The organism is Pseudomonas sp. PAMC 26793 (assembly GCF_000313235.1).
Taxonomy (GTDB): domain Bacteria; phylum Pseudomonadota; class Gammaproteobacteria; order Pseudomonadales; family Pseudomonadaceae; genus Aquipseudomonas; species Aquipseudomonas yamanorum.
Map to the genome: position 1 here is coordinate 225,285 of NZ_AMXG01000015.1, position 56,464 is coordinate 281,748.

Annotated in this window: 58 protein-coding genes (2 of these 58 only partly in view); 15 read left to right on the plus strand and 43 right to left on the minus strand. The window is 61.4% G+C overall.

Annotated features, from left to right (window positions below; translation table 11 throughout):
• From D109_RS0104160 to D109_RS0104210, 11 genes are all read right to left on the minus strand, one after another.
• Positions 1-265 carry the 5' end (the start) of a DNA polymerase III subunit delta' gene (locus D109_RS0104160; protein ID WP_017475807.1) on the minus strand. 725 nt of this gene lie to the left of the window's left edge, so 265 of the gene's 990 nt are visible here — the first part of the coding sequence; the start codon lies at positions 263-265; its stop codon lies beyond the left edge, outside the window.
• Positions 258-890 carry a dTMP kinase gene (tmk, locus tag D109_RS0104165; protein WP_017475808.1) on the minus strand — a complete coding sequence of 211 codons (633 nt, stop codon included), beginning with the start codon at positions 888-890 and terminating at the stop codon, positions 258-260. The genes D109_RS0104160 and tmk overlap by 8 nt, the downstream gene beginning before the upstream one ends.
• Before the next feature lie 19 nt (positions 891-909).
• On the minus strand, positions 910-2,040 hold the full coding sequence (mltG, locus tag D109_RS0104170) for an endolytic transglycosylase MltG (protein WP_026077773.1): 1,131 nt from the start codon (positions 2,038-2,040) through the stop codon (positions 910-912).
• Position 2,041: 1 nt separating this feature from the next.
• A complete protein-coding gene (pabC, locus tag D109_RS0104175) occupies positions 2,042-2,857 on the minus strand; it encodes an aminodeoxychorismate lyase (protein WP_017475810.1) in 816 nt (271 codons plus the stop codon).
• Entirely contained in the window at positions 2,857-4,101 is a 1,245-nt protein-coding gene (gene fabF, locus D109_RS0104180) for a beta-ketoacyl-ACP synthase II (protein ID WP_026077774.1), read from the minus strand. The genes pabC and fabF overlap by 1 nt, the downstream gene beginning before the upstream one ends.
• A 110-nt stretch (positions 4,102-4,211) precedes the next feature.
• Entirely contained in the window at positions 4,212-4,448 is a 237-nt protein-coding gene (acpP, locus tag D109_RS0104185; protein WP_010165887.1) for an acyl carrier protein, read from the minus strand.
• A gap of 192 nt (positions 4,449-4,640) precedes the next feature.
• Positions 4,641-5,384, minus strand: coding sequence for a 3-oxoacyl-ACP reductase FabG (gene fabG / locus D109_RS0104190; protein ID WP_017475812.1), 744 nt, complete (start codon positions 5,382-5,384; stop codon positions 4,641-4,643).
• A 31-nt stretch (positions 5,385-5,415) separates the two neighbouring features.
• Complete coding sequence (gene fabD / locus D109_RS0104195) at positions 5,416-6,354, minus strand: ACP S-malonyltransferase (RefSeq protein ID WP_026077775.1); 939 nt, start codon at positions 6,352-6,354, stop codon at positions 5,416-5,418.
• A gap of 126 nt (positions 6,355-6,480) precedes the next feature.
• Positions 6,481-7,491: a phosphate acyltransferase PlsX gene (plsX, locus tag D109_RS0104200; protein ID WP_026077776.1), complete on the minus strand. Its 1,011-nt coding sequence runs from the start codon at positions 7,489-7,491 to the stop codon at positions 6,481-6,483.
• A gap of 4 nt (positions 7,492-7,495) precedes the next feature.
• Positions 7,496-7,678 (minus strand): 50S ribosomal protein L32, encoded by a 183-nt coding sequence (gene rpmF, locus D109_RS0104205; RefSeq protein WP_004371305.1) that lies wholly within the window; start codon positions 7,676-7,678, stop codon positions 7,496-7,498.
• A 13-nt stretch (positions 7,679-7,691) separates the two neighbouring features.
• Complete coding sequence (locus D109_RS0104210; protein ID WP_017475815.1) at positions 7,692-8,219, minus strand: YceD family protein; 528 nt, start codon at positions 8,217-8,219, stop codon at positions 7,692-7,694.
• 105 nt (positions 8,220-8,324) lie between these two features.
• Between D109_RS0104210 and D109_RS0104215 the strand changes: the two genes are divergently transcribed.
• Complete coding sequence (locus D109_RS0104215) at positions 8,325-8,903, plus strand: nucleoside triphosphate pyrophosphatase (protein WP_017475816.1); 579 nt, start codon at positions 8,325-8,327, stop codon at positions 8,901-8,903.
• Between the two features lie 129 nt (positions 8,904-9,032).
• Here the strand turns inward: D109_RS0104215 and D109_RS0104220 are convergent, their stop codons facing one another.
• The 3 genes from D109_RS0104220 to rluC are packed head-to-tail and all read right to left on the minus strand — an operon-like array spanning position 9,033 to position 11,655.
• A complete protein-coding gene (locus D109_RS0104220; RefSeq protein WP_017475817.1) occupies positions 9,033-10,025 on the minus strand; it encodes a S49 family peptidase in 993 nt (330 codons plus the stop codon).
• 21 nt (positions 10,026-10,046) lie between these two features.
• Positions 10,047-10,709 carry an HAD-IA family hydrolase gene (locus tag D109_RS0104225; RefSeq protein ID WP_017475818.1) on the minus strand — a complete coding sequence of 221 codons (663 nt, stop codon included), beginning with the start codon at positions 10,707-10,709 and terminating at the stop codon, positions 10,047-10,049.
• On the minus strand, positions 10,696-11,655 hold the full coding sequence (gene rluC, locus D109_RS0104230; protein ID WP_004371325.1) for a 23S rRNA pseudouridine(955/2504/2580) synthase RluC: 960 nt from the start codon (positions 11,653-11,655) through the stop codon (positions 10,696-10,698). The genes D109_RS0104225 and rluC overlap by 14 nt, the downstream gene beginning before the upstream one ends.
• A 738-nt stretch (positions 11,656-12,393) precedes the next feature.
• On the opposite strand from rluC, the gene rne reads away from it, so the two are divergent.
• Positions 12,394-15,648, plus strand: coding sequence for a ribonuclease E (gene rne, locus D109_RS0104235; RefSeq protein WP_177325498.1), 3,255 nt, complete (start codon positions 12,394-12,396; stop codon positions 15,646-15,648).
• A gap of 67 nt (positions 15,649-15,715) precedes the next feature.
• Here rne and D109_RS0104240 read toward each other — a convergent pair whose 3' ends face one another.
• The 10 genes from D109_RS0104240 to D109_RS0104285 all read right to left on the minus strand — a co-directional run bounded on the left by D109_RS0104240 (position 15,716) and on the right by D109_RS0104285 (position 24,282).
• Positions 15,716-16,303 carry an NTP transferase domain-containing protein gene (locus tag D109_RS0104240; RefSeq protein WP_017475820.1) on the minus strand — a complete coding sequence of 196 codons (588 nt, stop codon included), beginning with the start codon at positions 16,301-16,303 and terminating at the stop codon, positions 15,716-15,718.
• Positions 16,300-17,286 (minus strand): XdhC family protein, encoded by a 987-nt coding sequence (locus D109_RS0104245; RefSeq protein WP_017475821.1) that lies wholly within the window; start codon positions 17,284-17,286, stop codon positions 16,300-16,302. Before D109_RS0104245 ends, D109_RS0104240 begins: the two co-directional genes overlap by 4 nt.
• 151 nt (positions 17,287-17,437) lie before the next feature.
• Positions 17,438-18,457 (minus strand): UDP-N-acetylmuramate dehydrogenase, encoded by a 1,020-nt coding sequence (murB, locus tag D109_RS0104250; protein WP_017475822.1) that lies wholly within the window; start codon positions 18,455-18,457, stop codon positions 17,438-17,440.
• Positions 18,454-18,918 (minus strand): low molecular weight protein-tyrosine-phosphatase, encoded by a 465-nt coding sequence (locus tag D109_RS0104255; RefSeq protein ID WP_017475823.1) that lies wholly within the window; start codon positions 18,916-18,918, stop codon positions 18,454-18,456. Before D109_RS0104255 ends, murB begins: the two co-directional genes overlap by 4 nt.
• Positions 18,918-19,682, minus strand: coding sequence for a 3-deoxy-manno-octulosonate cytidylyltransferase (gene kdsB, locus D109_RS0104260; protein ID WP_017475824.1), 765 nt, complete (start codon positions 19,680-19,682; stop codon positions 18,918-18,920). Before kdsB ends, D109_RS0104255 begins: the two co-directional genes overlap by 1 nt.
• Positions 19,679-19,864, minus strand: coding sequence for a Trm112 family protein (locus D109_RS0104265; protein WP_003174668.1), 186 nt, complete (start codon positions 19,862-19,864; stop codon positions 19,679-19,681). The genes kdsB and D109_RS0104265 overlap by 4 nt, the downstream gene beginning before the upstream one ends.
• 24 nt (positions 19,865-19,888) lie before the next feature.
• Positions 19,889-20,899 carry a tetraacyldisaccharide 4'-kinase gene (lpxK, locus tag D109_RS0104270; protein ID WP_017475825.1) on the minus strand — a complete coding sequence of 337 codons (1,011 nt, stop codon included), beginning with the start codon at positions 20,897-20,899 and terminating at the stop codon, positions 19,889-19,891.
• Complete coding sequence (locus tag D109_RS0104275; protein ID WP_017475826.1) at positions 20,899-21,327, minus strand: biopolymer transporter ExbD; 429 nt, start codon at positions 21,325-21,327, stop codon at positions 20,899-20,901. The genes lpxK and D109_RS0104275 overlap by 1 nt, the downstream gene beginning before the upstream one ends.
• Complete coding sequence (locus D109_RS0104280) at positions 21,324-21,959, minus strand: MotA/TolQ/ExbB proton channel family protein (protein ID WP_017475827.1); 636 nt, start codon at positions 21,957-21,959, stop codon at positions 21,324-21,326. Before D109_RS0104280 ends, D109_RS0104275 begins: the two co-directional genes overlap by 4 nt.
• A gap of 31 nt (positions 21,960-21,990) precedes the next feature.
• Complete coding sequence (locus tag D109_RS0104285; RefSeq protein ID WP_017475828.1) at positions 21,991-24,282, minus strand: DNA internalization-related competence protein ComEC/Rec2; 2,292 nt, start codon at positions 24,280-24,282, stop codon at positions 21,991-21,993.
• Positions 24,283-24,429: 147 nt separating this feature from the next.
• Between D109_RS0104285 and D109_RS0104290 the strand changes: the two genes are divergently transcribed.
• Positions 24,430-24,945, plus strand: coding sequence for a DUF2062 domain-containing protein (locus D109_RS0104290; RefSeq protein WP_017475829.1), 516 nt, complete (start codon positions 24,430-24,432; stop codon positions 24,943-24,945).
• Between the two features lie 3 nt (positions 24,946-24,948).
• On the opposite strand, the gene D109_RS0104295 is transcribed toward D109_RS0104290, so the two are convergent.
• Positions 24,949-26,319, minus strand: coding sequence for a sensor histidine kinase (locus D109_RS0104295; protein WP_017475830.1), 1,371 nt, complete (start codon positions 26,317-26,319; stop codon positions 24,949-24,951).
• The gene (locus D109_RS0104300) at positions 26,306-27,034 is read right to left on the minus strand and encodes a response regulator transcription factor (protein WP_017475831.1); all 729 of its coding nucleotides are present in this window, start codon (positions 27,032-27,034) and stop codon (positions 26,306-26,308) included. The genes D109_RS0104295 and D109_RS0104300 overlap by 14 nt, the downstream gene beginning before the upstream one ends.
• A 205-nt stretch (positions 27,035-27,239) precedes the next feature.
• Between D109_RS0104300 and D109_RS0104305 the strand changes: the two genes are divergently transcribed.
• From D109_RS0104305 to D109_RS0104325, 4 genes are all read left to right on the plus strand, one after another.
• Complete coding sequence (locus tag D109_RS0104305) at positions 27,240-29,993, plus strand: response regulator (RefSeq protein ID WP_026077777.1); 2,754 nt, start codon at positions 27,240-27,242, stop codon at positions 29,991-29,993.
• A 232-nt stretch (positions 29,994-30,225) separates the two neighbouring features.
• Positions 30,226-31,215, plus strand: a complete 990-nt coding sequence (locus tag D109_RS0104315) for a 2-hydroxyacid dehydrogenase (protein WP_017475834.1) — start codon at positions 30,226-30,228, stop codon at positions 31,213-31,215.
• A 71-nt stretch (positions 31,216-31,286) separates the two neighbouring features.
• The gene (locus D109_RS0104320; RefSeq protein ID WP_004371378.1) at positions 31,287-31,727 is read left to right on the plus strand and encodes a hypothetical protein; all 441 of its coding nucleotides are present in this window, start codon (positions 31,287-31,289) and stop codon (positions 31,725-31,727) included.
• Complete coding sequence (locus D109_RS0104325) at positions 31,724-32,128, plus strand: META domain-containing protein (RefSeq protein WP_004371380.1); 405 nt, start codon at positions 31,724-31,726, stop codon at positions 32,126-32,128. Before D109_RS0104320 ends, D109_RS0104325 begins: the two co-directional genes overlap by 4 nt.
• Before the next feature lie 117 nt (positions 32,129-32,245).
• On the opposite strand, the gene D109_RS0104330 is transcribed toward D109_RS0104325, so the two are convergent.
• Positions 32,246-32,707, minus strand: coding sequence for a TlpA disulfide reductase family protein (locus D109_RS0104330; RefSeq protein ID WP_004371382.1), 462 nt, complete (start codon positions 32,705-32,707; stop codon positions 32,246-32,248).
• 115 nt (positions 32,708-32,822) lie between these two features.
• On the opposite strand from D109_RS0104330, the gene arsC reads away from it, so the two are divergent.
• Genes arsC through D109_RS0104345 form a run of 3 tightly spaced genes read left to right on the plus strand, consistent with a single transcriptional unit; the run spans position 32,823 to position 34,190 of the window.
• A complete protein-coding gene (arsC, locus tag D109_RS0104335) occupies positions 32,823-33,176 on the plus strand; it encodes an arsenate reductase (glutaredoxin) (RefSeq protein ID WP_017475836.1) in 354 nt (117 codons plus the stop codon).
• Positions 33,173-33,787, plus strand: a complete 615-nt coding sequence (gene wrbA / locus D109_RS0104340) for an NAD(P)H:quinone oxidoreductase (protein WP_017475837.1) — start codon at positions 33,173-33,175, stop codon at positions 33,785-33,787. The genes arsC and wrbA overlap by 4 nt, the downstream gene beginning before the upstream one ends.
• Positions 33,771-34,190, plus strand: coding sequence for a DUF2069 domain-containing protein (locus D109_RS0104345; RefSeq protein WP_017475838.1), 420 nt, complete (start codon positions 33,771-33,773; stop codon positions 34,188-34,190). Before wrbA ends, D109_RS0104345 begins: the two co-directional genes overlap by 17 nt.
• Positions 34,191-34,365: 175 nt before the next feature.
• Here D109_RS0104345 and D109_RS0104350 read toward each other — a convergent pair whose 3' ends face one another.
• Positions 34,366-35,037: a DNA-3-methyladenine glycosylase I gene (locus tag D109_RS0104350; protein ID WP_017475839.1), complete on the minus strand. Its 672-nt coding sequence runs from the start codon at positions 35,035-35,037 to the stop codon at positions 34,366-34,368.
• Positions 35,038-35,104: 67 nt separating this feature from the next.
• A complete protein-coding gene (gene ttcA / locus D109_RS0104355) occupies positions 35,105-35,929 on the minus strand; it encodes a tRNA 2-thiocytidine(32) synthetase TtcA (RefSeq protein ID WP_017475840.1) in 825 nt (274 codons plus the stop codon).
• A 362-nt stretch (positions 35,930-36,291) separates the two neighbouring features.
• On the opposite strand from ttcA, the gene D109_RS0104360 reads away from it, so the two are divergent.
• Positions 36,292-36,894, plus strand: coding sequence for a Yip1 family protein (locus tag D109_RS0104360; protein WP_017475841.1), 603 nt, complete (start codon positions 36,292-36,294; stop codon positions 36,892-36,894).
• Between the two features lie 128 nt (positions 36,895-37,022).
• Positions 37,023-37,517 (plus strand): SprT family zinc-dependent metalloprotease, encoded by a 495-nt coding sequence (locus D109_RS0104365; RefSeq protein WP_026077778.1) that lies wholly within the window; start codon positions 37,023-37,025, stop codon positions 37,515-37,517.
• 123 nt (positions 37,518-37,640) lie between these two features.
• Here D109_RS0104365 and D109_RS0104370 read toward each other — a convergent pair whose 3' ends face one another.
• Both D109_RS0104370 and D109_RS0104375 read right to left on the minus strand, forming a co-directional pair.
• Positions 37,641-38,822, minus strand: a complete 1,182-nt coding sequence (locus D109_RS0104370) for a CaiB/BaiF CoA-transferase family protein (RefSeq protein ID WP_017475843.1) — start codon at positions 38,820-38,822, stop codon at positions 37,641-37,643.
• Positions 38,823-38,971: 149 nt separating this feature from the next.
• The gene (locus D109_RS0104375) at positions 38,972-40,306 is read right to left on the minus strand and encodes a dicarboxylate/amino acid:cation symporter (protein WP_017475844.1); all 1,335 of its coding nucleotides are present in this window, start codon (positions 40,304-40,306) and stop codon (positions 38,972-38,974) included.
• Positions 40,307-40,645: 339 nt separating this feature from the next.
• On the opposite strand from D109_RS0104375, the gene D109_RS0104385 reads away from it, so the two are divergent.
• Positions 40,646-41,644 (plus strand): AraC family transcriptional regulator, encoded by a 999-nt coding sequence (locus tag D109_RS0104385; RefSeq protein ID WP_017475846.1) that lies wholly within the window; start codon positions 40,646-40,648, stop codon positions 41,642-41,644.
• Between the two features lie 129 nt (positions 41,645-41,773).
• On the opposite strand, the gene D109_RS0104390 is transcribed toward D109_RS0104385, so the two are convergent.
• Genes D109_RS0104390 through D109_RS0104400 form a run of 3 tightly spaced genes read right to left on the minus strand, consistent with a single transcriptional unit; the run spans position 41,774 to position 44,121 of the window.
• Complete coding sequence (locus D109_RS0104390; protein WP_017475847.1) at positions 41,774-43,120, minus strand: ATP-binding protein; 1,347 nt, start codon at positions 43,118-43,120, stop codon at positions 41,774-41,776.
• Positions 43,117-43,794, minus strand: a complete 678-nt coding sequence (locus tag D109_RS0104395; protein WP_003214228.1) for a response regulator transcription factor — start codon at positions 43,792-43,794, stop codon at positions 43,117-43,119. Before D109_RS0104395 ends, D109_RS0104390 begins: the two co-directional genes overlap by 4 nt.
• Positions 43,795-43,812: 18 nt before the next feature.
• Positions 43,813-44,121 (minus strand): hypothetical protein, encoded by a 309-nt coding sequence (locus D109_RS0104400; protein ID WP_017475848.1) that lies wholly within the window; start codon positions 44,119-44,121, stop codon positions 43,813-43,815.
• Between the two features lie 179 nt (positions 44,122-44,300).
• Here D109_RS0104400 and D109_RS0104405 point away from each other — a divergent pair, with 179 nt between their 5' ends.
• The gene (locus tag D109_RS0104405; RefSeq protein WP_026077779.1) at positions 44,301-45,017 is read left to right on the plus strand and encodes a 4'-phosphopantetheinyl transferase; all 717 of its coding nucleotides are present in this window, start codon (positions 44,301-44,303) and stop codon (positions 45,015-45,017) included.
• On the opposite strand, the gene D109_RS0104410 is transcribed toward D109_RS0104405, so the two are convergent.
• Together D109_RS0104410 and D109_RS0104415 are read right to left on the minus strand one after the other, a co-directional pair.
• Positions 45,014-46,624, minus strand: a complete 1,611-nt coding sequence (locus tag D109_RS0104410; RefSeq protein WP_017475850.1) for an ATP-binding protein — start codon at positions 46,622-46,624, stop codon at positions 45,014-45,016. The two genes, D109_RS0104405 and D109_RS0104410, sit on opposite strands and share 4 nt — an antisense overlap.
• Positions 46,621-47,346 (minus strand): response regulator, encoded by a 726-nt coding sequence (locus D109_RS0104415; RefSeq protein ID WP_017475851.1) that lies wholly within the window; start codon positions 47,344-47,346, stop codon positions 46,621-46,623. The genes D109_RS0104410 and D109_RS0104415 overlap by 4 nt, the downstream gene beginning before the upstream one ends.
• Before the next feature lie 805 nt (positions 47,347-48,151).
• Between D109_RS0104415 and D109_RS0104420 the strand changes: the two genes are divergently transcribed.
• Complete coding sequence (locus tag D109_RS0104420; protein WP_017475852.1) at positions 48,152-51,049, plus strand: ribonucleoside-diphosphate reductase subunit alpha; 2,898 nt, start codon at positions 48,152-48,154, stop codon at positions 51,047-51,049.
• Between the two features lie 81 nt (positions 51,050-51,130).
• Here D109_RS0104420 and D109_RS0104425 read toward each other — a convergent pair whose 3' ends face one another.
• The 7 genes from D109_RS0104425 to D109_RS0104455 all read right to left on the minus strand — a co-directional run.
• Entirely contained in the window at positions 51,131-52,189 is a 1,059-nt protein-coding gene (locus D109_RS0104425; RefSeq protein WP_017475853.1) for a hypothetical protein, read from the minus strand.
• Positions 52,190-52,362: 173 nt separating this feature from the next.
• On the minus strand, positions 52,363-53,685 hold the full coding sequence (gene flgE, locus D109_RS0104430; RefSeq protein WP_017475854.1) for a flagellar hook protein FlgE: 1,323 nt from the start codon (positions 53,683-53,685) through the stop codon (positions 52,363-52,365).
• Between the two features lie 31 nt (positions 53,686-53,716).
• Positions 53,717-54,445 carry a flagellar hook assembly protein FlgD gene (gene flgD / locus D109_RS0104435; RefSeq protein WP_017475855.1) on the minus strand — a complete coding sequence of 243 codons (729 nt, stop codon included), beginning with the start codon at positions 54,443-54,445 and terminating at the stop codon, positions 53,717-53,719.
• Positions 54,446-54,461: 16 nt separating this feature from the next.
• The gene (gene flgC / locus D109_RS0104440; RefSeq protein WP_017475856.1) at positions 54,462-54,914 is read right to left on the minus strand and encodes a flagellar basal body rod protein FlgC; all 453 of its coding nucleotides are present in this window, start codon (positions 54,912-54,914) and stop codon (positions 54,462-54,464) included.
• A 3-nt stretch (positions 54,915-54,917) separates the two neighbouring features.
• Entirely contained in the window at positions 54,918-55,325 is a 408-nt protein-coding gene (gene flgB, locus D109_RS0104445) for a flagellar basal body rod protein FlgB (protein ID WP_003214246.1), read from the minus strand.
• A gap of 235 nt (positions 55,326-55,560) precedes the next feature.
• On the minus strand, positions 55,561-56,388 hold the full coding sequence (gene cheR / locus D109_RS0104450) for a protein-glutamate O-methyltransferase CheR (RefSeq protein WP_010165768.1): 828 nt from the start codon (positions 56,386-56,388) through the stop codon (positions 55,561-55,563).
• 43 nt (positions 56,389-56,431) lie between these two features.
• Positions 56,432-56,464, minus strand: the 3' portion of a protein-coding gene (locus tag D109_RS0104455) for a chemotaxis protein CheV (RefSeq protein WP_017475858.1). The gene runs 900 nt beyond the window's last position; only the last 33 of its 933 coding nucleotides appear in the window; its start codon lies off the right edge, out of view — the gene reads right to left on this strand; it ends in the stop codon at positions 56,432-56,434.

The window sequence follows — 56,464 nt, forward strand, 5'->3', positions numbered from 1 at the left end:
CGACCTTGATCGCCTTATCGGCTTCTTCAGGCTCCAGCAGGTAGTTATCCGGATGGCTGCCAGCCTTGAGCAGCATGCAGGATTTACATTCCCCGCAGGCTTCCAGGCCGTTGGGCCGCTGGCACAACAAGCTGGCCATCAGCCGCTCGGCCAGGGCGCGCTTGCCGATGCCCGCCGGGCCATGGAGCAAGTAGGCGTGGGCATGCTGGGCACGGCCCGCCAGTTGCTGCCAGAGGCTGTCCTGCCACGGGTAGGCTTCAGCCACGGACACGCTCCACAAGCTTCGGCAACAGGGCGTCGATGGACTGCTGAACCTGAGTCAGGGGTAGTGCGGCGTCCAACAGGTAGTAACGGGCGGGGTCGGCTTCGGCGCGCTTGAGAAACGCGCTGCGCACAGCTTCAAAAAACACTCGGGTTTCCAGTTCGAAACGATCGAGGCGACCCCGGGCGGTGGCACGGGCCATGCCGACTTCCACCGGGAGGTCGAACACCAGGGTCAGGTCGGGCCGCAAATCGCCCTGGACGAAGGTTTCCAGCGTCGCAATGCGCTCAAGGGACAAGCCACGGCCGCCGCCCTGATAGGCATAGGTGGAGTCGGTAAACCGGTCACAAATCACCACCGCGCCACGGGCCAGGGCCGGGCGAATGACTTCGGCCAGGTGCTGGGCGCGGGCAGCAAACACCAGCAGCAGCTCGGTGTCGGGGTTCATCTGTTCGTCGCCCGGGGTCAGCAGCACTTCCCGGATACGCTCGGCCAGCGGCGTGCCGCCGGGCTCGCGGGTCAGCAGCACCTCGATACCTTCGGCGCGCAGGCGCTCGGCCAGGTATTCGCGGTTGGTGCTTTTGCCGGCGCCTTCCGGGCCTTCCAGGGTAATAAACAAGCCAGTCACAGGCAGTCCTTAGTCAGAGTCATTGCGAGCTTTGCGGCGCGGTGTCATCGGGTGCGGGAGACGGCTCGGCGGGCGTATCCACCGGTGCGTCTTCAGGTTTCGCCGCCGGTGCGGGCGCGGGCGCCGGGCTGGAACGGTAATCGGCACGACGCTTCATCTGAAACTCACGCACCGCCGCGTTATGCGCCTCCAGGTTATCCGAGAAGATATGGCTGCCGTCGCCACGGGCGACAAAATACAGGCTGCTACCAGCCACCGGGTTCAGCGCGGCATGAATCGCCTCACGTCCGACCATGGCAATCGGCGTCGGCGGCAGGCCGGCGATCACATAGGTGTTGTAGGGCGTGGCTTCCTTGAGGTGCGCACGGGTCAGCTTGCCGGTGTAGCGCTCGCCGAGGCCGTAGATCACCGTCGGGTCGGTTTGCAGCAGCATGCCGATCTGCATGCGTCGCACGAACACTCCGGCAATCTGGCCGCGCTCTTCCGGCACGCCGGTTTCTTTCTCGACCAGCGAGGCCATGATCAGCGCTTGATAGGGTTCGGTGTACGGCGCATCGGCGGCGCGTTTGCTCCACTCCTGGGCGAGAACATCGTCCAGGCGGTTGTAGGATTTTTTCAGCAACTCGACGTCGCTCATGCCACGCACGAAGCGGTAGGTGTCAGGGAAAAAGCGGCCTTCAGGGAAGACACCAGGGTGGCCGAGCTTTTCCATCACCTCACTGTCACTCAGGCCCGACAGGGTTTGCTCGAGCTTTTCATGCTTGGCCAGAGCGGCGCGTACCTGGCGGAAGTTCCAGCCTTCCACCAGCGTGATGCTGTACTGCACCACTTCGCCACGCTGCCACAAACCGATCAGGCCCTCGGCGGTGAGGCCCGGGGTCATGCGGTATTCGCCGCTGTGCAGCGGCTGGCCGTCGAGGTTGAAGCGCCAGTAGAGACGCAACCAGAACGCATCCTTGAGCACGCCGTCATTTTCCAGACGATTGAAGGTGCCGGTGGGCGTCGCGCCGGCCGGTACATCCAGCAATTGCTCCTGGGTCAGATTCAGGGGCTGCTCAAGGGCCGAGTTCAGCTTCCAGGCCGAAGCGCCCAGCAGCAAACCCGCCAGGACCAGGCCGATCTCCAGCAACAATACAAATTTACGTCTCAAATCAAATATCCAATAGTGCGCGAACAATGCCCTGCAGTTTACGGGTGAGCGGCCCAACCGACCAGCTCATCGCAGCACATCCGCGCACCGGCCAAATGCCATATACGCTGTTGCACACAAAGACTTCGTCAGCCTGTTGCAACTGCTCAAGGCTGATGTCGGCCACGCTGGTCGGGATGCCCAACGCCTGGGCCTGGGCCAATACCTCGGCCCGCATGACGCCGGCGACGCCACAGCGCTTCAGATCAGCGGTCAGCAACACACCGTCACACACCAGGAACAGGTTGCTGAACACGCCTTCGATGACTCGACCGGACATATCCAGCATCAAACCTTCGGCGTGATCGCCATCCTGCCACTCGGCGCGGGCGAATACCTGTTCCAGGCGATTGAGGTGCTTGAGGCCGGCGAGCAACGGTTGTTCGGACAAACGGGTGGTACACGCAAACAGGCGAATGCCTGACGCTGCATGTTCCAGGGGATAAGTGGCAGGTGGACTGCCTTGCAGAATACGCCGCGGGGGAGCGCCGGCGCTGATGCCGTAACCGCGCTGGCTGTCGCCACGGGTCAGGATCAATTTGAGCACACCGTCGCCGAGGGCGGCGGCATAGGCCAGCAATTCGCTGCGGATCAACGGCTGATCCGCAACAATCGCCAACCGCCTGCAGCCCTCACCGAGGCGCTGCAGGTGGCGGTCGAGCAACACGGGCTGCCCGGCCTTGACGGCAATGGTCTCGAACAGGCCATCACCGTACGCCAGGCCACGGTCTTTCAGGGGCACTGCGCCCGCCGGCTGACCGTCAACCCAGCTTTCCATCACTCGGCGAACCGGCGGAACACCAGGGAACCGTTGGTACCACCAAAACCGAACGAGTTGGACAACACCACGTCGATCGGCATCTTCTGCGCCTCATGAGGCACGAAGTTCAGGTCGCAGCCCTCATCCGGCTCATCGAGGTTGATGGTCGGCGGAGCGACCTGATCCTTGATGGCCAGCACGCTGAAGATCGCCTCGACCGCGCCCGCCGCACCCAACAGGTGGCCGGTCATGGACTTGGTGGAGCTGACCGCCAGCTTGTAGGCGTGCTCGCCGAACACCGACTTGATGGCTTCGGCTTCCGCCAGGTCGCCCGTCGGAGTGGAAGTGCCATGGGCGTTGATGTACTGCACCTGGTCAGCGTTGACCTTGGCATCACGCAACGCGTTGGTGATACAGCGGGCAGCACCTGCACCGTCAGACGGCGGCGAGGTCATGTGATACGCATCACCGCTCATGCCGAAGCCAATCAGTTCGGCGTAGATGGTCGCGCCACGGGCCTTGGCGTGCTCCAGCTCTTCGAGCACCAGCGCACCGGCGCCGTCGGCCAGTACAAAGCCATCACGGCCCTTGTCCCAGGGACGGCTGGCGCGGGTCGGCTCGTCATTGCGAGTCGACAGTGCCCGGGACGCGCCGAAGCCCCCCATGCCCAGGCCGCAGGCGGCCATTTCGGCGCCGCCGGCGATCATCACGTCAGCTTCGTCATAGGCGATATTGCGCGCCGCCATGCCGATGCAGTGAGTGCCCGTGGTGCACGCCGTAGAGATGGCGTAGTTAGGCCCCTGGGCACCCAAGTGGATGGACAGGAAACCGGAAATCATGTTGATGATCGAGCCAGGCACGAAGAACGGTGAAATTCGACGGGGGCCAGACTCGTGCAACGTGCGGCTGGTTTCTTCGATATTGGTCAGACCGCCAATACCCGAACCCATGGCCACGCCGATGCGCTCACGGTTGGCGTCGGTGACTTCCAGGCCGGCATTACGCACTGCCTGAAAACCGGCTGCCAGGCCGTATTGAATGAACAGGTCGAGTTTGCGGGACTCCTTGACCGAGAGATATTCCTCGACATTGAAGTCCTTTACCGAGCCGCCAAAACGGGTGGAATAGGCAGAAAGGTCCGTGTGTTCGATCAGACCAATACCACTGCGGCCAGCCAGAATGCCCTGCCAACTGCTCGGCACATCCGTACCCAGTGGCGACAACATACCCATACCGGTGACTACGACGCGTCTACGCGACACAGCACTCTCCTTTTTCTAATGACGACACTTTGCATCAGGCTTAAAGGAAAAAACCGCACGCCATAGGGCAGTGCGGTTTTTCCATCACAGCAAGCGACGATTACAAACTATTACGCCTGGTGGCTAGTAACGTAGTCGATGGCAGCTTGAACGGTAGTGATTTTTTCAGCTTCTTCGTCCGGGATTTCGGTCTCGAATTCCTCTTCCAGAGCCATCACCAGCTCAACGGTGTCAAGGGAGTCGGCACCCAGGTCTTCAACGAAGGAAGCAGTGTTGGTCACTTCTTCTTCTTTAACGCCCAGTTGCTCAGCAACGATTTTCTTGACGCGCTCTTCGATGGTGCTCATACCGTGTTTTCACTCCTAATGGACAAATTCAGGCAGCTGGCCAGTGGGTAAGTGTATAGAAAGGCTTTTCAGCTTTTCAACTGAAAGCTTCACCCTCGTACCCTATTGGCCATCTGCCTATAAATAGATTGCAGCTTTATAACGGATTTTAGACAGCTCGTATGACATTTTTTTGAAGCGATCCGTCACAATTTAACTCATGTACATCCCGCCGTTAACCGGGATTGTAGCCCCAGTCACGTATGCCGCACCGTCGGATGCCAGGAAAGTGACCACATTCGCGATCTCTTGAGCCTGGCCCAGACGACCCAGCGGAATCTGCGTCAGCAACGCTTCACGCTGCGCTTCAGGCAATTCGCGGGTCATATCGGTATCGATGAACCCTGGGGCCACCGAATTGACCGTAATCGACCGCGAGCCCACTTCACGCGCCAGTGCACGGCTGAAACCTTCCAGACCGGCCTTGGCGGCTGCGTAGTTTACTTGGCCTGCGTTGCCCATGGCACCCACTACGGAGCCAATATTGATAATTCGACCCCAACGAGCCTTGGTCATGCCACGCAAAACACCCTTGGACAGGCGAAACAGACTGTTCAGGTTGGTATCGACGACGTCATGCCACTCGTCGTCTTTCATGCGCATCATCAGGTTATCGCGGGTGATACCGGCATTGTTCACCAGAATAGCCGGTGCACCGAATTGCGCCGTGATTTCCGCCAGGACGGCAGCCACGGACTCATCACTGGTCACGTTCAGTTCAAGACCGGTGCCCTGAACGCCGTGTTCCTTCAGCGTCGCGGCAATACGCTCGGCGCCGGCGGCGGAGGTTGCGGTACCGATGACCACAGCGCCCAGACGGCCCAGCTCCAGGGCGATCGCCTGGCCAATGCCACGGCTAGCGCCGGTGACCAGTGCAACTTTACCTTGCAGACTCATGCAGGCTTCTCCTAGGTTCGGAAATTAAAGGTCAGGCCAGGGCTGCGCGAGCAGCAGCAAAGGCATCCGGGGTATTGAGGTTGGAAGTCGACACGCCTTCGGCGCAACGCTTGTTCAGGCCAGCCAGGACTTTGCCCGGGCCGCACTCTACCAATTGAGTGGCGCCGTTGGCGGCCAGGGTCTGCACCGATTCAACCCAGCGCACCGGCTTGTACAGCTGTTCCAGCAGGTCGCGCTTGAGGGTTTCCAGGTCGGGAGCCACCGCAGCACTGACGTTCTGCACCAGCGGAATCTGCGGCGCCTGCCAGTTGATCGCAGCGATCGACTCGGCAAAACGTTCGGCAGCCGGACGCATCAGTTCGCAGTGGGACGGTACGCTGACCGGCAGCGGCAATGCACGCTTGGCGCCACGGGCCTTGCAGCCTTCGATGGCGCGCTCTACCGCAGCCTTGGCACCGGCGATCACCACCTGGCCAGGGGAGTTGAAGTTCACGGCGCTGACCACTTCGCCCTGGGCCGCTTCGGCGCAGGCGGCAATCACGTCAGCATCTTCCAGGCCGAGAATGGCAGCCATGCCGCCCTGTCCCGCCGGAACCGCTTCCTGCATCAACTGGCCACGACGCTCCACCAGCTTGACCGCTTCACCGAGGGTCAGGCTGCCAGCGGCCACCAGGGCGCTGTATTCGCCCAGGCTATGACCGGCAACGTAAGCCGGGCGCGCACCACCTTCAGCCAGCCACAAGCGCCACAGGGCGATGGAGGCGGTCAGGATGGCCGGCTGGGTCTTGTCGGTTTGGTTGAGCAGCGCTTCCGGCCCTTGTTGGGTCAGTGCCCACAGGTCGTAACCCAAGGCATCGGAAGCTTCCTTGAAAGTTTCCAGGACCAGCGGATGTTCCGCGCCCAGCTCGGCCAACATGCCGAGGGACTGCGAACCCTGCCCTGGAAAGACGAATGCGAGGGATGTAGACATGTAACAAGCCCCTAATGATCTGGTCGTCGAAAATTGGCGCCCCACAGGTGGGAGCGCAAGAAACTGACAGATTGGATGGTCAATTGAACTGGCCGGTCACATTTAAGCATTTCCGGCCCGATTCGCCTAAGGCAACAGATCCTCAAGGCGGCCGTGCAAGCGTTGCGGCAGGTTTTCCTGGATCTCGATCAAGGCGCGCTGGATGGCACTTTGAAAACCCTGCACCCCCGCCGAGCCGTGACTTTTCACCACGATGCCCTGCAATCCCAGAAAACTCGCGCCATTGTGCCGCGCCGGTGCCAGGTCTGCCTGCAAGCGCCGCATCAAGGGCAGCGCCAGAGCGCCCACCACGCGTGACGCAAGGTTGCGCTTGAACAAGGCCTCGATGCGCGCAGCAATCATCGTCGCCAGGCCTTCGCTGGACTTGAGCAGGATATTGCCGACAAACCCGTCGCACACCACCACGTCCGCTTCGCCCCGATACAGACCGTCACCTTCGACAAACCCTATGTAGTTCAAGCCTCGCGCGCTTTGCAACAGCGTCGCCGCCAGCTTGACCTGCTGATTACCCTTGATGTCTTCGGTGCCGATATTCAGCAACGCCACCCGAGGCCGGGCCACGCCCAGGGCTTCGGCTGCCACCGAGCCCATCAACGCAAAGTGCAGCAGATGCTCGGCACTGCAATCGACGTTCGCCCCCAGGTCCAGCAACTGGCAATAGCCTCGCTGGGTCGGGATCGCCGCGACCATCGCTGGCCGATCAATGCCCGGCAGGGTTTTCAGCACATGCCGGGACAACGCCATCAACGCCCCGGTATTGCCGGCACTGACACAGGCTTGAGCCTTGCCGTCACGCACCAGCTCCAGGGCCACCCGCATCGAAGAATCAGGTTTGCCGCGCAAAGCCTGTGCAGGCTTTTCATCCATGGTGATGGTTTCGCTGGCTGGTGTAATAGTCAGGCGCGCGCGATCCACCGGCGGATGGCTGGCAATCAGTTCTTCAAGTAAGGAGGGTTGACCGACGAGGGTCAGGTGCAGCGAGGGTGTGGCAGACAGGCAAGCAATGCAGGCCTGAACAATGCTGCGGGGACCGAAGTCCCCGCCCATTGCGTCAATCGCGATGACTTGAGCAGACAAGTGATTACTCGTCAGCGCCCTTGTCGATCACTTTACGGCCACGGTATACGCCTTCTGGCGATACGTGGTGACGCAGGTGAACTTCACCGGTGGTTTTTTCTACAGACAGAGTGCTCGCCGTCAGGGCGTCGTGGGAACGACGCATGTCACGGGCAGAGCGGGATTTTTTGTTCTGCTGAACAGCCATAATTGATTAACTCCTAAACGTTTGGGTCACGCTTTAACTGCGCCAATACACTGAACGGGTTGGACCGCGTTACCTCGTCCTCGCTCGGTTCGGGCTCATCGAGACCCGCCGGCTGCTGGCATTCTTCCGGATGATGAGCAGGCACAATGGGCAAGGCGAGCAAAAGCTCCTCCTCGATCAGTGACTGCAGATCCAAAGGATCTTCGCCCAGTTCCAGCACGTCATAACCTTTCGGCAACGACTGGGTATTCGCACCCTCTTTCACCACAGCATAACTGCATTCGCTGTGGATCGGCAGGGTGACCAGCTCAAGACAACGCTGGCAAACCATTTTGACTTCGGTGTCGATAAAGCTGTGGATTACCACAGACTTACGTTCATCTCGTTCAAAAACGAATTTAGCCTGCACCGTACCGACAGTGTCGGAAAGCGGGTCGCAGAGTCTCTCCAAATCGGCCAGCAGCACTTCACCTTGAAGGGTAGTGCCACGATCAGCCAATTTGCGCGGGTCAACGTGAGGTGGAATCGGGTCATTCAACATAGGCGCAGCATTATAGGGATGCACCCAGCCATGTCAAAGGAAATTCAGCCCTGTCCGTCACCGGGCCTCCCCGCTAGAATCCGCGACTGCCTTGAGGAGACGTCCATGCTGCCTTTATTACTCGCTTCCAGCTCGGTTTATCGCCGGGAATTGTTGAACCGCCTGCACTTGCCGTTCATCTGCAGCTCGCCGGATATCGACGAAAGCCACCGCCCGGACGAGTCCGCCGTGGCACTGGTGAAGCGCCTCGCCGAAGAAAAGGCCCGCGCCCTCGCTGCCAGTCATCCAGGGCACCTGATTATCGGCTCGGACCAGGTTGCCGCCCTCGACGGCCAGATCATCGGCAAGCCCCACACCTTCGAGAAGGCCCGCGAGCAACTGCTGGCGGCCAGTGGCAAGCGCGTCAGCTTCCTCACCGGCCTGGCCGTGCTGAACAGCACCACCGGCCACTGCCAGGTCGACTGCATACCCTTCACCGTGCACATGCGCACCCTGGACGCCGCACGCATCGAGCGTTACCTGCGCATCGAGCAGCCCTACGACTGCGCTGGCAGCTTCAAGGCCGAAGGGTTGGGGGTGAGCCTGTTTCAAAGCACTGAAGGGCCGGACGCTACCAGCCTGGTCGGCCTGCCACTGATTCGACTGGTGGACATGCTGCTGGCCGAAGGCGTGCAGATTCCCTGAGAGCACCCCAAATAAATGTGGGAGCTGGCTTGCCTGCGATGCAGACACCTCGGTACATCAGTTGCACCGAGGTGATGCTATCGCAGGCAAGCCAGCTCCCACACGTTGAGCCATGTCGCGCTTGAGATCTCAGCGCAGGGTAGGCCCCTGGAAGCCCATCCACATCGCCAACTGCTCAGCCACACTGGCACCGAGCTTCTTCGAGAAGCGGTCAAACGGCGATTCCTGAACGGTGAAGTCCACCAGTTCTTTCTCGCCGATCACATCCCGCGCCACCGAACTGGCACTGCCCAGCCCGTCGATCAAGCCCAGTGGCAGTGCTTGCTCACCGGACCAGACCAGGCCGGAAAACAACTCCGGATGCTCTTTATCCTTGAGCCGGTCACCGCGCCCTTGCTTGACGCTGGCAATAAACTGCCGATGAGTGGTATCGAGCACGCCCTGCCAGAACTGGGTCTCATCAGCCTTTTGCGGCTGAAATGGATCCAGGAACGACTTGTGCTCGCCAGACGTGTAGGTACGCCGCTCAACCCCGAGCTTCTCCATGGTGCCGACAAAACCGTAACCGGCTGCCGTCACACCAATGGAACCCACCAGGCTGGCCTTGTCGGCGTAGATCTGGTCGGCAGCGCTGGCGATGTAATAGGCACCCGAGGCACCCAGATCGGAAATCACCGCGTACAGCTTGATGTCCGGGTGCAAGGCGCGCAGGCGGCGAATCTCGTCATACACATAACCCGACTGCACCGGACTGCCGCCCGGGCTGTTGATACGCAGAATCACTGCCTTGACCTTCGAATCCTCGAAGGCGGCCCGCAGGCTGCTGACGATATTGTCGGCACTGGCGGACTCCTTGTCGGCAATCACCCCACGCACTTCGATCAATGCCGTGTAATGACCGCTTCGGGTGGCGCTCTTCTCCATGTCCATCAGCGGACTGAACAGCGCCAGCATGCCCAGCAGATAAATAAAGGTCAGGAGCTTGAAAAAGATCCCCCAACGACGGGAGCGACGCTGCTCCTGGACACTGGCCAGCAGGGTCTTCTCCAGTAATTTCCAGCTTCTATCATCGCCATTGTTATCGGCATTGGCCTTTTCAGGCGCTTTCCACTCATCGGTCATGCCATCTACCCCAGCAAAGACTTAATGGGCCCGGCTGAGCCAGGCCTGCAATTCAGAAAAACGGTCAATCGTCAGTCTCGGCTCGTACGCTTGCAACGCCTCCGCAGACTGGGCGCCGTAGCTGACTGCCACGGAATCCATGCCGGCATTGCGCGCCATCATCAGGTCGAACGACGCATCACCCACCATCAACGCCTGCCGCGGTGACACACCACATTGAGCGAGGATCTGCTCGAGCATCAGAGGATGGGGTTTGCTGGCGGTTTCATCCGCCGCACGGGTGGCGTCGAAATAAGCTTCCCAGCCATGAGCCTTGAGTACCCGATCCAGGCCGCGACGGGCCTTACCGGTCGCCACTGCGAGGTGATAGCCATCGGCGCGGAACGCTTCCATCGCCTGTGCCACCCCTTCAAACAGCGGCGATGGCTGGGCATCGAGCGCCATGTAGTGATCGGCGTAGTGCTGACGAAAGGCTATCAGCTCGTCGTCGCCAATTTCCGGATACAGGGTACGGATCGCTTCGGGCAGGCCCAGGCCAATAATGCCCTTGACCGCCAGGTCGTCGCACAACGCATAGCCGGCCCGGGTCGACGCGGCGTGCATCGACTCGACAATCCGACCAATGGAGTTACACAGGGTGCCATCCCAATCAAAGATCAGCAGTTTGTAGTCAAGGTGCGACACTCAGGCGCTCCACGGTCTTGGCCCACATCTCATCGACAGGCGCCTGCAACTTCAATTCGCCGCCATCCGGCAGCGGCACGGTCAGCATATAGGCGTGCAGGAACAGACGCTTGCCACCCAGGTCGCGGATTTCCTTGGAGAAATCCTCATCGCCGTATTTGGTATCGCCGGCGATGCAGTGACCTGCGTGCAGGGTGTGCACACGAATCTGGTGGGTACGGCCGGTGACCGGCTTGGCCTCGACCATGGTGGCAAAGTCACCGAAGCGACGCAGCACCTTGAACAGGGTCAGCGCCTCCTTGCCCTCCTCGTCCACCTCGACCATGCGCTCGCCGGAACGCAGGTTGCTCTTCTGCAACGGCGCACGGACGCTCTTGATCGAGGTCGCCCAGTTGCCACGCACCAGGGCCATGTAGCGCTTGTCCACGCCATCACCGCGCAGGGCGGCATGCAGGTGACGCAACATGCTGCGCTTCTTGGCAATCATCAGCAGGCCGGAGGTGTCACGGTCCAGACGGTGGACCAGTTCCAACTCCTTGGCATCCGGGCGCAACTGACGAAAGGCTTCGATCACCCCGTAGTTCAGGCCGCTGCCGCCGTGGACGGCGATGCCGCAAGGCTTGTTGATCACGATCAGCGCCTTGTCTTCGAAGACAATCGACGCCTCAAGGCGCTGCAAAAGGCCTTGAGCCAGAGGGACCGGTTCGTCCCGCTCAGGCACCCGCACCGGCGGCACACGGACGATGTCGCCCGCCTGCAGCTTGTACTCGGGCTTGATCCGGCCCTTGTTCACGCGCACTTCGCCTTTACGCAAAATGCGGTAAATCAAGGTCTTGGGCACGCCTTTAAGCCTGGCAAGAAGAAAGTTGTCGATGCGTTGGCCGGCATATTCCGGCGAGACCTCGAGCAGCTGGACGCTGGGGGTCTGGGGGGCGGTAGTCGTCATGGCGGCGATGATAACAATTTTTTATGGAATTGAAGCACTTAATCATTGCTGCTATAGTCGCGAACGCCGCCAAAAGCGGCCTGGACAGAGGACTAGCGGCAAACTGCCGGCCCTGACCATCGCAATTCATCAGGACGCGAGGCCGTCCTACGGGGCTTTCGCCACCTTGGAAGGCTCGAGATTGTAACAAGCGCAGGTGACATGAGGCCTGAAGCGAGTGCAAAAAGCAGAGTGATTACTCGCCTTTTGCGCCGATATTTACGGCCAGTTCACAAAGTGCAGTCAGTCTTGAACCAGACCACGGCGAATGCTTCGGAAACAACGCCTGTTACGAGCTGAGTGAGAGCACAGTCGCCCACACCCGGTCTTGTTTAGCCATGAGCGTGTTCTCCCCATTGGAGAACACGGTAAATGCCAACCCGCTGCGGATTCTGCGCGCGGCAGCACCCGAATTATCAGGGATACGTGTAGGGTGGAGATGCACAACCGTCGGACTGTGTAGCACTAGGCTTATATTTAGACGCTTCATCTCGTCCACAGACGCCGGTTGATTCCTCCTCCTGACTGAGTGCTTAAGTCACCACAGCAAGCAGGAAGCGTACGTCGCGATACCGCCCATTTTGGCGGGTATTGCTGGACACTGGAGTGGCCAACCACTCTTGACGCACCTGACACCGACCGTGAGAAGTCGTGTGTGCCGAACGCCGTTTCCGGCAGCCCGGAAACCGACGGTACAACATGAAAAGAATGCTGATTAACGCAACTCAACCCGAAGAGTTGCGTGTTGCACTGGTAGACGGCCAACGCCTCTACGACCTGGACATCGAGTCCGGTGCACGCGAGCAAAAGAAGGCCAACATCTATAAAGGCCGGATTACTCGTATCGAACCAAGCCTTGAGGCTGCCTTTGTCGATTTCGGCTCCGAGCGCCATGGCTTCCTGCCCCTCAAAGAAATCTCCCGCGAATACTTCAAGAAGGCCCCAGAAGGCCGCGTGAACATCAAGGACGTCCTGAGCGAAGGCCAGGAAGTCATCGTTCAGGTGGAAAAAGAAGAACGTGGCAACAAGGGCGCCGCCCTGACCACCTTCATCAGCCTGGCTGGCCGCTATCTGGTCCTGATGCCGAACAACCCGCGTGCCGGCGGTATCTCCCGTCGCATCGAAGGCGAAGAGCGCAACGAACTGCGTGAAGCGCTGAACGGCCTGATCGCTCCGGCCGACATGGGCCTGATCGTGCGCACTGCCGGCCTGGGCCGCAGCAGCGAAGAAATGCAGTGGGACCTCGACTACCTGCTGCAACTCTGGACCGCTATCAAAGAAGCGTCCCTGGATCGTTCTGCGCCATTCCTGATCTATCAGGAAAGCAACGTGATCATCCGCGCCATCCGCGATTACCTGCGCCAGGACATCGGCGAAGTGCTGATCGACAGCGTTGAAGCCCAGGACGAAGCCCTGACTTTCATCCGCCAGGTGATGCCGCAGTACGCCAGCAAGATCAAGCTGTACGAAGACAGCGTTCCGCTGTTCAACCGTTTCCAGATCGAAAGCCAGATCGAAACCGCTTTCCAGCGCGTAGTCGAACTGCCTTCCGGCGGCTCCATCGTGATCGACCCGACCGAAGCCCTGGTGTCCATCGACATCAACTCGGCGCGCGCCACCAAGGGTAGCGACATCGAAGAAACTGCCCTGCAGACCAACCTGGAAGCGGCTGAAGAAATCGCCCGCCAGTTGCGCCTGCGTGACATCGGCGGCCTGATCGTGATCGACTTCATCGACATGACCCCTGCCAAGAACCAGCGCGCCGTGGAAGAGAAAGTCCGCGAATGCCTGGAAGCTGACCGTGCCCGTGTACAGGTCGGCCGCATCTCGCGCTTCGGCCTGCTGGAAATGTCCCGTCAGCGCCTGCGTCCATCCCTGGGCGAAAGCAGCGGCATCGTTTGCCCGCGTTGCAACGGCACCGGCATCATCCGTGACGTTGAATCGCTGTCCCTGGCGATCCTGCGCCTGATCGAAGAAGAAGCCCTGAAAGACCGCACTGCCGAAGTGCGCGCCCAGGTGCCGATTCCGGTGGCTGCGTTCCTGCTCAACGAAAAACGCAACTCGATCACCAAGATCGAACTGCGCACCCGTGCCCGTATCGTCATCCTGCCGAACGATCACCTCGAGACGCCGCACTTCGAAGTGCAGCGCCTGCGTGATGACAGCCCGGAAGCCCACGTCAACCAGTCCAGCTACGAAATCGCTGCTGCCGCTGCCGAAGTGGAAGAAGTCCAGCCAGCCGCCGCGACCCGCACCCTGGTTCGCCAGGAAGCCGCCGTCAAGACCGCGCCAGCCCGTGCCAACGCACCGGTTCCGGTTGAAGCCGCTGCTCCGGTTGCCGCACCTGCCGCCCTGCCTGAGCCAAGCCTGTTCAAGGGCCTGGTGAAGTCGCTGGTCAGCCTGTTCGCCACCAAGGAAGAGCCGGTAGCTCCAGTTGTGGTCGAGAAGCCTGCCGCTGAACGCCCTGCTCGCAATGAAGAGCGTCGCAACGGTCGCCAGCAGAGCCGCAATCGCAACGGTCGCCGTGACGAAGAGCGCAAGCCTCGTGAAGAACGTGCGCCACGCGAAGATCGTGCCCCACGTGAAGAGCGCCAACCGCGCGAAGCCCGTGAAGAAACGCCAACCGTAGCCCGTGAAGAGCGTGCACCACGGGAAGAACGTGCACCGCGCGCTCCACGCGCCCCGCGTGAAGACCGCAAGCCACGTGGCGAGCGTGAAGAACGTGTGCGTGAACTGCGCGAGCCGCTGGATGCCGCTCCAGCCGTAGCCGCTGCTGCCACCGCTGCCACTGCTGAAGAGCGTCCAGCTCGTCAGCCTCGTGAAGAACGTGCACCACGCCCTCCTCGTGAAGAGCGTCAACCACGTGCCGAACAAGCGGCTCCAGCCGGTGAAGAAGAAGAGCTGCTGTCCAACGAGGATCAGCAACAGGAAGACGGTCAGGACAACGCCGAAGGCGATCGTCCACGCCGCCGCTCCCGTGGCCAGCGTCGTCGCAGCAACCGTCGTGAGCGTCAACGTGATGCCAACGGCAATGAAATCGAAGGTTCGGAAGAGACCGGTGAAGCTACCGCGACTGGCGAACCGACTGGCGCCGAACTGGCTGCCGGCCTGGCCGTTACCGCTGCTGTTGCCAGCTCGGTCATCAGCGCACCTGCTGAAGCCCAGGCCAACAAGCAAGCTGAAGCCGCTACCGCCGCCATCCAGGAAACCCCTGTTGTAGAGACGCCTGCCGTCGAAGCACCTGTGGTTGAAGCGACGACTCCGGTCGAAGCTCCGGTTGTTCCTGAAGTAGAAGTCGCGCCGACTCGTCACGTTCGTGAAGTGCGTGAAGTTCGCGAGCCTCAGCCTGAAGCTGAAGTGGTTGCCGAGCCTGCCGCTGTTGTTGAACAACAGCCAGTGGTTGAAGCCGCCGTTGAAGCACCGGTTGCCGAGCCAACCCCTGAAGTGCGTGAAGTTCGCGAAGAACAGACCGCCTTCCAGTGGACTGCCGAGCCAGCCCCAGTGGTTGAAGCGGTTGAAGCGCCAGCACCTGCTCCAGTGGTCGAAGAAGCTCCGGCGCCAGTCGCTGAAGTGGTTGTCGCCGCTGAACCTGTGGCCGTTGTTGCCGAGCCTGCTCCAGTGGTTGAAGCGCCAGTGGTTGCCGAAGTGGCAGCACCGGTGGTTGAAGCCGCTCCGGCCAGCGCCCTGACTGAAAACGGCCGTGCGCCGAACGACCCGCGTGAAGTGCGTCGTCGCCGCAAGGAAGCTGAAGCGGCTGCCGCTGCTGCCAAGGCCGCTGCCGAAGCCGCTCCAGCCGTCGCTGAAGTGGTCGAAGCAGCCCCTGTTCCGGTCACCGAAGCCGTGGTTGAGCACACTGCCCCCGCCATCGACGAAACCCCGCGTTCCGTTGAAGAAGTGGTAGAGCATCACCCAAAAGCCCTGGAAGCAGAGCACGAGCCTAAACCCCTCGTCTGATTCCATCGGCCACTAAAAAGCCCCGCCTGAGTGATCAGGCGGGGCTTTTTTATGCCTGCGCTGTCCGCTAGCGGTAGTTCAACAACGCCGGCACATCCACATCCCACAACACACCGGGATCATCGACAGCGACTTCCTGCACCGAAGCCATGGCAAACAACGGCTTTGCTCCACGATCTCCCGTGAGCGCCATCAAGGCAGGGCCGAATGAACGGCCAAACCCCACGGGATGCCCATACTGACCTGCATGCACCGGGACGCTGATACCGTCTTCCTCCAGGCCAGCCATCACTTGCTCGATACTTGCCGGCAGGATGAACGGCATATCCCCCAGCACCACCAGCCAACCGGCAGACGGACCACTGGCCGCCACTGCGGCCGCGATGCTGTCACCCATACCCGGCGAGCGTAAAAGCAGCACTTCGAATCCCTGCAATTGCGCCAGCCGAATGACTTCGGTGCGATCCGGCGACGTCACCAGCCAGCGCTTGGCAACCGCCGCCGGCAAATTCACCAATACCTGCTCAATCACTGGCCGCGTGATGCCATCCCGGCCCACGCAGGGCGCCAGCAACTTGTCCTGATCCGCCCCCGCTTCGGCCCGAAAACGACTGCCCTGCCCCGCTGCCAGGATGATCGCGGTGATGCCCGTCAACTGACCGCTGCCTGCAGCGGCTTTTTCTGCAACAGATCAATCCCGTTCTTGATGGCGACGATTTCCGCCATCAACGACAGGGCAATTTCCGCTGGCGTATGGCTGCCGATATGCAGGCCAATCGGCCCATGCAGCCGCGCAATGGCGTCCGCACTCAACCCCAACGCGGCGAGGTTTTCCCGGCGCTTCTGGCTGTTGACCCGCGAGCCCAGGGCACCAATGTAGAACGCCCGTGAATTGAGGGCCGTCAGCAGCGCCATGTCGTCCAGGCGAGGGTCATGGGTGAGCGCGACAATAGCGGTGCGTTCATCGGTCTGAATATTCAGTACGGCTTCATCGGGCATGCCCGGCACAAAACGCCCATGCTGTTCTTCCCAGCCGTAGACAAACTCCTGGCGCGGGTCGCAGATCAGCACTTCGAAATCCAGCAACCGAGCCATTTCCGCCACATAGCGTGACAGCTGGCCGGCGCCAATCAGCAGCAGGCGCCAGCGCGGACCATAAATCGCCCGCAAGCGCTCGCCGTCAAAGCTGACCACATCGGTCTTGCTCGCACCGCTCAACACCACGTCACCGGTGGCCAGGTCCAACTCACGAGCGACAATCTCGTGGGCCTCGCAGCGCGCCAGGAGCTCAGCGACCCAACCTGGATCACCCACCCGCTCTTCGGTCAGGCGCAAGGTACCACCGCACGGCAGACCAAAACGCGCCGCTTCGTCCCGGGTGACGCCATACGTCACAAGCTGCACCGGCGGCCCGTCTTCAGGCAACCGGCCATCCTGCAAACGGGCGATCAAGTCGTCCTCGATACAGCCGCCAGACACCGAGCCAATTACCACGCCGTCGCCGCGCAAGGCCAGCATGGCCCCCGGCGGACGCGGCGCACTGCCCCAGGTCTGGACCACGCTGTACAGCACCACCCGCTGCCCGGCGCGGCGCCATTCCAGTACGCTGCGCAACACATTCAGATCAACACTGTCCATCAGGCCTTCGCCTCCTGCCAAACACGTAGCTGGTTTTGATAAACAGCATCTATGAGTTGATAAAAAAATATCGGTAGTCAGCTAAATTAACTCAGCGGCAATAAAAAAGCCCCGCTATGCAGGGCTTGGTGCGTCAAAAAACCAGCTTAGTTCAATAGCGGTTGGGCTCCATTTCCAGCACAACCTTGAAACGCTTTTCGATGTCCTGCTGGATGCGAAGCGCGAGCCTGGCAATCTCCTGGCCGGTGGCCGCGCCATAGTTCACCAGCACCAGCGCCTGCAAGCGATGCACACCGGCATCGCCATCACGAAAGCCTTTCCAGCCCGCCTTGTCGATCAGCCAGCCGGCGGCCAGTTTCATCTGCCCGTCAGCCTGGGGGTAAGCCACCAGGTCCGGGTATTGCAGCTGCAACTCGGCGGCCAGCGCCTGGGACACCAGCGGGTTCTTGAAGAAACTGCCGGCATTGCCGAGCACCGCCGGGTCGGGGAGTTTCTCGCTACGAATGCTGCAAATCGCTCGACTGACATCGCTGGGGGTGGCCTGCGTAATGCCTTGTTCGGTCAGGCGCTGTTGCACCGGCCCGTATTCAAGCTTCAGGTGCACGGCGCGACTCAGGGCAAAACGCACCCGCAGGATCAGCCAGCGCCCTACCTCATGTTTGAACAGGCTGTCACGGTAGGCAAAGTCGCATTCAGCCAGGCTGAAATCCCGCAGCTCACCGGTCTGGCGGTCGAGGGCGGTCAAGCCGCTGAATACGTCCTTGATCTCCACACCGTAGGCGCCGATGTTCTGCATCGGTGCGGCGCCGACCGTGCCAGGGATCAGGCTGAGGTTTTCCAGGCCGGAAAAGCCCTGGGCCAAGGTCCACAGCACAAACGGATGCCAGGCTTCGCCCGCTTCGGCTTCCACCACGACGTGCACACCATCATCATGCAATACCCGAATGCCCTGGCTGGCCATGCGCAGCACCAGCGCGTCGATATCCTGGGTCAGCAGCAAATTGCTGCCGCCGCCAATCACCAGCAACGGCAATTGTTGCCCGGCGGCATAGGCCAAGGCCTCACGCACGTCAGCGTCGTTGCGGGCCTCGGCAAACAGCCGGGCTCGCACGTCTATGCCAAAGCTGTTGAACGGTTTGAGCGAAACCTGTGCCTGCACCTGCAAAGTCATAACCGGCCCTTCAATTCAATCACCAACAGGTCACAGGCGCGCTCGATCAGGTCGAGCACGGTTTCGAAGCCCTGGTCGCCTTCGTAATAGGGGTCCGGCACTTCATCCACCACCGAGTCATAACGGCGCAGGAACAGGTCCAGGTCCGCCTTACCTTGAGCCGGCTGCATGGCCTTGAGGTTGCGCAGGTTGCTCTGGTCCATGGCGAGGATCAGGTCGTAGCGAGAAAAATCGGCACGGGACACCTGCTGCGCACGCTGGGCCGACAGGTCGTAGCCACGTTGCAGTGCTGCCCGCTGGCTGCGCTTGTCCGGTGGATTGCCAACGTGCCATTCACCGGTGCCGGCGGAGGCCACCTCAACCCGATCGGCCAGGCCGGCTTCACGCAGCTTGTGGCGCAACACACCTTCTGCCGTCGGTGAACGGCAGATATTGCCCAGGCAGACGAACAAAACCTGCATCAGGCCCCCAGCAGGCGACGGACGCGCTCGAGGTCTTCAGGCGTGTCAACACCGGCCGGTGGCGCTTCCAGGGCATCGCCCACATGAATGCGCACGCCGTGCCACAGGGCACGCAGTTGTTCCAGGGATTCGGTGTTCTCCAGCCAGCACGGGCCCCAACTGACGAAGTCATGCAGGAACCCGGCGCGGTAGGCGTAGATACCGATGTGGCGGCGATAAGGCACGCCCGCCGGCAGCACGTCCGGCTGCTTGGCAAACGCATCCCGCGCCCACGGCAAGGTTGAGCGGCTGAAGGTCAGCGCCAGGCCATTGATGTCGCTGACCACTTTCACCACGTTGGGGTTGAGCAGGGTCTGGATGTCTTCAATCGGCTCGGCCAGGGTGGCCATGCGGGCTTCGCCATGGGCCGCCAGGTTGGCCGCCACCTGGTCGATCACGCTGGGCGGAATCAACGGCTCGTCGCCTTGCACGTTGACCACGATGGCGTCCGCCGCCAGCCCCAGCTTGGTGGCCACTTCAGCCAGGCGGTCGGTGCCGGAATTGTGGTCTTCACGGGTCAGCACCGCTTCGGCGCCAAAACCTTTGCAGGCCTCGATGATGCGCGGATCATCGGTGGCCACCACCACCCGCTCGGCGCTGCTTTTGCAGGCCTGTTCCCACACCAGCTGGATCATCGGCTTGTTGCCGATCAGCTGCAGCGGTTTGCCGGGCAGGCGGGTGGAGGCGTAGCGGGACGGGATGACGACGGTGAAGGCAGTGGTCATTTATCCAGGCGCTCGTCGGTGGTCAGGGTGCGGGCTTCGCTTTCGAGCATTACCGGAATGCCGTCACGGATCGGGTACGCCAGGCCGGCGCCCTTGCTGATCAGCTCGGTTTTGTCGGCGCTGAGCTTGAGCGGACCTTTGCAGATCGGGCAAGCGAGGATATCGAGCAGTTTGGTGTCCATGAGTATGTCCTGGAGAGCAGCGTTTTAAGGCAAAAGGCGAGCGGGCAGCAAGCGCATCAACTGCGTGTCGAACCAGGCGGTAAACGCCGGTGACGGTGCCGCGTCCACCGCAAGGTACCACCAGTCGGGCCTGGCAAAGGCGCGGCACTTCACCGCGTCCTTTTCAGTCATGACCAACGGCAGCGCCGGTGTGAAATTCAAGACCTCGGCGCTGTAGGGCGCGTGGTCGGCAAAAGCATGAGGTATTGGGCGCCAGTGTAGCGTCTCGAGGGTATTGAAGAAACGTTGCGGGTTTCCGATGCCGGCCACCGCATGCACCTGCTGACCTACCGGGAAGTGGTCGACAGGTTGGCGCTCGCCGGTGTGCAGATTGACCAATGCGGTGGGCAGCAGGCGGAAGGCAAAGCCATCCTCACGGTCTGAACCGGCGCCGTTATAAAGCAGCGCATCGACGCTTTGCAAACGCTCGACCGGCTCGCGCAACGGGCCCGCCGGCAAGCAGCGATGGTTGCCGAGCCCACGGGCGGCATCAATCAATACCAGTTCCAGGTCTCGGGCCAGGCGGTAATGTTGCAGGCCGTCGTCGGAGAGAATCAGGTCCAGGGTTTCGCTGGCCAGCAACGCCTTGACGGCGCGACTGCGGTCCGGATCGATCATCAGGGGTACGCCGCTGCGTTGCACGATCAGCAGAGGTTCATCCCCCGCCACCGCTGCGGTGTGACTGGCATCAACGCGCCAAGGAAACTCCGGCGGCTTGGCACCATAACCGCGGCTAACCACACCGACGCGCAAACCGCTGCGCTGGCAGTGGTCGATCAGCCAAAGAATCAAGGGGGTCTTGCCGGTGCCACCGACGGTGATGTTACCGACGACCACGACCGGCACTGGCGACTGGTAGATCTCGCCCTCGCCCGCCAGGAACCGCGCGCGCTTGCGCTGCACCACTCGGCGATAGAGGGACTCCAGCGGCTGCAACAACGCGAGCGCCGGATGGCCTTCGTACCAGGCCTTGAGCAAACGATCAGTCATGGCCATCAGGGTTGGCTCGCCGCCTCGACCGTGGTCATGCGCAAATGGCTGAAGCCGAGCTTGCCGGCAGCGTCCATCGCAGTGATCACGGCCTGGTGCTTGGTGTTGCCATCGGCGCTGATGGACAGTGGCAAGTTAGTGTCGCCACCGGACTCCTTCTGCAGTGCTTCCATCAGGCTGGCCAGGTCGTTTTTCTCCAGCAACTGGTTATTCACTGAGAACACGCCATCGGCGCTGATGGCGATGTCCAGTTGCTTGGCCTGCTGGTCTTGCGCCGGAGAGCCGCTGACGGCTTCCGGCAGGTCGACCCGCAGCTGGGTTTCCCGGGTAAAGGTAGTGGTGACGACAAAAAACAGCAGCAGGATAAACACCACGTCAATCAACGACGCCAGGTTGATATCGACGTTTTCCCGTTGCTTGCGGCGAAATTTCACGCTTTGCCCTCAACCAGGTCCACATCACGGTCGCCCTGCACCACTTCCACCAGCTTGATGGCTTCCTGCTCCATGCCCACCACCAGCTCGTCGATGCGCCGTTGCAGGAAGCGGTGGAAGAACACCGAAGGAATACCGACCATCAGGCCCGCCGCCGTGGTGATCAAGGCCTTGGAAATACCACCGGCCAGTACTGCGGCGTTGGTGGTCATGCCCGAGCCCATGAAGGAGCTGAAGATATCGATCATGCCCAGCACCGTACCGAGCAGGCCGAGCAACGGTGCCATGGCGGCGATGGTGCCCAGCGCATTGATGTAGCGCTCCAGCTCATGGATGACCCGGGCGGCGGCCTCTTCGATGCACTCCTTCATGATCTCGCGACCATGCTTGGAGTTGGCAAGGCCGGCGGCGAGGATTTCACCCAGGGGCGAGTTGGCGCGCAGTTCCTTGAGTTTTGCCTTGTCGAGCTGCTTGTTCTTGATCCAGCCCCAGACCAGGCCCAACAGGTGGTCAGGTGTTACACGGCTGGCACGCAGGGTCCACAGGCGTTCGGCGATGATGCCGAGTGCGGCGATGGAACTCAAAATGATCGGCAACATCATCCAGCCGCCGGATTTGACCAATTCCCACACAGTGAATGTCCCCTCGAAAAAGTGCGCCACTTTACCATAAGGGTCCGGCGGAAGGGCTGACCGGCCCCAGAGCATCCTGTCGCAGGGGCCAGTCTTTGGTAACGCTGTTTTGCGGCGGGGTCTCGCGCCAGAAACGGCGCTGGCTGCGCGCGGCCAGCGGCGGCTGGAAGTTACCCAGTTGCAGGCGAAGTGCGCCTTGCTCGGCGCTATCGTAAATCAGGCTGCCTACAGCCTGGTATCGCTCCAGTACGTGGGGATGGGGATGGCCGAAGGCATTGCTGCGGCCACGGGAAATCAACACTGCCTTGGGTGCAAGGCGCTGGAGAAACGGCCATGACGACGAGCTGCGGCTGCCATGGTGCGGCGCCTGCAACCAATCGACAGGAGCCCCCAGGGGTGTGGCCAGCAACGCCCTCTCGGCTTCACGGTCAATATCACCGGTCAGCAGCAACCGTTCGCCATTGGCCTGCACCAGCAACACACAGGACATCTGATTACCGTCCGTCGCATCAGGCCATTGCCACAGCTCGAAGGTCACGCCATCCCAATCCCACCGCTCGCCACTGACGCAGGCTTGAGTACCGAGTGCCGCCGGCAGCCGTTCGGTCTCGCCGCCCACCACGCGCTTGATCGGCAGCCCGTGGGCAACCGCCAACGCACCACCGGCATGATCGGCATCGGCATGACTGAGCAGCATCATGTCCAGCCCCGCGACACCCAGTTTGCGCAACGCAGGCAATACCACGCGCGTGCCAAGGTCGAACTCACCGGAGCGCGGCCCGGCGTCATAGAGCAGAACGTGGTTACGGGTTCGCAGGATGATCGCCAACCCTTGGCCGACATCCAGTTGCACCACCTCGGCCCGTCCGTGAGGGATCGACTCCCGAGGCGGAAACACCGCCAGCAGCAACATCGGCCAGCCCAGCAGCCGAAACGGCACGCCCTTGGGCAGCAATAACAGCACCGCCCCCAGCAGGCTCACCAGCCAATAGCCCATGGGCACTTGCGCCGGTATCCAGGCCGGCACGTACTGCGCCAGCAACGCCAAGGCCTTGAACAGCCAGTCCAGTGTGCCGCCCGCCAGCCATAACAAACCTTCACCTATATAAGGCAGCGGCAATAACACCGTACCCAGCAAGGCCAGGGGCAACACCACCAGGCTGATCCACGGCACCGCAACCAGGTTGGCCAGCGGCCCGCTCAGGCTGATGGGCAAACCGAGCACCAGCAGCAGCGGAAACAGGCCGATGGCAATCAACCACTGGGCCCGGGTCCAGGCCTGCCAGGCACGCCAGGGGCCCAGTCGGCCACTGAACGCCAGGATCAGCACCGCCACCGCCGCAAAGGACAGCCAGAACCCCGGTTGCAGGCTGGCCAGCGGTTCGAGGATGAGCACCGCGTTCAGCGCCAGCAACAGCGGCCACCAGATCCCCAAGTGACGAAACCGCAGGCGCCATAGCAGGACCAATCCCACCATCACGCAGGCCCGTTGCACCGGCACTTCAAAACCGGCCAGCAAGCCATAGCCCAGCGCCGCAGCAAACCCCAGGCCGCAGGCCCAGGGCAGCCACGGCAAGGGTTTCGGCCAACACCCGAAGCGCGCCAGGCCGGCGACCAGGCCATAGATCAACCCTGCCAGCAGCCCAATGTGTTGCCCGGAAATCACCAATAAATGCACGGTGCCGGTGTCTTGCAGAACCCGCCAATCCTCGGCGGCCAGCCCGGTACCATCCCCGAGCACCAGCGCCGCCAGGCCCGCCGCTCGCCCTTGGGCGTCCACCGCCAACAGCCGCTGCCGAATCCCGTCGCGCCAAGCATGCCGCGCAGCCGCAAGCTTCTGGCCATCCTTGACCGAACCCGTGGCGCCAATGCGCTGGGCCAGCAGCCAGGCTTCATAGTCAAAACCACCGGCATTGAGCAAACCGGAGGGACGCTTGAGGGTGACGGCCAACCGCCAGCGCTCACCGCTCTGAACCGCTGGCCCGCCACGCCAGGACACACGAATGCGCTTCGGAAGCAGATCCTTGCGTGACCGGCTGTCGGTCAGTTCAAAGCGCACACCGTCGCCTGTCTGCTGCGGCAACCCGCTGACACGCCCCTCCACCCAGCGGGTCTGGCCATCCAGACGCGGTGCCAACCGGTCGTCCAGCGCCCACTGCGCACTCAGGCACGCCCAGCCCAGCCCGAGCAGGAAAAACGCCAGCGGATAGGTGCGAAAAGGCAGCAGCATCAGGGCCAACACCGGCATCAGCAGCAGCCAGCCGCTGGACGGCAACACAGGTAAAAAACGCAGGGCGAGCAGCCCCAGCGCGAGTGCGAACATCCCTGTTCTCATGGATCGTTCCTTGAAAGCGACCCATTGAGTCTTAGCCGGGCTACCGAAGCGGCCTATTATTATTTGTCACAAAGTCTGAATTTACCGTTCTTGGAATGCGGGCATACTTGCCCCTCGAACTGACCTGGACCCCTTATGCCACGGCGCTTATTCAAACGGTACATGCCCGATCCGACCAGCATCCGGGAACACAAATCCTTACGCTTTCTCGGCAAGTTGCTGCATGACCCGAACCTCTGGCACCTCAATCGCCACTCGGTTGCCCGGGCGATGGCCGTTGGTCTGTTCGCGGCATTTATCCCCATTCCCTTGCAGATGCTGCTGGCGGCGATCCTCGCCATCAGCGTGCGCGGCAACATGCCGATTGCCGTGAGCCTGGTGTGGCTGACCAACCCGATCACCATGCCGCCGGTGTTCTTTTGCACCTATATGACCGGCGCCTGGCTGATGAACGTGCCACCCCGCAGCATGCCCGACGAGTTGACCTGGGAATGGATCAGCGGGCAGCTGTCGACCCTCTGGCAACCCTTCCTGCTGGGTTCGGTGGTATTGGGGCTGGTGATGGCGGCGCTGGGGTATTGCCTGACCATGGGCTACTGGCGCTGGTGGGTGGCCCGTCAGTGGAAGAAACGCAAACAGCGCAGGTTGTAGGCGTCAGCGGGCCAGCAAGCGCATGTGCACGCGCAAACCCTGGCCGGTATTCTCCGCCCACAAGCTGCCGTCCTGACGCTGCACAGCGTTGCGCGCAATGCTCAAGCCCAGGCCAAAGCCGCCGTCGCCGGGCCGTGAACCGTCCAGCCGGGTGAATGGCGCGAAGATTCGCTCCAGCTCCACCTCATCGATCCCGCCGCCCTGGTCTTCCAGCCAAAGGTGCCAGTACTCCCCCTCCCGTTCCCCGCCTAACTGCACATTCCCGTATTGCGGTGAGTGCCGGATGGCATTGCGCAGGATGTTTTCCAACGCCTGGGCCAGCAGGTTCAGATGCCCACGCACCCAGCAGTCGGCCCCAAGCTCGCACTGCAAGCGTGAGGCCGACCAGCCACTTTCAAAACAGGCATTTTCTCGCAGCATGTCCCACAGCGCCTGCACCTGGATGTCTTCCTTGGGCAGCGGCGCACGTTCAGTATCGAGCCAGGCCAGTTGCAGGGTGTCTTCCACCAGGCGCTGCATGCCGTCGATTTCCCTTCCCAGGCGTTCGCGCAGTTGGGTCAGGTCCTGCTCGCTGTCGCAGGCGACGCGCAAACGGCTCAGCGGTGTGCGCAACTCATGGGACAAATCCCGCAGCAGTTGCTGTTGCAGGGCCACGGTGCCTTGCAAGCGTTCCGACATCTGGTCAAACGCGCGACCCAACTCCCCCAGTTCATCCTGGCGGCTGGTGGTATCGCGGGAAAGCCGGGTGCTCAGTTGATCGGCACGCCAGGCGTTGGCCTGCTCACGCAGGTGGTTGAGGGGCATGATCAACAGCCGGTAAAGGCCGATGCAGAGCAGCAGGGTGAACAGGCCGGGAATCACGCCATTGGTGACGATCCGCCAGAACAGCTGGTTTTGCCCAGGCATGAAACGCCGGGGCAATTCGATCACCAGGGACCCCGCCCCTGGGTCGAGCGGGAACGGGATTTTCAACCACGGCAAGCCCTTGGCGTGCCGGCTGACGGGCCAGTCCAGGCCACGCAGGAAGGTCAGGCGCTGGCTTTCCTTGTCCGTCAGCGGGTAGCTGCTCAAGGATTGCAGGTCGTTACCGATAACACCCACCCACGTGCGCTCGCGCTGGCCCAGGGTGTGCAGCCATTCGTCCACACCAGCGCTGCCGCCCTTGTTCCAGGCAAGCTCCGCACCGGCTGCATAACCGCTCAGGGTGGCGCGAGCCTCGTTGGAGAGAAAGGCATTCTGCTCTTCCATGTACCGGCCCCAGGACCAACTGAGCCAGATCATCAGCAAACAGAAAGCGATCAGCAGGCACGCCAGTTTCCAGAATAACGAATGCTTGCCCGGCAGCCGCTTGAGGGCGGCCTTAAAGCCCGTCATCGTGACCGCTCAACACATAGCCCTTGCCCCACACCGTGCGCACTTCCCGCTCGCTGTAGCCGATGGCCTTGAGCTTGCGACGAATCTGGCTGATGTGCATGTCCAGGCTGCGGTCATGGGGCGCGTAGCCGCGCTGAAAGACATGTTGATAAAGGAAGGCTTTGCTGAGGACTTCTTCGCCGTTGCGGTGCAGGGTTTCCAGCAGGCGGTATTCGCTGCGGGTCAGGCCGGCCCACTGTTCCCGGTGAAACACATCACACTGCTCATCATCGAAACGCAGGCTACGGGCATCGTCGCGCACCGCCGCCAGGGCCGGCAAAGGCCGCCGGTCCAGGGCGACCCGGCGCAGGATTGCCTCGATGCGCACCCGCAACTCGACCATGCTGAACGGCTTGGGCAGGTAATCGTCCGCCCCCAGGCGAAAGCCGCTGATACGGTCGGCTTCAGCCCCCAGGGCCGACATCAGGATCACCGGGATCGAATGACTCTGGCGCAGATGCGTGAGCACCGACAAGCCGTCCATGCCCGGCAACAGAATGTCCATCAACACCACGTCGAAGCGTTGATCACGGGCCATTTGCAGGCCCTGCTGGCCGTTCTGGCACCAGGTCACCTGGAAGCCACAGCGGCCCAATTGCTCATGGACATAGGCGCCAAGCACAGGATCGTCTTCAATCGCCAGGATACTGGGTAAGCCGGGTGCTACAGGATTCATTAGCGTCTGCAAGTCATTCTCAATGACTGATTATTCAAGATTGCCCCCCTATGAGCAACCGCCGCCGGGCGTCCAGGGGACCAAGGTTTGCCTCAGGTCTTTAATTTTGCAAGATTCCACGCCGCGCAAATGGCTACACTGCGCAGGTGGCGCGGGCCGGATGCCTGCGTGGAATTCGACAACAGTGTGGTAGCAGGAGAGTGGCGTGCTTACGAAAATGGGAATAAAAGGCCGCGTACTGTTGCTGACCTTATTGCCTACCAGCCTGATGGCGTTGCTGCTGGGCGGCTATTTCACCTGGATGCAGCTGTCGGAGTTGCAGTCGCAGTTGCTGCAACGGGGCGAGATGATCGCCGAGCAACTGGCACCTTTGGTCGCCCCGGCACTGGGCACCAAAAACACCGACCTGCTGGAACGCATCGCCACCCAGTCCCTGGAGCAAACCGACGTACGCGCCGTGTCTTTCCTGGGGCCTGACCGCACGCCCCTGGCCCACGCCGGCCCGACCATGCTCAATCAACCGCCGATCGGCAACAGCTCACACCTGTTGCAGCGCACCGGCAATGACGCAACCCGCTATCTGCTGCCGGTATTCGGCCGCCATCGCAACCTCGCCGGCGAACTGATCCCGGACGAATCCGACCGCCTGCTGGGCTGGGTCGAATTGGAGCTGTCCCACAACGGCATGTTGCTGCGGGGCTACCGCAGCCTGTTCGCCAGCCTGCTGCTGATCGCCATCGGCCTGATCTGTACCGCTGCCCTCGCCTTGCGCATCAGCCGTACGATCAACTCACCGATTGGCCTGATCAAACAGGCCGTCGCGCAGCTCAAGGACGGCAACCTGGAAACCCGGTTGCCACCCCTGGGCAGCCAGGAACTGGATCAGTTGGCCTCGGGCATCAACCGCATGGCCGAGACCCTGCAAAACGCCCAGGAAGAATTGCAACACAGCATCGACCAGGCCACCGAAGACGTGCGGCAAAACCTGGAAACCATCGAGATCCAGAACATCGAGTTGGACCTCGCCCGCAAGGAAGCCCTGGAAGCCAGCCGCATCAAGTCGGAGTTTCTGGCCAACATGAGCCATGAGATCCGCACGCCGTTGAATGGCATCCTTGGTTTCACCCATTTGTTGCAGAAAAGCGAACTGTCACCGCGCCAGCTGGATTACCTGGGCACCATCGAAAAATCCGCCGACAACCTGCTGGGCATCATCAACGAAATCCTCGACTTCTCGAAAATCGAGGCCGGCAAGCTGGTGCTCGACAGCATCCCGTTCAACCTGCGGGACTTGCTGCAAGACACCCTGACCATCCTCGCCCCGGCCGCCCACGCCAAACAGCTGGAGCTGGTGAGCCTGGTCTACCGCGACACGCCGCTCGCCTTGGTGGGTGACCCGCTGCGGCTCAAGCAGATCCTCACGAACCTGGTGAGCAACGCGATCAAGTTCACCCGCGAAGGCACCATCGTTGCCCGCGCCATGATTGAAGACGAACAGGAAGACAGCGTGCAACTGCGCATCAGTGTGCAGGACACCGGCATCGGCCTGTCGAACCAGGATGTGCGGGCGCTGTTCCAGGCCTTCAGCCAGGCGGACAACTCGCTGTCCCGCCAACCCGGTGGCACCGGCCTGGGCCTGGTGATTTCCAAGCGTCTGATCGAACAGATGGGCGGTGAGATTGGCGTCGACAGCACACCGGGAGAAGGCTCTGAATTCTGGATCAGCCTGAACCTGCCAAAAACCCGTGACGATATCGAAGACCTGCCCTCCGCGCCGCTGCTGGGCCGGCGGGTGGCCGTGCTGGAAAACCACGAGCTGGCGCGCCAGGCCCTGCAACATCAGTTGGAAGACTGCGGCCTGGAAGTTACGCCATTCAACAGCCTGGAAAGCCTGACCAACGGAATCACCAGCGCCCACCAGACCGAACAGGCCATTGACCTGGCGGTATTGGGCATCACCGCAAACGACATCCCTCCGGAGCGTTTGAACCAACACCTGTGGGACCTCGAACACCTGGGCTGCAAGGTACTGGTGCTGTGCCCGACCACCGAACAGCTGCTGTTCAACCAGTCGGTGCCCAACCCCAACAGCCAGTTGCAGGCCAAACCCGCCTGCACCCGCAAACTGCGCCGTGCCCTGGCCGACCTGATCAGCCCGCGCCCGTTGCGCAGCGAACCCGGCGAGCCACTGTCCAGCCGCGCGCCGCGGGTGCTGTGTGTCGACGACAACCCGGCCAACCTGCTGTTGGTGCAAACCCTGCTGGAGGACATGGGCGCCAAGGTCCAGGCGGTGGAAAGCGGTTACTCGGCCGTCGAAGCGGTGAAGCAGGAAGCCTTCGACCTGGTGCTGATGGACGTGCAGATGCCCGGCATGGACGGCCGCCAGAGCACCGAGGCGATCCGCACATGGGAAAGCGAACGCCATGGCACACCGCTGCCCATCGTCGCGCTGACGGCCCATGCGATGGCCAACGAAAAACGCGCCCTGCTGCAAAGCGGCATGGATGACTACCTGACCAAGCCCATCAGTGAACGGCAACTGGCCCAGGTGGTGTTGAAATGGACCGGGCTGGCCCTGCGCAACCAAGGCCCGGAACGCGGCACCGAAAGTTTTGGCCACGCCGCGCAATTGCCGGTGCTGGACCACGAAGAAGGTTTGCGCCTGGCGGCCGGCAAGGCGGATCTGGCGGCAGACATGCTGGCGATGCTGTTGGCTTCGCTTGAGGCCGACCGTGAAGCGATTCGCGTCGCCCGGGACGCCAACGACCGCAACGCCCTGATCGAGCGGGTGCACCGCTTGCACGGAGCCACCCGCTATTGCGGCGTGCCACAACTGCGCGCGGCCTGCCAACGGGCCGAGACCCTGCTCAAACAGGACGACGCCAAGGCCATGCCGGCCCTGGATGAACTGGACATGGCGATTGCCCGGCTGGCCAGCGAGGCGCGGGTCAGCGCGTAAACTTTCGGGGCAATGTGGTGAGGGCGCTTGCTGTGGCGAGGGAGCTTGCTCCCGCTGGAGTGCGAAGCGCTCCCAGGATTTTGGGGCCGCTGCGCAGCCCAGCGGGAGCAAGCTCCCTCGCCACAGCAAACTCCCTTACCACAGCAAGCTCCCTCACCACAGCAAGCTCCTTGGCCACAAACAAGCCCCCTCGCCCCAAAATCAGCTTTCCATCATCAAGAAGGAATATTTGATGCGCATCATCCTTTTCAGCAGCCAGACCTACGACCGCGAGAGCTTTCTCGCCCAACCGCTGCCCGACGGCATGCAGCTGCAATTCCAGCCGGCCCGGCTGAACCTCGACACCGTGGCCCTGGCCGAACACCACGAAGTGGTCTGCGCCTTTATCAACGATGACCTCAGCGCCCCGGTGCTGGAGCAGTTGGCCAACGGCGGCACCCGCCTGATCGCCCTGCGCTCGGCCGGTTACAACCATGTCGACCTGCCCGCCGCCAAGCGCCTGGGCCTGACTATCGTGCGGGTGCCGGCCTATTCGCCCCATGCGGTGGCCGAACATGCGGTCGCGCTGATCCTGGCCCTCAATCGCCGCCTGCACCGCGCCTACAACCGTACCCGCGACGGTGACTTCAGCCTGCATGGCCTGACCGGTTTCGACCTGGTAGGCAAGACCGTCGGCGTGGTCGGTACCGGGCAGATCGGCGCCACGTTCGCCAAGATCATGGCCGGGTTTGGCTGCCAGTTGCTGGCCTACGATCCTTACCCCAACCCGCAGGTCGAGGCCCTTGGTGCCCGGTATGCGAGCCTGCCGCAGTTGCTTGGCGAATCGCAGATCATCAGCCTGCATTGCCCGCTGACATCGGACAGCAAACACCTGATCAACGCCCAAAGCCTGGCCCATATGCAGCCCGGCGCGATGCTGATCAATACCGGGCGCGGCGGCCTGGTGGACACCCCGGCGCTGATCGATGCGCTCAAGGACGGCCAGCTCGGCTATCTGGGGCTGGATGTGTATGAAGAAGAGGCCCAGCTGTTTTTCGAAGACCGCTCGGATTTGCCCCTGCAAGACGACGTACTGGCGCGCCTGCTGACCTTCCCCAACGTGATCATCACCGCCCACCAGGCCTTCCTGACCCGCGAGGCCCTGGGGGCAATTGCCGGCACGACCCTGGCCAACATCGCGGCGTGGGCTGGCGGGCAGGCGCAAAACCTCGTCGAAGGATGATCAGCGGTCACATAGCCACGCCATGATGGGTGGCGGCCCGTGATAGGATGCCGCGCCTATTTGGAGGATCCATGGCCGAACACGATTTCCGCTTCAGCTTGCTGAGCCCGCAACACACCCTGATCGAATGCCGCGCCCTGGTGCCGGGCCGTTATCAAGTCACCGGCAACGGTGGCTCGATCAAGAACGGCGACGTTCTGATCGTCACCCTGCGCGGCAGTAAAACCCTGTCGATGCGCCTGACCGTCGAAGGCGATGCGCGCTACTCCATCCGCCCGGCGGGCCAGTGGGTCGCCATGGCCCAGGGGCCGAAGTTCGGCGAGTTGGAGATTCACACCTGGAAGGTCAACTGCGACAGCTGCGACAACGTGCTGGAGTTTGAATTCGCAGTGGAAACCAAGCTGACCAAGGAACCGCTGCAACCGGCCGCCACTGCGCGGGTCACCGAGTTGGGCTGGGCCACCCTGGGTGACAAGCACCGTTGCCCGAAATGCCAGCAGGCCGCGCAATGAAAGCCCTGCTGATGCTGGCAGTGCTGGGCGCAGGCCTTGCGGGCTGCGCCAGCGACGAGGTCAAGCTCAAGCAGGATCACAGCTACGTGGTGGAATGGATCGGTGAGCGGCCGCTGATGGATTACGCCCACCTGACCGTGACCCTCGGCGCCGATGGCCGGGCCTACGGCAATGGCGGCTGCAACCATTGGTTCGCGCCCTACACCCTGGACGGCGACAAGCTGAGCTTCGGCAAGGTCGGCAGCACCCGCAAACTCTGCGCCGAAGCGCTGATGGAGCAGGAGCACCGCTTCTTCCAGGCCCTGCAAGGCGTGCAGCGCTGGGACATCTCGCCGATCGAACAGACCCGTTTCTGGCCGGCTGACGGCAAGCCGTTGCGGTTGTGGCTGGAAGAAGGCTGATCTGTAAGGCGCAGCAGGTCTAAATGTGGGAGCGGGCTTGCTCGCGAAAGCGGTGGATCAGTCGATGTATCTGATGACTGTCACACCGCATTCGCGAGCAAGCCCGCTCCCACATTTTTAACCGCGCAACGCTTTGAGCTTGGCCAACACCCCTTCCGCCGTCTGCTCACCCATCAGTTGCTCGCGCACCTTGCCCTTGTCATCGATGATGTAGGTCACCGGCAAGGCTTCACTGCGGGGGATGTCGAAGATCCCGTCCGGGTTCTGTGCCAATACGGTGAACTTGATGCCCAGTTTCTCACTGGCGCTCTTGAGTTCTTCACCCTGGACGTTGTCGAAGTTCACGCCGAACACCCCCACCGACTGGCCCTTGAGCTGTTCGGCCAACGCGTTGAGTTCAGGAATTTCGGTACGGCACGGGCCACACCACTCGGCCCAGTAGTTAACCACCAGCCATTGCTTGTCCAGGCGTTCGGCGGCCACTTTCTGACCGTATTGGTCAACGCCATAATCATTGCCACAGCCGCTGAGCAGCAGTGTGCCGATGATTGCCAATGCGCCTAACAGTCGCCTCGTCATGGGGTAATCCTTCGTAAAAATGAACATTGGCTGCGGCCTATCGCCTCTCATGGTTTAAGGACGTGACGCAGCGCGGGTAGAATACCCGCCACCTTACGCAAGATGCGACCCGCACATGACCGATCTGACGCTTTATCACAACCCGCGCTGCTCGAAATCCCGCGGTGCGCTCCAATTGCTGGAAGCCCGTGGCCTCACACCCACCGTGGTGCGCTACCTGGAAACCCCGCTCGACGCCGCGCAATTGCAGGCCTTGCTGGGCAAGCTGAAGCTCAGCGCGCGGCAACTGCTGCGTACTGGCGAAGACGAATACAAAACCCTCAACCTGGCCGACACCCGCCTCAGCGAAGCGCAACTGATTGCCGCCATCGCCGCTCATCCGAAACTGATGGAACGGCCGATCCTCGAAACCACCGACAAAGCCGTGATTGGCCGCCCGCCAGAGAACATCCTGGAGCTGGTTTCGTGAGTGCGCCGTATGTGCTGGTGTTGTATTACAGCCGCAACGGCTCGGTCAGTGAAATGGCCCGGCAGATAGCCCGGGGCGTCGAGCAAGCCGGGCTTGAGGCGCGGTTGCGCACCGTGCCGGCCATCTCCAGCGAATGCGAAGCCGTGGCGCCGGACATTCCGGTGGACGGCCCGCTGTACTGCAGCCTCGACGACCTGAAGAACTGCGCCGGCCTGGCGCTGGGCAGCCCGACCCGTTTCGGCAACATGGCCGCGCCGCTCAAGTACTTTCTCGACGGCACCAGCAACCTGTGGCTGACCGGCGCCCTGGTCGGCAAACCGGCGGGTGTGTTCACCTCCACCGCCAGCCTGCACGGTGGCCAGGAGACCACGCTGATGTCGATGCTGCTGCCGCTGCTGCACCACGGCATGCTGATCACCGGCCTGCCCTACAGCGAACAAGCCCTGCTTGATACCAAAGGCGGCGGTACGCCCTACGGAGCCAGCCACCATTCCGGTGCCGACGGCAAGCGCGCACTGGATCAACATGAGATTGCCCTGTGCCGCGCCCTCGGCCTGCGCCTGGCGAAGACCGCCGCGCTACTGGAGAACGGCCGTGGCCAGGAAGCCTAAGGTACTGCCGCCCCAGGCGTGGCTCGAGCCACGGGTCAAGGCGGCGCGGGTGTTGAGCCTGCTGGCGTTTTTGAGTTTGGTGGGGTTGCTGTGTGCCTACTACCTGATATTCGCCGACCTGCACGGCGCACGACCGTGGGTGATTCTGCTGATCGAGCTGGTGCCGCTGCTGTTACTGGCGCCGGGGATGATCCTGGGCAGCGCGCGCGGGCATTCGTGGATGTGCTTTGTGGTGAACTTGTACTTCATCAAGGGTGCGCTGGCGGCGTATGACCCGAACCGGCAGTGGTTTGGTGTGCTGGAGATGCTGGCGAGCCTGGCGGTGTTCTGCACGGCGTTGATGTATGTGCGGTACCGGCATCAACTGAATCGGCGGCTGGCGGGGGAAGGTTTGCCTGCCTGAATACACTTTTCAGGCAAAACCACAATCAATGTGACTGGTGGAGCTTGTTGTGAAGAGGGAGCCCGTTGTGGCGAGGGAGCTTGCTCCCGCTGGGCTGCGTAGCGGCCCCAAAATCCTGGGAGCGCTTCGCACTCCAGCGGGAGCAAGCTCCCTCGCCACAGGGTATTAGTCGGGCTTAGTGGTTGACGGTGTAAGCCAACATCATCGACAACTGGCACATCGGCCGCCCGCTCTCGGCATGCCACTGGTTGAACGCGCCTTGCACCGTGGCCAGGTCCCGCAGGCTGGTGGGGGCCTTGTCGACAATCTTCTGCGCGTTCAGCGCCGCCACCACGTCATAGCTCGGCACGAACGTGTCCTTGCCCACCATCCGCAAAAAGCGCGGCGCCGACAGGCCGCCCAACTGGTGGCCGTGCTTGCTCAGGTACTTCCACAGGCCGACGATATCCGTCACCGGCCAGTCGGCAATCAGCGCACCGAAGCTGCCTTTTTCCTTCTCGATATCCAGAATCATCTGCGCATTGCGCGGCACGCTCTTGAGCTTGCCCAGGTGGCGGATGATGCGCGTGTCCTGCATCAGGCGCTCCAGGTGCTCGGCGCCCATCAGCACGACTTTTTCCGGGTCAAAGCCAAAGAACACTTGCTCGAACGCCGGCCACTTGGCGTCCACCACGCTGTGTTTGAGCCCTGCGCGAAACACCCGCAGCGACAGGGTCGACAGGTAGCGGTCATCACTGATCTTGCGCAGTTTCGCCGGGGTCAGGGGCACAGGCAGGTGGGCTTCCAGCTCGGCCGCCGAACCAAACCGGTTCAGACAATATTCGTGCAGCCACTTGTAATCGCGCATGCCCTCTCCTAAGGATTGAAATGAAAACGGCGCCCAGGAGCGCCGTCTGTCAGAGCGGTGAAATGGCTCAGAGGTTCACTACGTTGACGAAGCGCGACGCTGCACTTTCGTCGATACGCAGGCTGGTGAAGTCGAACAGGTTACGGTCAGCCAACTGCGACGGCTGCACGTTCTGCAGACTGCGGAAGATGCTGTCGACGCGGCCCGGGGTCTTGCGGTCCCAATCCTGGAGCATGTCCTTGACAACCTGGCGCTGCAGGTTTTCCTGGGAGCCGCAGAGGTTGCACGGGATGATCGGGAATTGCTTGAGGTCGGAGTACGCCTGGATGTCCTTCTCATGGCAGTACGCCAACGGGCGGATCACCACGTTGCGCCCGTCGTCGGCCCGCAGCTTGGGCGGCATGGCCTTGAGGCTGCCGTTGAAGAACATGTTGAGGAAGAAGGTTTCGACGATGTCGTCGCGGTGGTGCCCCAGGGCCATTTTGGTCGCGCCGATCTCGTCGGCAAAGGTGTAGAGCGTGCCACGGCGCAGGCGCGAGCACAGCGAGCAGGTGGTCTTGCCTTCCGGGACCAGTTCCTTGACCACCGAGTAGGTGTCTTTCTCGACGATGTGGTACTCGACCCCCAATGCCTTGAGGTAGGCCGGCAGCACATGCTCGGGAAAGCCCGGCTGCTTCTGATCCATGTTCACGGCGACGATCTCGAACTTGATCGGCGCGACCTTTTGCAGGTGCATCAGCACGTCGAGCATGGTGTAGCTGTCTTTGCCGCCAGACAGGCAGACCATGACCTTGTCGCCCTCTTCGATCATGTTGAAATCGGCGACTGCCTCACCGGCCTGGCGACGCAGGCGTTTTTGCAGTTTGTTCTGGTTGACCGTAAGAGTGCCCATGGCGCTTGGATCCGCGAAAGGTGTGTGACGAAAAGCCGGGTATTTTACCGGGATGGACCACCGAGTTCCAATGTGGGAGCGGGCATGCTCGCGAATGGGAAGTGTCATTCGCCAGGTGTTTAGCTGACCCACCACATTCGCGAGCAAGCCCGCTCCCACAGTTGACCGCATTCCAATCAACAGACCCCGCCGCGATTAAGCCCAATGTTTACAGCGCAATTTGCTCTAAAGCCCCACACTTTTTCCGGTCATGACTTCCTATACTGCGACATAAGGTCGCACATATATCCAGACCTTTCAGGCCAATTGGCCCGTGGGCGCTCCACTGGGGGGCGATGGTAATAACGACAGGAGTGACTGGCATGATCCATCACGTCGTGGGACTTTTCACCCACCCCGATCAGGAATGGCGGGAAATTCGTGGCGATAAAGAAGAAAGCATCGGCCACATGTACCTCACCCACACGCTGATTCTCGCGGCGATCCCCGCTGTATCAGCCTTTATCGGTACCACTCAGGTAGGTTGGGTCATCGGCAGCCGCGCGCCGGTGATGCTGACGGTGGAAAGCGCGTTGTGGATGACCGTCATGTCCTACGCGGCGATGCTCGGCGGCGTGGCGGTGATGGGCGCGTTCATCCACTGGATGGCGCGCACCTATGACGCCAACCCCAGCATGGCGCGTTGCGTGGCGTTTGCCACCTATACCGCGACACCGCTGTTTGTCGGCGGGCTGGCGGCGCTGTACCCACACATGTGGTTGGGCATGGTCGTCGGCACGGCTGCTATTTGCTACACGGTGTACCTGCTGTATGTCGGGCTGCCGACCTTCATGAACATCCACCCGGACGAGGGCTTCCTGTTTTCGAGCTCGGTACTGGCGGTAGGCCTGGTGGTACTGGTGGCGATCATGGCCTTCACCGTGATTGTCTGGGGGCTGGGCGTAGGCCCGATCTACACCAACTGACGCGGTTTACCCGCAGGAAAAGCCACCGCAAGGTGGCTTTGTGCGTTATGCATGACCATTCGGCGCCTGACAGATTCGGATACACCCTTGTTTGCGGCATACTGGACGTCTCTGGAGATATGTACAGCATGCCCGAGCAACTCAATACCCGCGTCGAAGATTGTTTCCTGCAAGCCGAATCCTTTTTCAAACGAAGCTTCAAACGCCCCCAGGTCAGCCTCAAGCTGCGGGGCCAGAAGGCCGGTGTCGCGCATTTGCACGAGAACCTGTTGCGCTTCAACCCGCAGTTGTACCGTGAAAACAGCCAACACTTCCTTAAACAGACAGTCGCCCATGAAGTGGCGCACCTGATTGCCCACCAATTGTTTGGCGAGCGCATCCAGCCCCATGGCGAAGAATGGCAATTGATCATGCGTGGGGTTTACGAACTGCCGCCGGATCGCTGCCACACCTATGAAATCCAGCGGCGGCGCGTGACGCGGTATATCTACCGCTGCCCGTGTGCGGACAGTGACTTTCCGTTTTCGCCACAGCGTCATGGGTTGGTGAGCCAGGGGCGGCGGTATTTGTGTCGCAGGTGCCGGCAGACGTTGGTATTTACCGGGGAAACCCGCGTCGAGTGAGGTTTGTGGTGGATTTAAGGGCCCCTTCGCGAGCAAGCCCGCTCCCACATTTGACCGAGTTCCACATTTGGAATGCGGTTGAATGTGGGAGCGGGCTTGCTCGCGAAGGGGCCGGCCCAGACGCTACTGAATCACCTTGGCACGCCGCAGATCATCTATCTGCTGAGCACTGAAGCCCAACTCCGCCAACACCTCATCGCTGTGAGCGCCCACCGTCGCGCCTATATGCCGGGCCGCCGGCAAGCCCTCGGAAAACTTCAGCGGGCAGGCGATTTGCGCCTGGCTGGATCCATCGCCCCGCGGCACCTGGCTGACCAGTTCCCGGGCTTTCAACTGCGGGTGCTCAACGGCCTCGCTCAGATTCAGGACGGGTTCGACACACGCATCAATCCCGGCAAACAGCTCACACAGCTCATCAAAGCTGCGTTTCTCGAACTCGACCTGCAACGCCAGCTTGAGGGCTTTCTGCTGCTCGGGTTTGGGCGACAAGCCTTGCGCCGCCAACTCAGGGCGCCCAAGGGCCTTACACAGTTGCTGCATGAACGCCGGCTCCAGGCTGCCCACCGACAACCAACGCCCTTCCCGCGAGCGGTAATAGTCATAGAAGCTGCCGCCATTAAGCACCTGGTTCTCCCACCCAGGCTCCACGCCGCACGCCAGGTAACCCGCGCCGGCCATGGCATTCAGGCTGAAGGCGCAGTCGGTCATGCTCACGTCCAGGTATTGCCCCACCCCGCTCTGCTGCCGGGCAATCACCGCCGCCAGCAAGCCGATCACCGCATGCAACGAACCTCCGCCCACATCCGCCACCTGCACACCCAAGGGCAATGGCCCGCTGTCCTGGCGCCCGGTGTAACTGGCGACACCCGCCAGCGCCAGGTAGTTGATGTCATGGCCGGCGCGGTCCTTGTAGGGGCCGGTCTGGCCGTAGCCGGTGATCGAGACGTAGATCAGCTTCGGATTGATCGCCTTCAACGCCTCGTAGCCCAGGCCGAGTCGCTCCATCACCCCAGGGCGGAACTGCTCGAGGACGATGTCATGGTCCGCCACCAATTGCCGCACGATCTCCACCGCCTCGGCCTGCTTGAGGTCCAGGGCCAGGCTGCGTTTGTTGCGGTTCAGATAGGCATGGCTGGCCGACACGCCCTGGTCATGGGGCGGCAATACCCGCAGCAGGTCCATGCGCGTGGGGGATTCGATGCGCAATACCTCGGCGCCCATGTCGGCCAGCAGCAACGAGGCGAATGGCCCCGGCAGCAGGGTGGAGAAATCCAGTACTTTGAGGGACGCCAAGGGACCTGACATGGGGACTCCGATTCCGATTCGATTGCCCACAGAGTAGGCAAACCTGGCGGTCAGCAGCAATCACATAAACCATCATCCGGAGTGACTGATGTTTTGCGCAGGCATAAAAAAACCCATCCGAAGATGGGTTTTTCACACAGGGTGCAGCCTTACTTGACGGCGGTTGGAGCCGGGCCTTCGGCCACGCCCAGATCGTCTTCTTCACGGGTGTCGGAGATACCGCGACCACCGGAAGCCAGTTCGACTTGCAGCTTGTCTTCGTCCAGTTCCTTGACCCACTTAGCCACAACCAGGGTAGCAACAGCGTTGCCTACCAGGTTGGTCAGTGCGCGGGCTTCGGACATGAAGCGGTCGATACCCAGGATCAGCGCCAGGCCGGCAACCGGCAGGTGGCCAACAGCCGACAGGGTAGCAGCCAGTACGATGAAGCCACTACCGGTCACGCCAGCAGCGCCTTTGGAGGACAGCAGCAGTACCAGCAACAGGGTGATCTGGTGGGTGATGTCCATGTGGGTGTCAGTCGCCTGGGCGATGAACACGGCGGCCATGGTCAGGTAGATCGAAGTACCGTCCAGGTTGAAGGAGTAGCCAGTCGGGATAACCAGGCCGACGACCGACTTCTTGGCGCCCAGGCGTTCCATCTTGATCAGCATGCGTGGCAGTGCGGATTCGGACGAGGAAGTACCCAGTACGATCAGCAGTTCTTCACGGATGTAGCGGATCAGTTTAAGGACGCTGAAGCCGTGTGCGCGGCAGATGGCGCCCAGCACCACGACCACGAACAGGATGCAGGTGATGTAGAAGCAGATCATCAACTGACCGAGCTGCACCAGCGAACCTACACCGTAGGCACCGATGGTGAACGCCATGGCGCCCAGGGCACCGATTGGCGCGAGCTTCATGATCATGTTGATGATGTTGAACATCACGTGGGCAAAGCGATCGATGAAGTCCAGCACCGGCTTGCCGTAGGCACCCAGGCGATGCAGGGCGAAACCGAAGATCACCGAGAACATCAGGACTTGCAGGATGTCACCGGTCGCGAACGCACCGACGATGGTGTTCGGGATCACGTTCAGCAGGAAGCCAACGATGCTCTGGTCTGCACCGGCAGTCACGTAGGCCGCGACTTTAGAGGCGTCCAGGGTAGCCACGTCGATGTGCATGCCGGCGCCCGGTTGCACAACGTTGACCACGATCAGGCCGATCAGCAGGGCGATGGTGGAGACGACTTCGAAGTACAGCAGCGCGTAGCCGCCGGTTTTGCCGACCGATTTCATGCTTTGCATGCCAGCGATGCCGCTGACAACGGTGCAGAAGATGATCGGGGCGATGACCATTTTGATCAGCTTGATAAAGCCGTCACCCAGTGGCTTGAGGGCCACGCCGGTCTGCGGGTAGAAGTGACCGAGCAAAATACCGATAACGATTGCAACGATCACCTGGAAATACAGGGATTTGTACAGTGGCTGACGAGTCGTCATTGCAAAGTTCCTCAATCGTCCCGTGTGGCAAATATCCGCCATTGCCCACGACACTTGAATTGCGAACCCTCCTGCACTGGAGGGATTTGTTGTTTGAGAGCCCGCTCAAGGCCGGTCTCCCTGCGTTCTCTATCGCAAGCGTCGTGCCACTTTTACTGAAAACCGCTGAAGGCCTTTAGACATCAGCCCTTGGGGCGATTTTCATTTTGAGACAACCCCTACAGACAGTGGCGGGTTTCCGCCTTACCTCCTTGTCTCGTCCTACAATTTGGCGGATATCCGCCTTGTTGCTCCCCCACAGGATGGCTAACATCCGCCACTCAATGGACGAGGCCCCTCATGCGTGAACGTACCATCGCCAGTCACTACGCCCGGGCCGCCCTAGGCGGTGCTCGCCGGGCCGGCTACGACTATTCGGGCCTGCTGCAGCAAGTGGGCATTACCCCGGAACTGCTGAGCGAACCCCGCGCCCGCATCGCCCCGGAGCAATTCACCCGGCTGTTGCAAATGCTGTGGCTGGCGCTGGATGACGAATACCTGGGTTTCGCCGAAGGCCCGAGCAAGCGCGGCACCTTCGCCATGATGTGCCACGCGCTGATTCACTGCCGCACCCTCGAGAAGGCTCTGGAACGCGGCTTATTATTTTATAGCCTATTCCCGCAGGGTCCGCGCTGGCGTCTGACACGTGAAGGAGAAATGGCCCGCCTGAGCCTGGACGATTCGCAGCTGTGGGACCCGGATCACTTCCTCAGCGAATGCCTGCTGGTGATCTGGCATCGCCTCGGCAGTTGGCTGATTGGCCAGCGCATCCGCCTGGACCAAGCCACCTTCAGCTACCCGATGCCGGCCCACGCCGGTGAGTACGACTTGCTGTTCCCCTGCCCACAGGTGTTCGCCGCACCCACCAGCAGCCTGGTATTTCCCAGCCGCTACCTGAGCCTGCCGCTGTTGCAGGACGAACGCACCCTCAAGCACTTCCTCGAACGCTCACCGGCCGACCTGCTGTCACGGCCGGATGAGGGCGACAGCCTGAGCAGCCAATTGCGCCGTTTATTGAGCCGCGACCGCACGCCATGGCCCGACCTCGAAGCCGTCGCCCAGCACCTGCATATCAGCCCACAGACCCTGCGTCGGCATTTACGGGAGGAAGGCACCAGCTTTCAGGCGCTCAAGGATGAATTACGCCGGGACATTGCGATTTATCATTTGGGGCGGGCGGATTTGTCGTTGCAGGAAATCGCCGAGCAGTTGGGGTTTTCCGAACCGTCGGCGTTTCATCGGGCGTTCAAGAAGTGGACCGGGCTGACGCCGGGGGCCTATAGAGCGCAGGAAAGCTAGGTGTGTATTGATGCGACTGGCCTCTTCGCGAGCAAGCCCGCTCCCACATTTGACCGAGTTCCACCTTGGGAATGCCATCGAATGTGGGAGCGGGCTTGCTCGCGAAGAGGCCGGCACAGCCAATAAAGATCAAACAGCCGGGAAGTGGATTTTGAACGCCGCGCCACCCAGCGGTGAATCCCCAAGGGTCAACCGTGCGCCGTAGCTTTCAATGATGTCCTTGACCACCGCAAGGCCAATGCCCTGCCCCGGATGCTGGCGGTCCAGGCGTTCGCCCCGTTGCAGGATGCGCGCACGCTGGTCCGGTGGCACGCCGGGGCCGTCGTCTTCAATGCACAGCTCGGTGCCTTCCAGGCTTTCCTGCAAGGTGACGCGCACTTCGCTCAGGCACAGGCGGTAGGCGTTTTCCAGCAGGTTGCCGAGCAGCTCCAGCAAAGCCCCCTTCTCAATGGGCACGTCGCACTCTTGCGGCAGTTCAAAGGCGACCGTCACACCTTTATCGCGGTAAACCTTGTCCAGCGTGTCGCACAGGCTTTGCAGCACCGGTTCCAGCCGCACCTGGTGACGCACCAGGCCGCTTTTACGCAGGCTGGCGCGCTGCAATTGGTAGCTGATCTGCTGGCTCATGCGCTCGATCTGCGATTGCAGCACCCAGGCCTGGTCGCGATCTTCGGGGCGCTGGGCCATGTCTTCGCTCACGCCTTGCAGCACCGCCAACGGGGTTTTCAGGCTGTGGGCCAGGTCATCCAGGGAATCGCGGTAACGGGTGCGTTGCTCGCGCTCGCTGTGGAGCAGACGGTTGAGGGAGCCGGTCAGGCGCAGCAGTTCCCGGGGGTGTTGTTCACTGAGGCTTTCCCGGGTGCCACCTTCGATTTCATCCAGTTCCTGGCTCAGCCGCCGCAGCGCTTGCAGGCCCCAGGTCAGGCCCAGCCACAACAGGGTCAGCAGCACCAGCAAGGCGGCGCCGAAGCCCAGGTAGAGGTTTTCCCGCAGGCCTTCGAGGGTCAGTTGGTATTCGCGCACCGGTTGCAGGGCGACGATACTGAACGCCGCACTCTTGCCGCCCAGCAGCTTGACCTCGACGTCGTAGACAAAAAATTCCTGGCCGTTGGCCTCGCGGATCCGCGCAAACTCGTTGCCGCGCCCGTCATAGCGCGGCTTGTAGTTGATGTTCTCTTCCTGGGTCGCGCGCGAACGCCAGACCAGATGGCCTTCGCGGTCATAGATGTAGCCCAGCAAACGGCTGTCGGTGAGGTTGAAGCGCTCATCCGGCAACTGCGCAGGCATCAGCAGGCGATTGTTTTCAACCCGGGCCGCCGAAATCAGCGTCGTGACATCCGACGCCAGGCGCTGCTCGATGGAGTCCTGCAGAGCCAGGCTGAAGGCGCCCTGCATGGCAGGCAACAAGGCCAGCATAAACAGCACGGCCAGGGTCGTGGCCGCGAGCATCAAACGCACACGTAACGAGCGGATCAACGGCAGCGCTCATTAAACAGGTAGCCCAGACCGCGCACGGTATCGATCGGCTTGAACCCCGCCGGACCTTCCAGCTTGCGGCGCAGGCGCCCTACCAGCACTTCGATGACGTTCGGATCGCGCTCGTCGTCATCGGGGTAGAGCTGTTCCATCAGGCGGTCCTTGGCAACCACCTGCTGATGGTGACGCATGAGGTATTCGAGGATGCGGTATTCGTAGGCGGTCAGCGCCAGCGGCTGTTCGTCGAGGGACGCCTGCTTGCGATTGAGGTCCAGCAGCAAGGGACCGGCGACGATGGTCGACTGGGTGAAACCGCTGGAGCGGCGCAGCAGTGCGTTCATCCGCGCTTCCAGCTCTTCGAACTGGAACGGCTTGACCACATAGTCGTCGGCACCCGCAGCCAGGCCTTCGACCTTGTCCTGCCAGTTGCCGCGGGCGGTCAGGATCAGGATCGGGAACGTCTTGGCCTGGGCGCGCAGTTGGCGGATCAGGTCCAGGCCGCCCATGCCAGGCAGGCCCAGGTCGATGATCGCCAGGTCGTGGTTGAATTGCCCGGTCTGGTACAGCGCCTCTTCGGCGTTGGCGACGGCCTCGACCACGTGACCGCTGTCGGTGAGGCGGGTCAACAGGTGATGACGCAGCAACGCCTCATCTTCGACAACCAGCAATTTCATAAAGCTCTCCAAGGCAAATCAACTTTCCAACTGGGGTATATCATAGCGGCCTTGCAGGTCTTGCTGGCGCAGTTTACTGCCGTTGAAGTGACCTGACAGGTTTTCATTGCCCACGCGATAGTCCGACTGCGGCGTGTGCTGGCCCAGGGACTGGCCCCACGGAGCCGCCTGTTCGCCGGCATCCTCGAAGCTCACCCGCTGGAGAAGGCTGTAGGGCTTTTTGCTCTTCTCCTTGGAGAAACCCGCGAAGCTGGCATCAGAGGCCTGGACGCCAGCAGTGGCGCTGAGCATGGTTAATGCCAACATCAGCTTCTTGATCGCAGTCATGGTCTACCTCATACGCTTTGGCTTTGGGTACGGGGCCAGACTACGCAGCCCCCGCTGAACTCCCCCTGAACACTCTCTGAACCTGGGCTGAACCGAGGCCGGCTACTGTGTAAAGAGTTATTTACGTATCCCCGCCCGCAGGCTATCCAGCGGCCCTCCAACTCGGCAAAATACCCGGCATGAATTCCCTACCCGCCTGCTGCACCCCACTTGATGCCCATTGGCCGCTGCCCGTTGCCTTGCCCGGCACCGTCTTGCTGAGCACCCGTTTTGACCCGGCCCTGCTGGCCGTCGGTGACTTCCAGCGCAGCGCCGTGCCGCCGCCCGCGAGCATCCAGCGGTCGGTGGCCAAGCGCCAGGCGGAGTTTCTGGCCGGTCGCCTGTGCGCTCGCGCGGCCTTGCAACAGCTGGATGGGCTGGATTGCGTGCCGGCGATCGGCGAGGACCGTGCGCCGATCTGGCCCGCCCATATCAGCGGCTCGATCACCCACAGCACCGGCCACGCGGCAGCCATCGTCGCCCACAAGGCACAGTGGCGTGGGCTGGGGATGGACCTGGAGAACCTGCTGACCCTGGAGCGGGCAGAACGCCTGGCCGGGGAAATCCTGACACCGGATGAATTGCAGCGCATGGCCGCCGGCCCGCGCGAACAGGTCGCGCAACTGGTGACGCTGACGTTTTCGGCCAAAGAGAGCCTGTTCAAGGCCCTCTACCCGATCGTGCAGAAGCGCTTCTATTTTGAGCATGCCGAGTTGCTGGAGTGGTCGGATACCGGCCATGCGCGGCTGCGGTTGCTGACAGACCTGTCCACCGAATGGTGCCATGGAAAGGAGCTGGAGGCTCAGTTTGCTGTGGATGAGGGGCAGTTGTTGAGCCTGGTGGCCGTCCAGGCCTAGACCTTCTCCTGATCCCTTGGCCAACTCAGGCTGAAACACGCGCCACCCAGGTTGTTGCTCTTGCTGATCAACGCCCGGCCGCCGTGCCAATAGATGATCCGCCGCACAATCGACAATCCCAACCCGTGCCCACCCGACGCGCGAGTACGGCTGTCATCCAGACGCAGGAACGGGGTGAAGATCCGCTCCCAGGCACTTTCCGGTACGCCCGGGCCGTCGTCCTCCACGTCGATGCGGCAACGCACCTGACCTACCTGGTAACTGATCAGCACCCGCCCCTGGGCATGGCGCATGGCATTGCTCACCAGGTTTTGCAGGGCGCGATGCAGGTAACGCGGTTCTGCCTCCACCCACGCATCGTCCCAATGGGCAGAAGACAGGCAGATGCCCCGCGCCACATTGATTTCCGGGCGCAGCGGCGACAGCTCATCAATCACCTGGTCGAGCAACGCGCTGAGGTCGACCCGCTGGAAATTCAGTGCCGGCGAGCCCTGCTCCAGTCGCGCATAAGTCAGCATTTCGTCCACTAGGCCATCAAGGTCCTGGATGTCGCTGTCCATGCCTTCCATATACTTGCGCCGCGCCTCAGGCGTGGCCGCGTCGCCAATCATCTCCAGACCGAACCGCAGGCGCGCCACCGGGGTGCGCAGTTCGTGGGACACCGCACGCACCAGTTCGCGCTGGATTGCCAACAGACGTTGCAGGTGTTCGGCCATGCCATTAAACGCCGCCGCCAGGCGCCCTACCGAATCGGCACCCCGGGCCGGCACCCGCACTTCCAGGCTGCCTTTGGCGATGCGCGTGGCGGCAGCTTCCAGGCCACTCAAGCGCCGCTCCAGTTGGCGCACCAATAGATAGACGATCAAGCCGATCAGGGTCAGGCTGATCAACGCGATCAGGATCAGCCACTGCGGCGGGTACGGGTTCATCTGGTACAGCGGCCCGATTTCCAGGACCCACGGCGTGCCGACCATGCCGGCGAACACCCGGATCGAATCACCGCCCTTGCCCAGGGCCATCACCGTATCGCCCTCGGACACGCGGCGGCGCTGGTCCTGGTCCATGTCCGCCTGATCAAGCATCACCAGGTGCATCTCGAAACCAAAGCCCTTGGCCTCTTTCAGGTCCGCAAGTTTTTGCGGTTGCTCGGCCACCGGGAAACGCACCAGCTCATCGGCCAGCAGGTAAATGGTCGCGCGGGCCAGTTGTTCGCTGATTTGCTGCACTTCGCCGGTGAGCAACAGTTGCTCCTGATCACTGACCAACCGCAGCACCCTGGCCGCGTGGGGGCCGGTTTGCTCCACCAACACCTGGCCGCGTTGCAGGCGGGTGCGCTGGCTCAGGTCCAGATGCGCCTCGGCCACGGTCTGCAATTCCAGCGGGATGCCCAGCAAGCGCTCCCACACCGCCAGGGCGCGGCGGCGTTCGATGGCGCTCATGGGTTGCAGGTTGTCGCCCATCAGCGCGAAGGTGCCATGGGCCAGGCGCTCGCGGTACTGGCCGCTGCGCACTTCATTGAGCAGGTGTAGGGCCAGTACGCCGAGCAACGCCACCAGAATCAGCGCCGCGCACATGCCGCCGTAGATGCGCAGGAAGATCGAGTTCACGGCGTACGTTCAGCAGCGGCTTCGGGGACGAACAGGTAGCCTTTGCTGCGAATGGTCTTGATCAGGCGTGGGTGGATCGGGTCGTCGCCGATTTTCGGGCGGATCCGCGAGATGCGCACGTCGATGGAGCGGTCCTGGCCGTCGTAGCCAATACCGCGCAAGGCGGTGAAGATTTCTTCCCGGGACAGGATCCGGCCGGCATTCGCCACCAGCAGCCACAGCAGGTCGAATTCGGCGCTGGTCAGTTCGATGCCACCGTCGTGCAGCCAGGCTTCACGCAGGGCGCTGTCCACCACCAGCGGGCCGAATTGCAGGCGCCGCTGTTTTTCGGGGATGGCCGGTTCAACGCTTTCGCTGCGCCGCAACAGAGCCTGGATGCGTGCCAGCAACAGACGCGGGCGCACGGGTTTGCACACGTAGTCGTCGGCGCCCATGTCCAGGCCCAGCACCTGATCCATGTCGTCGGTGCGTGCGGTCAGCATCAGGATCACCCCGTCGTAGTCCTCGCGGACCTTGCGGCAAATGCTCAGGCCGTCTTCGCCGGGCAACATCAGGTCGAGGATTACCAGGTCCGGCTGTTCGGCAATGATCCGCGCGGCCGCCAGGGCCCCGTTACCCTCCACCGACACCCGCAGGCCGTTGCTCTCCAGGTAGTCACGGGTCAACTCGGCCAATCGCTCGTCGTCCTCGACAATCAATACCTGCCAGGCTTCATGCTCCATGCGTTACCTCGGTTCTAATTATTGTAGGAGCGGGCTTGCCCGCGAAAAACTCAAGGGCGCCGCGTTTATTCAGGTTTCCAGCGTCATCGTTGACGTCCTTCGCGGGCAAGCCCGCTCCTACAGTTGTCATGTAGGCGAGGCATAAACTGTATGAATAACTGCCGATTGTAGCAACGGGCCAGCCCTCTGGCACAAGCGCGCAAATGCGTTCGGACATCGTGTTTTTTTGTGATAGGGTTCGCGCCCGCAAAAATCCAACCGGATGTTTTTACCTCGGAATATTCGGTGACAAACGGCGCGATGCAGCAGTACTGCGGCCTACACGCCTGTTCCACGTTTCATACACATTTTACCCACAGCGTTATCCACAGGTAGTGCGTTGCCATACCCCCTAAAACGCATTATCTTGTAGGTCGTCGCCAAAAAAACCCTACATGTAGGGTTTTTGAGCGAAAAGACCAAACACAAATCAGACAAGAAACTCAAGTTCTTTCTTGCTCCTGTTTGGTTGAACTTAAGCCTTTTTCAGAAGACCAAACCGCGCACGCGGATGGCAGCCGTTTTTAGCCCCGATCAGGCAGAAACGGTACGGGTGTTGCAGTACGAAACTGTCACCCACCAGGAATACGGTAAAGAGCCCCAAGCTTGTACCGAAGACTTCGGCATGGAAGCGGCGCGAACAGCTCCCTTCCTCCTGTCCCGAAGTTGTTATGCCAGGCCCTTGGCCTGTTGTAAGTGCTTCAGGACGGAACGGTGGGCACCGTGATGGTGCCCAAATAAATATAGAATGTGGAGACAACCCCCCATGCAAACCGACACAACTCGCGAGAACCCGCAAGGCTCCGTGCCGCAGGCCGCTGATTCGAACCTGGATCTGTCCGCCACCGCGCCCGGCCAACTGCGTGTGATCAAGCGTAACGGCACTGTCGTTCCTTACACCGATGACAAAATCACCGTCGCGATCACCAAAGCGTTTCTTGCAGTTGAAGGCGGCACCGCTGCTGCCTCGTCGCGCATCCACGACACCGTTGCGCGCCTGACCGAACAGGTCACCGCAACGTTCAAGCGTCGCATGCCATCGGGCGGCACCATCCACATCGAAGAAATCCAGGACCAGGTCGAACTGGCCCTGATGCGTGCCGGCGAGCAAAAAGTTGCCCGCGACTACGTGATCTACCGTGACTCCCGCGCCAAGGAACGCGCCGTACGCTCCCCGGCCGAAGAAGCTGCCGTACAAGCTCACCCGTCGATCCGCATCACCCTGGCCGACGGTACGTTCGCACCACTGGACCTGGGCCGCCTGAACACCATCATCACCGAGGCCTGCGAAGGCCTGGAAGAAGTCGATGGCGACCTGATCCAGCGCGAAACCCTGAAGAACCTGTACGACGGCGTGGCCCTGACCGACGTCAACACCGCCCTGGTGATGACCGCCCGTACCCTGGTTGAGCGTGAGCCGAACTACTCGTTCGTGACCGCGCGCCTGCTGATGGACACCCTGCGTGCCGAAGGCCTGGGCTTCCTCGGCGTCGCCGACAGCGCCACTCACCACGAGATGGCCGACCTGTATGCCAAGGCCCTGCCGGCGTACATCGCCAAGGGTATTGAATTCGAATTGCTGAACCCGATCCTGGCCACCTTCGACCTGGAAAAACTCGGCAAGGCGATCAACCACGAGCGCGACCAGCAGTTCACCTACCTGGGCCTGCAAACCCTGTACGACCGTTACTTCATCCACAAGGACGGGATCCGCTTCGAACTGCCGCAAGTGTTCTTCATGCGCGTGGCCATGGGCCTGGCGATCGAAGAGAAGCAGAAAGAAGACCGTGCCATCGAGTTCTACAACCTGTTGTCGTCCTTCGACTACATGTCGTCGACTCCAACACTGTTCAACGCCGGCACCCTGCGTCCACAGCTGTCCAGCTGCTACCTGACCACCGTGCCGGATGACCTGTCGGGCATCTACCACGCGATCCACGACAACGCCATGCTGTCCAAATTCGCGGGCGGCCTGGGTAACGACTGGACGCCGGTGCGTGCGCTGGGTTCGTACATCAAGGGCACCAACGGCAAGTCCCAAGGCGTTGTACCGTTCCTCAAAGTAGTGAACGACACCGCTGTAGCCGTGAACCAGGGTGGCAAGCGCAAAGGCGCTGTGTGTGCCTACCTGGAAACCTGGCACATGGACATCGAAGAGTTCATCGAACTGCGCAAGAACACCGGTGATGATCGTCGTCGTACCCACGACATGAACACCGCCAACTGGATCCCTGACCTGTTCATGAAGCGTGTCTTCGATGACGGCCCGTGGACCCTGTTCTCGCCATCCGAAGTGCCCGACCTGCACGACCTGACCGGCAAGGCCTTCGAAGAGCGTTACGAGTACTACGAAGCCCTGTCCCAGTACCCGGGCAAGATCAAGCTGTTCAAGACCATCCAGGCCAAAGACCTGTGGCGCAAAATGCTGTCCATGCTGTTTGAAACCGGCCACCCATGGCTGACCTTCAAAGACCCGTGCAACCTGCGCAGCCCGCAGCAGCACGTGGGCGTGGTCCACAGCTCGAACCTGTGCACCGAGATCACCTTGAACACCAACAAGGACGAGATCGCCGTTTGCAACCTGGGCTCGATCAACCTGCCGAACCACATCGTCAACGGCAAGCTGGACACCGCCAAGCTGGAACGCACCGTGAACACCGCCGTTCGCATGCTCGATAACGTTATCGACATCAACTACTACTCGGTACCACAGGCGCAGAACTCCAACTTCAAGCACCGTCCGGTGGGCCTGGGCATCATGGGCTTCCAGGACGCGCTGTACCTGCAGCACATTCCTTACGGTTCGGACGCAGCAGTCGAGTTCGCCGACAAGTCCATGGAAGCGGTCAGCTACTACGCGATCCAGGCTTCCTGCGACCTGGCCGACGAGCGCGGCGCCTACGAGACGTTCCAGGGTTCGCTGTGGTCCAAAGGCATCCTGCCGCTGGATTCGCAACAGATCCTGATCGAGCAGCGTGGCCAGAAGTACATCGACGTTGACCTGAACGAATCCCTGGACTGGGCACCGGTACGTGCCCGTGTGCAGAAAGGCATTCGTAACTCCAACATCATGGCCATCGCACCGACCGCCACCATCGCCAACATCACTGGCGTGTCGCAGTCGATCGAACCGACCTACCAGAACCTGTATGTGAAATCGAACCTGTCGGGCGAATTCACCGTGATCAACCCGTACCTGGTTCGCGACCTGAAAGCCCGCGGCCTGTGGGACTCGGTGATGATCAACGACCTCAAGTACTACGATGGTTCCGTGCAGCAGATCGAGCGCATCCCGCAAGAACTCAAAGAGCTCTACGCGACTGCCTTCGAAGTGGACACCAAGTGGATCGTTGACGCCGCCAGCCGTCGCCAGAAGTGGATCGACCAGGGTCAGTCGCTGAACCTGTACATCGCCGGCGCATCGGGCAAGAAGCTGGACGTGACCTACCGCATGGCTTGGTACCGTGGCCTGAAAACCACTTACTACCTCCGTGCCCTGGCCGCCACCAGCACCGAGAAGTCGACCATCAACACCGGCAAGCTGAACGCTGTTTCCAGCGGCGGCAACCACGGTGATGATTCGGTTCTCGCAGCACCTGCCGGTCCGGCGCCAGTGCCAAAAGCCTGCGCGATCGACGAGCCGGATTGCGAAGCTTGCCAATAAGCTGAGCCCCCCCTTGGGTTTAACCACCCAAGGCTGAACAACCCCCGACAGGCCCATGGCGTATCGGGGGTTTTCTTTTGCCTAGAACAATACTGTCGCGTTGCCCGACTGGGGCACCCCGCCCCGCCGGCCCCATAACTCTATCCGGCCATCGATCACAGCCATCGAGTGACCGCCGTATTCCACCGTCCCCACCTTACTGCTTCTCAACTCGGCATCAGTGGCGGGCCTGTAACGACCTTTGAGCCCCAAACGATCCAGCCCTTCGCGCGAGGACTCGCCGTTATTGAGGCTGTCCATCGCCGCCTGGAAACTCCTCCCGGCCGTGCCGTCGTTGTTTTCCATCTGCGCCCGCTTGGCACTCGCGGCGTACATGAAGTTGGCATCGGTCATCATGGCGGGATCATCGCCCTTGAAACGAGCCTGCGTGGCCGCCTCTTTCAACTCATCCCTGGACAAAGAAAGCTTGAAACCATCGCGCATGGTCACGTCATAGCCGCTGCTGGTTTCTTTTACCTCCTTGAAAACATCTGTAGGCTTCTGGCCGTACTGCATCATCGCGGCCTTTATCGCTGAAACGGTGATGCAGTTGCCGTCAGGGCCCTGGCTGAATCCGCTCCAGATATTGTCCGGTTTTTTACCGGGATTGCTGTTGTCCGGCTTGTAGTTGAAATGCTTGGCGCCCTCGGTAATCGGCTTATTGCTCATCGACTCGCTGGGGCCAAAATCATTTCTGCTAGCCCCGCCGCCTCCACCGCCACCGCCTCCTGGGGAAGGAGAAGGGGACGGCGCAGGGGCTGGTGGCGAGTCATCCGGGTCCGGAAACAACAACTTCAGCAGTTGCTTGAGAAACTCAAGCCACTGCCCGGACGCCTCTTCAATCAGCTTGTTGAGGATTTCCTTGAATTTCTCGTCACCGATCTCCTCTCGCACTTCATTGAGCTTGTCTCGCAGATCTTGAGCCAGCTGGCTCTTGGAGGTTTTCTCGGCGTCATCCAACGCGGTGAGGAGTTTTTTGACCGTCTCCTCGTTAGAGACGTCTTTATTTTTCCCATCGACCGACTGACCCGACCACGCAATACCCTGACCTGAAAAAACCACGCCCCCGACGACACCACCCGAAACCGACACACTCGCCATAGCCTGTTCTCCACCCGTTGACCTCAGCTTTCTTGGCTTGGCAGGTGGAAAAACAGGCGTAGGGCGTTCCGCCAAAAACATGTCATCCGGTGACCGCACAGGACAATCGACAGGCAAAAAAAAAGCCCCTCGACCGAGGGGCTTTTCCAGTGCTGCAGCTTAAAGCGACAACATCAGGTCATCTGAATAATGGTCTGCATGATGGTGCTTTGGGTGGAGATGGTCTTGGCGTTCGCCTGATAGTTGCTCTGGGCCTTGATCAGGTCCACCAGCTCGTTGGTCAGGTTGACGTTGGAGTTCTCCAGGGAGTTGGCCACGATCGAACCCAGGGTGCCGACTTGCGGGGTATCAAAACCCGGCTGGCCCGACGCGAAGGTTTCTTTCCAGGTGGTGCCGCCAGCTGGCTGCAGGCCCTGCTCGTTGTTGAAGCTGGCCAGGGAGAGCTGGCCGATGGCCTTGCTCTGCTGGTTGCTGAACGTGGCGAACATTACACCGCTGCCGTCGATTTTCAGCCCGGTGATTTGACCGGTGGCGTAACCGTCGGTGGTCGGCGGGTTGCGGTAGGTAGCCGAGTTGAACTGGGTGATGTTCGCCATATTGACGGCCACGCCGTCTGTGTTGGCGGCCGCGCCGTTAGACGTCCAGACACCATTGACCAGGGCACCCGGCTTCCAGTCGGAAATGGTCAGGGTGGTGTTCGAAGCAGTGGCTGGCGGGGTGATGATCCCCGAGAGCTTGCCAGCGGTATCAAACGACAGCGTCGAGGCAACAGGCGCCTTGACGTCAGCACCGGTGCCACTGATCGGCGAGCCGTCAGGGTTGCGCCCATCGATCAGGGTGTAGGACTTCCAGGTGTTGGAGTCTGTCTTCACCAGGTACTGCACCATCGGATGCGCGTTGCCCTGGGTATCGTAGAGCGTGGTGGAGTACTGAGTGGTGAAGGTCTCCGACTTGGTCGGATCAAACGGGGTCGCCGTCTGGTCGATCACCGGCGAGGACGAGTTCAAGTTACTGGTGGAATCCACCTTGCTCGAAGCCTTCGGCGGCAGGTACGACAGGTTGAGCTGAAGGTCGGTCAGGGCGCCCTTCTGGATGTTGCCATCGGCGTCCGCCGCGTAGCCTTGCAGGCGCGAGGTGCCGGTGTTGTTGGTGATGTAGCCGTCTTTGTCGGCACGGAAGGCACCGTTACGGGTGTACTCCAGCGAACCGTCGCTGCCCTTCTGCACGAAGAAGCCGCCGCCCTGGATCGCCATGTCCAGCGTGCCGCCGCTGTTGTTGACGTCACCCTGGGTGAACTGCTGGGACACTGCCGCCAGGTTCACGCCGTTGCCGATGCTGTTCTGGCCGGTGCCCAGCTTGGACGCCGCGTAGATATCCGAGAACTCGGCGCGGGACGACTTGAAGCCGGTGGTCGCGACGTTGGCGATGTTGTTGCCGGTCACGTCCAGTTGTTTGTTGGCCGCATAGAGGCCGCTAAGGCCGATGTTAAAAGACATTGTTCTCTCCTTTTGCCGTATTTAGCCGGCTCTATGTACCGATAGTCTGAATTTGCGACAGCTTGATACTGCCCATGCCGCCCGCCAGGTTGAGCTGCATCTCGCCGCCGGTCTGGCTCAGGGTCACGCTGGTCACCGTTGCCGGCAGCGAGGTGAGCAGGGCAACCGAGTCGCCCTTGTCATTCTTGGTGGTGGCATTGAAGGTGTAGGTGCCGGGAGCCGCCGTCTCGCCCGCATCGTTCTTGCCGTCCCAGACAAAGCTGGAATTGCCGGCGCTCTGGGCGCCCATGTCGATGGTGCGAACGACGTTGCCGTCCTTGTCAGTGATCTTGACCGAGACGTTGCCCGTCGCCGCCGTCACCGCCACGGAACCGGTCATGCTCTTGCTGGTGTCGACCATGGCCTTGTCGGTCTGGGTGATCACCGAGCGGCCCACCAGCGACGACGCCTGCAGCGCCTGGGAGGAGCTGAAGTTGCTGGAGATCGCATTCACCGAGTCGTTCAGGGTGTTGATGCCTTCCAGGCTGCTGAACTGAGCCAGCTGTGCCACGAACGCGCCGTTGTCCTGGGGCGACAGCGGGTTCTGGTTTTTCAGCTGGGTGACCAGCAGTTGCAGGAACGCATCCTTGCCCAACGACTGGTTGCCCGTCGCCGACTTGGCTGCATCGGCGACGCTGCTGTTATCTGTCGCCGTCTTGACCTTGGAATTGAAAAGGTCCTGGACCGCCGTGTTCGTCGAACTGGTATCAACAATGGCCATTATTTGGCGCCCCTTATCACTGACCCAGGGTCAGGACTTTCTGCATCATGGTTTTGGCGGTGTTCATCATTTCCGCGTTGGTCTGGAACGAGCGGCTGGCGGAAATCATGTCTGCCATTTCCTCGACCACGTTGACGTTGGGGTAGTACACGTACCCTTTGGCATCAGCGGCGGGATGGTTCGGCTCGTAGCGGGCATCCAGGTTGCTCTGGTCTTCGACCACACCGAGCACCTGCACGCCCTGGCCCGCGGCATCCTGGTTCTGGAACAGCGAATCGCCGCTACCGCTCTGGCCGCCTTGGCCGCCCTGGAACATGGTGGCGAACACCGGGTGCCGGGCACGGTAGGTCTGGTCAATGCTCGAGGACACGGTCTCGGCGTTGGCGATGTTACTGGCGACGGTGTTGAGGCGCGTGGTCTGGGCGCTCATGCCACTACCGGCAATATTGAAAACACTGGCGAGGGACATGGCTTATTCTCCACGCAGGGCTGACATCAGCCCTTTGAATTTGCTGTTGAGCAGGGTGAAGCTGGCCTGGAAGTTCACCGAGTTCTCGGCGTACGCCGATTGCTCCAGTTGCGCGTCCACGGTGTTCTGGTCGATCGACGGTTGCATCGGCGTGCGATACAGCAGCGACTCGTCACCATTGCCCAGGCCTTGCGCTTCGATATGACGGCTGTTGGTCATGTTCAGGGCGAAGGTGCCGTTCTTGGTCTTGTCTTGCTGTGCGGCAAGCACGGCAGAGAAGTCCAGGTCCCGAGCCTTGTAGTTCGGGGTGTCGGCGTTGGCGATGTTGTTGGCCAGGACTTCGGCACGCTGGGCGCGGAAGCCCAGGGCTTGTTCGTGGATACCGAGCGCTTTATCGAAGCTGATGCTCATGGCGGAAACCTTTAGGGGCTGACCTGCTTTTCGTAACTAGGATTTAGCAAGGGCCATGCCAAGTTGCTTGAGCGCCGTAAATCAAGGGTTTGCGGAGGAATTGCCGGCGGCAATGCCAGAAAAGCGGCAAAGGGTTTCCGCGAAACGCCAGTAAAGCGGCAATGAGGGCTTGCCGCTTTGCGGCCATAAAAAAAGAGAGGCCTGTGCGGGCCTCCCTTTTTTGTTCATGCATTCATCACTTGGCCTGGTAAATGATCCCAGGGCTGCACTGCACCATCTGGTAATGATCCGGCAAACCGTTCAGCGCCTCGGAAGCGCCCAGGAACAGGTAGCCTCCGCGCTTGAGGGTGCCGTGGATGCGCAACAGAATGTCCTTCTTCACCTCGGCCGAGAAGTAGATCAGCACGTTGCGGCAGAACACCATGTCGAACTTGCCCAGGCTGGCATAACTGTCCAGCAGGTTGAACGAGCGAAACTCCACCCGGCTCTTGATCGGCGCCTTGACCGCCCAGCGCCCCGCGCCTTTAGGATCGAAGAACCGCTGCAAGCGCTCCGGAGACAACCCGCGCCCCAATGCCAGGCTGTCGTACTCACCGGTCTTGCAGTTGGTGAGCATGGTGCCGGACAAATCCGTGGCCACAATTTGCGCCCCGGCCTTCAACTGGCCCATGTTGGTTCGCTCGAACTCATCGATGGACATCGAAATCGAATACGGTTCCTGCCCCGATGAACAAGCCGCCGACCAGATGCGCAGGCGCTGGCCGGGTGCGGCCTTGATCGCCTCAGGCAGCACCTTGTTCTTGAGCACTTCAAACGGATAGGTATCGCGAAACCACAAGGTTTCGTTGGTGGTCATGGCATCGACCACCATCTCCTTGAGCCCGCTGCGCGGCTGACCCTGGATCCGTTGCACCAACTCCCCGAGGGACTTGATGCCTTGCTGCTCCATCAGTTTGTTGAGACGGCTGGATACCAGGTACTGCTTGTTTTCACCGAGCAATATGCCACAGGCTTTTTCCAGGAAGACCCGGAACTGTTCGAAATCCAAATTACCCGTAGACAATGATACCGCCTCTTAAATCGTGTGACCGCCAGGGAAAAGGCCCCTAGCCGTGATCTGCTGCCTTGATCCGGTCGAC

Excerpts from the sequence above, each read along its gene's own strand:
- pabC (WP_017475810.1), bottom strand. The coding sequence starts at position 2,857 with ATGGAAAGCTGGGTTGACGGTCAGCCGGCGGGCGCAGTGCCCCTGAAA.
- acpP (WP_010165887.1), bottom strand. The coding sequence starts at position 4,448 with ATGAGCACCATCGAAGAGCGCGTCAAGAAAATCGTTGCTGAGCAACTG.
- fabG (WP_017475812.1), bottom strand. The coding sequence starts at position 5,384 with ATGAGTCTGCAAGGTAAAGTTGCACTGGTCACCGGCGCTAGCCGTGGC.
- fabD (WP_026077775.1), bottom strand. The coding sequence starts at position 6,354 with ATGTCTACATCCCTCGCATTCGTCTTTCCAGGGCAGGGTTCGCAGTCC.
- rpmF (WP_004371305.1), bottom strand. The coding sequence starts at position 7,678 with ATGGCTGTTCAGCAGAACAAAAAATCCCGCTCTGCCCGTGACATGCGT.
- D109_RS0104210 (WP_017475815.1), bottom strand. The coding sequence starts at position 8,219 with ATGTTGAATGACCCGATTCCACCTCACGTTGACCCGCGCAAATTGGCT.
- D109_RS0104215 (WP_017475816.1), top strand. The coding sequence starts at position 8,325 with ATGCTGCCTTTATTACTCGCTTCCAGCTCGGTTTATCGCCGGGAATTG.
- D109_RS0104220 (WP_017475817.1), bottom strand. The coding sequence starts at position 10,025 with ATGACCGATGAGTGGAAAGCGCCTGAAAAGGCCAATGCCGATAACAAT.
- rluC (WP_004371325.1), bottom strand. The coding sequence starts at position 11,655 with ATGACGACTACCGCCCCCCAGACCCCCAGCGTCCAGCTGCTCGAGGTC.
- rne (WP_177325498.1), top strand. The coding sequence starts at position 12,394 with ATGAAAAGAATGCTGATTAACGCAACTCAACCCGAAGAGTTGCGTGTT.
- D109_RS0104245 (WP_017475821.1), bottom strand. The coding sequence starts at position 17,286 with ATGGACAGTGTTGATCTGAATGTGTTGCGCAGCGTACTGGAATGGCGC.
- murB (WP_017475822.1), bottom strand. The coding sequence starts at position 18,457 with ATGACTTTGCAGGTGCAGGCACAGGTTTCGCTCAAACCGTTCAACAGC.
- D109_RS0104255 (WP_017475823.1), bottom strand. The coding sequence starts at position 18,918 with ATGCAGGTTTTGTTCGTCTGCCTGGGCAATATCTGCCGTTCACCGACG.
- kdsB (WP_017475824.1), bottom strand. The coding sequence starts at position 19,682 with ATGACCACTGCCTTCACCGTCGTCATCCCGTCCCGCTACGCCTCCACC.
- D109_RS0104265 (WP_003174668.1), bottom strand. The coding sequence starts at position 19,864 with ATGGACACCAAACTGCTCGATATCCTCGCTTGCCCGATCTGCAAAGGT.
- lpxK (WP_017475825.1), bottom strand. The coding sequence starts at position 20,899 with ATGGCCATGACTGATCGTTTGCTCAAGGCCTGGTACGAAGGCCATCCG.
- D109_RS0104285 (WP_017475828.1), bottom strand. The coding sequence starts at position 24,282 with ATGTTCGCACTCGCGCTGGGGCTGCTCGCCCTGCGTTTTTTACCTGTG.
- D109_RS0104290 (WP_017475829.1), top strand. The coding sequence starts at position 24,430 with ATGCCACGGCGCTTATTCAAACGGTACATGCCCGATCCGACCAGCATC.
- D109_RS0104295 (WP_017475830.1), bottom strand. The coding sequence starts at position 26,319 with ATGACGGGCTTTAAGGCCGCCCTCAAGCGGCTGCCGGGCAAGCATTCG.
- D109_RS0104300 (WP_017475831.1), bottom strand. The coding sequence starts at position 27,034 with ATGAATCCTGTAGCACCCGGCTTACCCAGTATCCTGGCGATTGAAGAC.
- D109_RS0104315 (WP_017475834.1), top strand. The coding sequence starts at position 30,226 with ATGCGCATCATCCTTTTCAGCAGCCAGACCTACGACCGCGAGAGCTTT.
- D109_RS0104320 (WP_004371378.1), top strand. The coding sequence starts at position 31,287 with ATGGCCGAACACGATTTCCGCTTCAGCTTGCTGAGCCCGCAACACACC.
- D109_RS0104325 (WP_004371380.1), top strand. The coding sequence starts at position 31,724 with ATGAAAGCCCTGCTGATGCTGGCAGTGCTGGGCGCAGGCCTTGCGGGC.
- D109_RS0104330 (WP_004371382.1), bottom strand. The coding sequence starts at position 32,707 with ATGACGAGGCGACTGTTAGGCGCATTGGCAATCATCGGCACACTGCTG.
- arsC (WP_017475836.1), top strand. The coding sequence starts at position 32,823 with ATGACCGATCTGACGCTTTATCACAACCCGCGCTGCTCGAAATCCCGC.
- D109_RS0104350 (WP_017475839.1), bottom strand. The coding sequence starts at position 35,037 with ATGCGCGATTACAAGTGGCTGCACGAATATTGTCTGAACCGGTTTGGT.
- ttcA (WP_017475840.1), bottom strand. The coding sequence starts at position 35,929 with ATGGGCACTCTTACGGTCAACCAGAACAAACTGCAAAAACGCCTGCGT.
- D109_RS0104360 (WP_017475841.1), top strand. The coding sequence starts at position 36,292 with ATGATCCATCACGTCGTGGGACTTTTCACCCACCCCGATCAGGAATGG.
- D109_RS0104365 (WP_026077778.1), top strand. The coding sequence starts at position 37,023 with ATGCCCGAGCAACTCAATACCCGCGTCGAAGATTGTTTCCTGCAAGCC.
- D109_RS0104370 (WP_017475843.1), bottom strand. The coding sequence starts at position 38,822 with ATGTCAGGTCCCTTGGCGTCCCTCAAAGTACTGGATTTCTCCACCCTG.
- D109_RS0104375 (WP_017475844.1), bottom strand. The coding sequence starts at position 40,306 with ATGACGACTCGTCAGCCACTGTACAAATCCCTGTATTTCCAGGTGATC.
- D109_RS0104385 (WP_017475846.1), top strand. The coding sequence starts at position 40,646 with ATGCGTGAACGTACCATCGCCAGTCACTACGCCCGGGCCGCCCTAGGC.
- D109_RS0104395 (WP_003214228.1), bottom strand. The coding sequence starts at position 43,794 with ATGAAATTGCTGGTTGTCGAAGATGAGGCGTTGCTGCGTCATCACCTG.
- D109_RS0104400 (WP_017475848.1), bottom strand. The coding sequence starts at position 44,121 with ATGACTGCGATCAAGAAGCTGATGTTGGCATTAACCATGCTCAGCGCC.
- D109_RS0104405 (WP_026077779.1), top strand. The coding sequence starts at position 44,301 with ATGAATTCCCTACCCGCCTGCTGCACCCCACTTGATGCCCATTGGCCG.
- D109_RS0104415 (WP_017475851.1), bottom strand. The coding sequence starts at position 47,346 with ATGGAGCATGAAGCCTGGCAGGTATTGATTGTCGAGGACGACGAGCGA.
- D109_RS0104420 (WP_017475852.1), top strand. The coding sequence starts at position 48,152 with ATGCAAACCGACACAACTCGCGAGAACCCGCAAGGCTCCGTGCCGCAG.
- D109_RS0104425 (WP_017475853.1), bottom strand. The coding sequence starts at position 52,189 with ATGGCGAGTGTGTCGGTTTCGGGTGGTGTCGTCGGGGGCGTGGTTTTT.
- flgE (WP_017475854.1), bottom strand. The coding sequence starts at position 53,685 with ATGTCTTTTAACATCGGCCTTAGCGGCCTCTATGCGGCCAACAAACAA.
- flgD (WP_017475855.1), bottom strand. The coding sequence starts at position 54,445 with ATGGCCATTGTTGATACCAGTTCGACGAACACGGCGGTCCAGGACCTT.
- flgC (WP_017475856.1), bottom strand. The coding sequence starts at position 54,914 with ATGTCCCTCGCCAGTGTTTTCAATATTGCCGGTAGTGGCATGAGCGCC.
- flgB (WP_003214246.1), bottom strand. The coding sequence starts at position 55,325 with ATGAGCATCAGCTTCGATAAAGCGCTCGGTATCCACGAACAAGCCCTG.